Raw genomic sequence first — 54,093 nt, 5'->3', positions numbered from 1 at the left:
GACGACCAGCATCGCGGGGTCTCCCGCTGCCTCCTCGGCGCCGTCCTCGTAGCCCCGGTACTCCTTGGTCTGCGCCTGCTGCGCGCCCTCGCGCGCCTCGTTGGCGGTCACCCGGAAGCCGTCGGCCGTCATGGCCCCGTCCCCCACCCGGAACGGCTGCCCCTCGGTGTCCCCGGCGGCGCTGGCCCACAGCCGGTCGCCGGTGCGCACGTCGTAGCCGTACAGCGTCTCCCGGTCCGCCACCATCAGCACGCCCTCGCCGGCGAAGACCGGGTCGGTGAGGATCTCCAGGTCCGGTGCGATGACCTGCTGCCGCTCCAGCGTGGCGCCGTCCAGCACCACCACCCCGCCCCCGCCGTCCGTGGCCGTGCACAGCACCCGGCCGTCGCGGGCCACGGGCGTGTAGCAGCCGCCGGTGTCGGTGCCGCCGCGTGCCGTGCGCTCTCCCGTACGGGCGTCCAGCGCCGTCAGCCTGCCCCCGGCCACCAGGTACACCCGCTCCCCGGACACCACCGGCTGCTGCGGGACCGCGCCGACCGGCACGCTCCACAACTGCTTCCGGTCACCGTCCAGCCGCTGGGCGACCACCCGGCCCGCCGCTTCCTCGTCTCCGCCGAGATAGCTGGTGTAGCGGACGCCGCCGCTGGTCTCCGCGCCCTTGGGCAGGTAGCCGCCGGACGGGTGTGCCTGCCGCCAGACGCGGCTGCCGTCCTTCAGCCGGTAGCCGGTCAGCGCCTGCGGGCCGGTCGCGTAGGCGACGCCGTCCAGTACGGCCGGCGGGTGCGCCGTCATCGGCGTCCCGTCGCCCTGCCCCTCGTGCGTCCACAACTCCTCACCGTCGTCCGCCCGCAGAGCCGTGAGGCCGCCGTCGGTGGCCGCGCAGACGAGGGTGCTCTCGGCGAGGGTGCACGGTCCGGTGCCCTCGGGGGCCGTCGCCCGCCACGGCGACCAGCCTGGCGGGCGGGCGGCTCGGTCGGCGCCCGCGGCACCGAAGTCCCGTGCGTGGCCCGGCCCGCCCAGGGGCAGCACGCGGCGCGCGGTGCCCTGCTCCCCGTCCGCCCCGGCCTCGCCCGCCTCGGGCCCGTCGCCGTCCGTACCGGCGGTGTCCGCGCCTCCGGTCTCCGTGCCTCCGGTGCCGCCGGACTGGCCGGAGCCGCCACCCCGGGGCGCGCCGTCCGGGCCGTCGTCCAGCACGGGCTTCAGCAGTACCGCGCCCAGTACACCCACCAGCACGGCGGCCACCGCGATGAGGGCGACGAGCACCGTACGGCGCGTACCGCCGCGGGAGGCGGGCGGGGTGCCGACCGCGGTGGGCGGGTGGTGCGGCGCGGGCACGACGGTCGGCAGCCCGGCCACGGCCCCGGCGCCCGGGGCGGCGGGCGCGGCGGGTGCGGCCGCGGGCGTGGCCGGTTCGGCTGGGCCTGCCTCACCGCTCGCCTCACCGCCCGCCTCACCCGCAGCTTCGTCAGCTGCTTCGTCGGCTGTGTCCCCGGCTGCGTCCTCGCCGTCCGCCCCGTCCTCGGCCGCCGCCGCGCAGGCCCGCGCCGCGTCCCGGTGCTCCGCGATCAGCGCCAGCACCCCGCCGGGCCAGGGGAACACCTCCGCCGCCCGCTCCGTACCGCCGAAGCTCGCGGTCAGTTCCTCCGCCGTGGGCCGCTCCGCCGGGTCGAGCCGCAGGCAGGCGGCTGCCACCTCCCGCAACTCCTCGGGCATGGCGTCGAGTTCGGCGTCGGCTTGGGTGATCCGGTAGAGGACGGCGCCCATCTCCTCGTCGTCGAACGGCCCCCGCCCCGTCGCCGCGAAGCACAGCACTGCTCCGAGGCAGAAGACGTCGCTGGCGGGCACGATCGCGGCGCTGCCGTCGATGTGCTCGGGCGCCATGAAGCCGGGGCTGCCGACGATGAGGCCGGTCGAGGTCAGTGCCGTCGCGTCGAAGGCGTGCGCGATACCGAAGTCGATGACGCGCGGCCCCTCCGTGGCCAGCAGCACGTTCCCCGGCTTCAGGTCCCGGTGCAGCACCCGCGCGGCGTGGATGGCCGCCAGTGCGCGGGCCAGCGCCTCCCCCAGCGCCCGTACGGCGGGCACCGGCAGCGGCCCGGCCCGCTCCACCGCCTCCGCCAGCGAGGGGCCCGCTACGTACTCGGTGGCCAGCCAGGGGCTCTCGCCCTCCGCGTCCCCGCCCAGCAGCGCGGCGGTGTACGGGCCGCGCACCGCGCGGGCCGCCGCCAGTTCGCGGCGGAAGCGGGTGCGGAAGCCCGCATCCAGGTCGAGGCCCTCGCGGACGGTCTTGACCGCCACCAGCCGCGCCACGTCCGGGCCGTCGGTGCCACCAGCGCCGCCACCGCCACCACCACCGCCACCGGCTGCGGCAGCTTCGGCGTCGTCCGTCGCGCGGATGGCGAGGTGGACCTCGCCCATGCCGCCCGCGCCGAGGCTGCCCAGCAGCCGGTACGGCCCGACGTGCCGGGGTGGCAGGCCGGGCGGGAAGGGTTCCAGCACGGTCGGTTCCTCTCTGGGGCGGTCAGCTCTGGCATGCGGTCTTCGGTCGAGGGCTTCGCGTGCCCGGGCGGCGCACGGGGCCCGCGGCGAGCGGCCGTCGGGCGTGCACCACCCGGGAGAGGCGTGCGCCGCGTACCGCCCGGGCGGCCCGGTGCTCGTGCGGCCGTGCCGGCCGTCAGCCGGGGATCTCCACCGAGGCGGCGGCCCCGTGGTCGTAGACGAGGTGGGCGACGCCCCCGACCGGCAGCACGGCGGGCGGGCGCTGCTCGCGGGCGAGGTCCAGCCCGTCCTTCGGGTCGTACTCGTCCTTGGCCCGGTCACCGGGCGCACCGGGCACCTTGGTGGTGCGCAGGGGTCCGAGGCCGCCGTCCTCGCGGATCGGGATGGTGTACAGGTGCGTGTTGTCCGCGTAGACGATCGTGTCGCCCGCGATCACCGGGCTGGAGGTGGTGGCGGCGTGGTCCAGTCCCGGCGGACGGTGCATCTCGTAGCGGCCGAGGCGTTGGCCGTTCTGCGGGTCGCACACGAGCACCTCGTCCTTGAGGCGGTTGAGGGCGACGATGACCCGCTCGTCGACGGCGGCGACCTCGGAGCCGTCGGGAAGTCCGGCACCGGTCAGCCGCACCTCGCCCCGGGTCGCGAGCGTGGCGGGGTCGAGTTCGTGCAGGGTGAAGGGCAGCCCCTCGGCGGAGCCGACGCCCGGCGCGAGGGTGAACTCCGGGCAGTACGCGGCCTTCTGGCGGACCAGCACGGTGCCGCACCCCCGTGCGGCCTCGCCCACCTGCCCCGTGCTCCGGCCGTCCTGCTGGGCGTAGCCGACGAGCCCCTCCTCGCTCAGCGCGAAGACCCGCCCGTCGGCGAGGGCGACCGGTTCGAACGGGCGCTGCTCGGCGCGGGAGAGGAACGCGTTGCTGAGGGTCTTGCTCCACAGCTTGTCGCCGTCGGCGAGGTCGAACGCGGTGAAGCCGCTGCTCTCCCCCTGCGCGGTCGCCGCGAACACCTTGCCGCCGGCGACCAGCGGCCTGCTCTGCAACCCCATGGAACCACTCGCCGGAGCCTCCCAGCGCTGGTCGCCGGTACGGGCGTCGCGCACCTGGAGGCGGCCGTCGGTCGCGAAGACCACCACGTCGTCGTGGACGGTGGGCTCCGTGCTGCCCGCAGGGACGAAGATGCCGCCCGTCGGGCCGATCTTGATCGACGGGGGGCCGGGGTCTTCGCCGATGTCGTCGAAGCGCCAGAGGCGTTTCCCGTCGGCCGCGTCGCGCACCTCGTACGTACCGTCCACGGCACGGCAGGCGACAACCGACGGTCCGGCCGAGCAGCCCATCACCGGTCCGGAGAAACGGCCCCGCCACGCCTGCCAGCCCTCGGGGCGCTGCGCGCGGCTCTGCGGGACGGTGCCGGAGGAATCGGCCGTGCCCTGGTCGTCGACGCCCGCGATCTCGGCGTCCGGGGAGTCGCCGCCCTTCGGGCCGTCCTCCGCCGAGTCCGCGCCCGCCGCGGGGCTCGCGCCCCCGGCCTGTCCGCCCCCACCGCCACCGCTGTCCCTGGCCGCTACGTACACGCCCACCCCGCCGAGGAGCGCGCCCGCCAAGCACGCGGCGAGGAGCACCGTACGGCGCCGGCGGCGGGCCGGTACGGCGGGGGCGGGCGGCAGGGGCGGTACGGATGCGGCGGGGGCGGGCGGCACTGGTACGGGTACGGGTACGGGCGTCGGTGGTGCCGCCGGGGCGGACATGGTCGGCTGCCGGTGCAGGTCCTCCCCCGCGCCCTCGGTGGGCGTCCGCACCGGCCCGGCGGGCGCCTCCGGCACGGGCAGCAACGGCACCCCGGCCGCCCGCAACTGCTCGGCGTCCCGCCGGAACTCCCCGATGTGGCGGCGCACCGGCTCCGGCCAGACGAAGCTGCTCGGCCCCTCCTCGGCCTCATCCGTGTCCGTACCGCCCGTGTCGGTACCGCCCGCCGCCGTCGCACCCGCGCCGCCGAACAGCTCCCACAGCTCCCCGGCGGACGGCCGGCCCGCCGGATCGACGCTCAGGCAGTCCGCGAGGACCGCGCGCAGCCCCTCGGGTACGGCGCTCAGGTCGGTCTCGGCGCGGGCGACGCGGTAGAGCACGGCGGCCACCGGCCCGTCGCCGAACGGGTCGTCGCCGGTCGCCGCGAAGCACAGCAGCGAGGCCAGGCAGAAGACGTCGGAAGCAGGGCCGACCTTGCGGCTGCCCGCGAGGTGCTCCGGCGACATGAAGCCGGGGGTGCCGACCATCAGGCCCGTCGCGGTCATGGTGGTCGCGCCCTGCGGGCGGGCGATGCCGAAGTCGATCAGCTTGGGCCCGTCGCCGTCCAGCAGCACGTTGCCGGGCTTGAGGTCCCGGTGCAGTATCCGCGCGGCGTGCAGGTCGCGCAGCGCGCCCGCCAGGTGGCGGCCGACGCCCCGTACGACCGTCTCCGGGAGCGGGCCGTCCCGCCGGACGGCCACCCCCAGCGTCGGACCGGGCACGTAGGCGGTGGCCAGCCAGGGGGTCGGCGCGTCGGCGTCGGCGTCCAGGGACGCCGCGACGTAGCGGCTGCGCACCGCGCGGACCACGGCGCTCTCGCGGCGGAAGCGGGTGCGGAAGCTCTCCTCGCGGGCTAGCTCGCGGCGCACGGTCTTGATCGCGACGAACTCGTCCGAGCCGGCGCTGCCCGCGCCGCCCGCAGCACCGCCCGCGCCGCGCGCCCCGTCTGCGTCCCGGTCCCGGTCCCCGCCCCCGGCCGCCGGGCGGCCGAGGAAGACCTCGCCCATGCCGCCCGAGCCCAGCCTGGCCAGCACCTCGTACGGGCCGATCCGCCGCGGTGACGTCTCACGCAACTGCCCCAGCACGCAAAGCCCCCTGTCCACGCGACGCCCACCGCACGGGCGTGTCGCGGCATTTTGGCACAGCGCGGCCAACTGGGCGCACCTCGCACGGCGTTGGCGAGCCACCGCCGGGAAAGGGGCGGTCAGGACAGGCCAGGGGCCGGGTGCGCGTCGCACCCGGCCCCTGTTCGTCCTGCTGCCGGACCGCGCCGGGCGGCCCGGCCGCGGTCAGCTCTGGTAGGGCTTGGTCTCCAGGATCTTCACCGAAGCCAGCTTGCCGTTCGGCAGTTCGTACTGCGCGTCGGCACCGACCTTCTTGCCGTTCACCGCGCTGCCCAGCGGCGACTGCGGCGAATAGGTCTCGATGTTCGAACTCGCGTACTCGCGCGAGGCGAGCAGGAAGGTCAGGGGGTCGTCCTCGTCGCCGTCGAAGGCGATCTTGACGACCATCCCGGGCTCGACGATGCCGTCGTCCGCCAGGGCTCCGCCGACCTGCGCGGACTCGAGCAGCTGCGTCAGCTGCCGCACGCGCAGCTCCTGCTTGCCCTGCTCCTCCTTGGCCGCGTGGTACCCGCCGTTCTCCCGGAGGTCGCCCTCCTCCCGAGCCGCCTCGATCTTCTTGGCGATCTCGGTGCGTGCAGGACCCGACAGGTACTCCAGCTCGGCCTTGAGCTGGTCGTACGCCTCCTGAGTAAGCCAGGTGACGTTGTCGCTGGTCTGGGTCACAGGTCGCTCCTCGTCGGTGCTGGGATATAAAGCAACGCCCTACCCATCAGGCTGCGCCTGGATGGGCGGGCGGAAACTACGAGCCTAACAATTACGGCGGAAAAGGGAAGAAGGACAAACAGACAGTCCGTATCTGGTCGCTGTCTGTCAGGTCCGGAGGCTTCCGGGCGGACCGGTCAGCTCTCGGCGCTCTCGCAGCCGACCAGCTCGGCCGTCGCCGCGCGCGCGGTGGTGCGCACGGTGATCACCGTGTCCACGCGGCTCTCCCCGGCGTCGATCGTGGCGGACTTGCGGCCGACCTCCCGGCCGCTCTCCTCCATGGCGCGCAGCGTGCACACGCCCGGCGTGTCCTGATCCTTGCGGACCTCCACGTGCACCTCCACCGCCTCCGCCGAGACCACCTTGAACTTGATCAACTCGCCGCTGACGTCCGTCCCGGTGATGTACGAGACCCCGAACCAGCCGATCAGACCGAGCATCGCGGCGCCCAGCACCGTACCGATGATCTTCAGCCTGCGGTCCGCGGCGGCGTCGCCGGAGCGGCCGTAGCGGCCCTCGGGCGGCCTCTGCTGCACGGAAACCATGGCTTCTTCCTGTCGGCTGCGGGGCGGGGGCGGATAGGGGAATAGACGAGGGTGCCGCTTGGGTCACTATAGGAGGCGCCTGAAGCGACGAGATGACGAGGACCGGGTCTTGACTGAGCAACTGCGACTGATGGCCGTGCACGCACACCCCGACGACGAGTCGAGCAAGGGCGCGGCGACCATGGCGAAGTACGTGTCCGAGGGGGTGGACGTGCTGGTCGCGACCTGCACCGGTGGTGAGCGCGGCTCCATCCTCAACCCCAAGCTCCAGGGCGACTCCTACATCGAGGAGCACATCCACGAGGTCCGCAAGAAGGAGATGGACGAGGCCCGCGAGATCCTGGGCGTCAAGCAGGCGTGGCTGGGCTTCGTCGACTCCGGTCTCCCCGAGGGCGACCCGCTGCCGCCGCTGCCGGAGGGCTGTTTCGCCCTCCAGGACGTCGAGACGGCGGCGGAACCGCTGGTGAAGCTGATCCGCGAGTTCCGCCCGCAGGTCATCACCACCTACGACGAGAACGGCGGGTACCCGCACCCGGACCACATCATGACGTACAAGATCTCGGTGGAGGCGTTCGACGCCGCGGGCGACCCCGAGCGCTATCCGGACGCCGGGCCCGCCTGGCAGCCGCAGAAGCTCTACTACAACCAGGGCTTCAACCGGCCGCGCACGGTGGCCCTGCACAAAGGGCTGCTGGAGCGGGGCATGGAGTCCCCCTACGGCGAGTGGCTGGAGCGCTGGAAGTCCTTCCAGGCCCGTGAGCGCACGCTCACCACCTACGTACCGTGCGGCGACTTCTTCGAGATCCGCGACAAGGCGCTGATCGCCCACGCCACGCAGATCGACCCGGACGGTGGCTGGTTCCGCGTCCCGATCGACGTGCAGCGGGAGATCTGGCCGACCGAGGAGTACGAGCTGGCGAAGTCCCTCGTGGACACTTCCCTCCCCGAGGACGACCTCTTCGCGGGCATCCGCGAGAATTGACGTATGAGCGCGACACAGAACATGATCCACCTCCTTCCGCTGGCGAAGGAAGTGGACGACAACAAGGTGACGCCGGGCGTGCTGGGCTTCCTCGTCTTCGCGGTCATGGGTCTGGCGGTGTGGATGCTGCTGAGGTCCATGACCAGGGAGATGAAGAAGATCGACTTCGAGGAGGCCCCGGAGCCGGAGCGGACTTCTCCGCAGCGGGGCCGCGTCCCGGCGCCCTCGGGCGCGTCGGCCGCCTCCCGCCCGGACTCCACGAGCCGGGGCACGGACTCGCCCGACGAGCGGCCCTGACCCGGCCCGCCCTGCCCCGGCCCCGTCGGCGGGGGCGGCGGCCCGGTGCGCCTTGATGCGGGCGGGAATTCGGTGACGGCGGCGGACGTTGTGCGGGTGTTGCGGGTGTACCGCGCCACGACCGTGTACGTCCTCTGCCTCTGGAGTTCCGGATGCTCTTCGGCCGCCAAGAAAGCCGCCTCCCCACCTCCGCCGAGGCCCTCCCGGGCCGCTCCGAGCGCCCGTACCAGGTGCCGGACCGGCACACGGTGCTCGGCAACCCGCTGCTCGGCCCCTACCCGCAGGGCCTGGAGACCGCCGACTTCGGCCTCGGCTGCTTCTGGGGCGCCGAGCGCAAGTTCTGGCAGACCGACGGCGTCTGGACGACGCTCGCCGGATACCAGGGCGGCCACACCGAGCACCCGACGTACGACGAGGTGTGTTCCGGCCTGACGGGCCACACGGAGGCGGTCCGCGTCGTCTTCGACCCGTCGAAGGTGTCGTACGACGCGCTGCTGAAGCTCTTCTGGGAGTCGCACGACCCGACCCAGGGCCACCGCCAGGGCAACGACGTCGGCACGCAGTACCGCTCCGCGATCTACACCCACTCCCCCGCGCAGGCGGAGGCCGTCGCCGCGTCCCGCGAGGCGTTCCAGCGGGCCCTGACCACCGCGGGCCACGGCGAGATCACCACGGAGATCCGCCCCGCCGCCGACCTCCCCTTCTACCCGGCCGAGGCGTATCACCAGCAGTACCTGGACAAGCAGCCCGGCGGCTACTGCGGCATCGGCGGGACTGGCGTGAGCTGCCCGACGGGGATCGCGGGGGCCGGCGGCGCCTGAGCCTGGGTTCCCGCACCTCCGGCCGGGGTGCGGGGAGCGCGAGACGGAGAGACGATGGAGGAGTTCACATCATCGCCTCAGGGAAGTGCCGTCATGGCTGGCCTCATCCGCAAAAATCTTGACGCACCCGAGGAAGTCCGCCCGTTCGAAGGCGGCAAAGGCAGGCTTGACCTGGTCAATCTCGAAGCGGGGGCCGTCGGCCGGGGGACGTTCGAACCGGGTTGGCGGTGGTCCGAGCACGTCAAGCCGATCGCTCAGACCGACAGCTGCCAGGCCGCTCACCTGGCGTACTTCGTCTCAGGCCGCATGAAGGTCGTGATGGACGACGGCGAAGAGATGGAGTACGGCCCGGGAGACTTCGCCATCATGCCGCCGGGCCACGATGCCTGGGTCATCGGTGACGAGCCGTGCGTGGTCATCGACTGGCAGGGCTACGCGGACTACGCCAAGCCGTAGCAGCTCCATCCCCCGCGCCGAGCCCTGCCCCGGACCGCGAACGCGAAGTGCTCATGCTGGTCGGGCTCGGCCTGTCCAACCCGGAGATCGCCGCCCGCCTGCACCTGAGCACCGCTACCGCCAAGACCTACCTGACGCGGCTGCTGGCCAAACTGGACGCCCGCGACCGGCTGCACCTGGTCATCCTCGCCTATGAGGCGGGGCTGGTGCCGACTCCTCGGTGAGGAGGCGGAATTCGGGTGGCGCCCCCGGTCACGGAGTGTGCATGCTCGGGGACATGACACATCACGCGGATGCCGGCGCGGAGTCGGCGCCCCAGCACGAGGCAGTGCCCGTGCCCGTGCCCGTGCGGCAGTTCGTCTGGCGGAACATGTTCGCCCACCCCGATGAGGACCCCCGGAGCCAGGGCGGCTTCGCCGACGAGCGTGCGACCCTCGTCGGCTACCTGCGCGACCAGCGGCTGACGCTGGAGATGAAGTGTGCCGGGCTCGGCGCGGAGGCGATGGCCCGACGCTCGGTGCCGCCGTCCACCCTGTCGCTGCTGGGGCTGGTGCGCCACCTGGCCGACGTGGAGCACGGCTGGTTCCGCCGGGTGCTGGCCGGGCAGGGCGGGCCGTGGCCGTACCGTACGGAGGCCGACGGCGACGCCTGCTTCCACGGCGCCGTGCCCGAGCCCGAGGTGGTCTCTGAGGCGTGGCGTACGTGGCGCGCGGAGGTCGCCTTCGCCGAGCGGTTCGTGGCCGAGGCACCGGGGCTCGACCTCACCGGCACGCACAAGGGCGGCGGCACGTACCCGGACGAGCAGGTCTCGCTCCGCGAGGTCCTGGTGCACATGATCGAGGAGTACGCCCGGCACAACGGCCACGCCGACCTCCTGCGCGAGCGGATCGACGGCAGGGTCGGGCAGTAGGTTCCGATCACCCGCTGTCTTCGCAGGTGTGGAGACGTCTCGTACGCTGGCCCCGTGGAGCGGGGAAGCTCACGAGAGGGTTCACCGGGTTGGTGGTCGCCACGGTTGGATGCGCGCTGACGTCCCGCAAGGACCACACCAACGCCCGCCACCTCGGCGTACTCGCCGCCCCGATGGCTCAAGAGGCGGACGGTTCGATCTCCCCCGCGAAGACGATGACCTGGTCGATGAGGCTCCGTCGCAGATGGACGATGTCCGTTCCCGCCAGGCGGGGGCCTCCGTCAGGCGTGGTGAAGACCCACCGGTACCGGGCCCATTCGTCAGGCATGTCCACCGCTGAGCAGCGCACCATCGTGCCGGTCCCCGCCGGGTGGCGCCGGATGTCCAGCACGAACCGCTCGACCGCCGCGATGCCTTCGCTGCGACCCAGCGGTCCCCAGAAGACCACGTCCGAGGTGAGGGCCTGGGAGAGCAGGGCAGTCACGTAGCTGTCGTCCGAGGCGTTGAACGCGGAGATGAACATGTCGATCGCGGAGCGTGCGGTCTCTTCCTGCATGCCCCAGTAATACCAGCCGTTTCGCATGCGTCCGTCCCACGCGCCGCCTTCCGGTCACGGTCAGCCGTCCCGGTCACTGCCCCAGGGTGTGTCAGGCAACGTGCGCCCTGTCCCGGTGATGCACGGTCCTGGTGCCGTGCCGGCCGACGCTGCCCGCTGCCCGCTGCCGGGCTCGTCGTTCACCGGCTGCTCAGCCATGCCCGCCGACCCGTGGTGATGAGTTCTCGCGACCGCACCCGTCACATGTACGACCGGACAGAGTGAGACGGAAGGATGACGTGATGAGCACGGACACCATGCTGGAGGAGCTGGGGATGAGCGGGCTGGGCGAGATCGACGAGTCGGAGTTCTCGGGGCTGGCCGAGCGGCACCGGCGGGAGCTGCACGTGCACTGCTACCGGATGCTCGGGTCGTTCGAGGACGCCGAAGACACCGTGCAGGAGACGTTCCTGCGTGCCTGGCGGCGGCGGGAGACCTTCCAGGGGCGGTCGACGTTCCGGGCCTGGCTCTACCGGATCGCCACCAACGCCTGCCTGGACCTGCTCGCCAAGCGCCGCCCCGAGCCCGCGACCGGCGGCGAGGCGCGCTGGCTCCAGCCCTACCCGGACCGGCTGCTCGACGAACTGCCCGCGGATGACGCGGACGAGCCGGAGACCGCCGCCGTCGCGCGGGAGACGATCGAGCTGGCGTACCTGGTCGCGGTCCAGCACCTCGCGCCGCGCCCGCGGGCCGTGCTGATCCTGCGGGACGTGCTCGGCTGGCCGGCGAAGGACGTCGCGGAACTCCTCGGCGACTCCGTCAACTCCGTGAACAGCGCGCTGCAGCGCGCCCGGGCCGGGTTGCGGGAGCACCTGCCCGCGGAGCGGCAGGACTGGACCGGCAGCGAGGAGGACGCCGGCATGCGTGAGCTGGTGCACCGCTACACCGAGGCCAGCGTGGCCACGGACGTCAAGGCGCTCGCCACGATGCTGCGGGACGACGTCCGCTGCTCGATGCCGCCCACACCCGGCCTGTACGTCGGCCGCGACGCCGTGGTGAACTTCATGATCGAGAGCGGCTTCGAGGGCATGACCGGCCTGCGCGCCGTTCCCACCTCGGTGAACCGGCAGCCCGCCCTGGCCTTCTACCTCTGGCAGCGCTCCCAGGGCGCGTACCTGCCGCTGACGCTCGACGTCCTGCGCGTCACCGGCGGGACGATCACCGAGATCACCACGTTCCACAACGACCAGTTCCCGCGGCTCGGACTGCCGGAGCGCCTGCCGGCCGACGGCACCGAGTAGACCCGGTGCACACGCTCGCGCTGCGCGTCGGCGCACGTATCGCCGTGATCGAGGAGGAGTGGCACGAGGCGTTCTGCGTCGTCACCCGTGGCCGGGTGCAGCTGGAGCTACGTGGCGGCGAGCCGGGGCCGGTTCTCGGACACGACGCCGCGTTCTGGCTCCGCGGCACCGGCGTCCGCGCCCTGCGCAACCCCGACCGCCGCACGGCCGAGGTGCGCATCATCACTCCGCCTTCTCGGGCTGCACCTCGTCCCCGCAGCGGTGATGATCCCGACCCTGACCCGGAGTCTGGCACCCGCGTCAGGCCGTGGCGGTGACTTCGTCGACGGCGGCCCCGACCCCGGGATGGACGGCGCGGACGGTGGCCAGCACGGCCACCGCTCTGCTGTAGATGACCTCTTCGAGTTCGCTGATGTAGATCTCGTCGTGCGGCTTGCGGGCGAACAGGTCGGCGGCCACGGCGACGAGGGCATCCCTGCTCTGACCGCCGCGGTGCTGTTCCAGGCCGAACTGGCCTTTGTCAGGCGCTTGTTGTCGCAGGACTGCTGAGGAAGCCAGCGCAACTGAGGGGCCAGGCACGGCAGTTCCAAGTCCGTGAGATTCGGAGGCCGCCCCCTCCGGCGGCCCCCGGCCCGGCAAAACAGGCCCTAGCCCCAGGTGAGCGGGTCCAGGTGGAGGTAGAAGCGCAGGCGGTCGTCGTCCAGGGCGATGCCGTACCTCTCGGCGAACGCCTTGTCCGCGGCTTGCGCCCCTTCCTCGTCCGTCCAGGTCTCCCGCGAGTTGGCGAGGAGCAGCGCCAAGTCGGCGTAGCGGTCGGCCAGTCCGAGGCGGCCCAGGTCGATGAAGCCTGACACGTCCAGGGTGCGCGGGTCGAGGATGATGTTGGGCAGGCACAGGTCCCCGTGGCAGACGACCGTGTCGGAGGCTTCCTGCTCCCGTCGCTGCGGGACGTGCCGGGTGAGGCGGTCCAGCAGCTCCGCGCCGGGTGTGTCGCGCTGCTCGTCGGGGAGGAACTCCGGGTTGACGGCGTCCCGGGCCACGACGTCGCGCGCCACGGCGAGCATCGCGTCCAGGCCCCGTTGGAACGGGCAGTCGGACACGGGCAGTTCGTGCAGCCGGCGGACCGCGTCCGCGATGCGGTCCCAGGCGGCCCGCAGATCCGCTGCGTCCACCTGGTCGGCAGGGACGCCGGAGACGGCACTGGTCACCAGGCAGGCGCCCGCGTCGCCGGAGTGCCAGTCGAGCGCTCGGGGGCCGGGCACACCCTGGCCGTTCAGCCAGGCGACGCGGTCACGCTCGGCCTTCAGCTCGGCCGCGCCCGCGGCGGTGACGCACTTGGCGTAGCGGGTGCCGTCCGCGCTGCGAAAGACGGCGGCTCCCGACTCGCCCGCGGTGACGGGCGACCAGCCGCCGTCCTCCACGCTCAGGAGTACGGACGGGACGGCCTGAGGCTCGGGTTGATCGTGCATGGCGTCCACTCTAGTACCGCGTCGGGCAAGGTTTGCCTGGTGGCGAGGGGTCCTGGTGCGTTGCGTCCGCGCCCACCCGGCCCTGTGGGCTGAGGCGGCTCCCGCTCCTTGCGTCCCGGTCGCCTTCCGGGGACCGCCCGGTCCTGTCGGCACCCGTGCCGGTGGCACGGCAAGGCGTGGTCCGCACGGGAGGACACCGCGCAGGTACCGCGTCAACTCCCGGCTCCGGTACGGGAGTCGGCGGCAACGGGAGCAGGCGGTTCCGGACGCGCATCGGCCGGGGAGCCGTGGGTCACACGGGTGTCCTGGCCGTTCGCCACCGCGCGCGGAGGCACGGCGGGAGCGCCGACGGCCCCACGCGCCGCAGCCCGTCGCGCCGTGCCCCGTCGCGGTCAGGCCGCCCGGTCAGCCCGTGGCGGGCTGCGGCGGGCCGGGGCGGGAGAAGTCGGGCTCCGCCAGGCGCCCGCCCCTCAGTTCGCGGAAGCCCGGCACCGCCGCGAGCGCCCGCAGCCCGTCCCAGAGCCGCCCGGCCGCCTCCCCCGCCGGGGCCGGGGAGACGACCGGCCCGAAAAAGGCCGCCCGCTCCCCCGCCGGGCCGTCGAGCGCGATCACCGGCGTGCCCAGGCCCGGCCCGACGCGCGCGACCGCCTCGGCGTGCGAGGCGCGCACCGCCCCGTCGTACGCCTCGTCGCCGAACGCCTCCGCGAGCGCCGTCGGCAGCCCCAGTGCCCGCAACGCGCCCTCCGCACCGGCCCAGTCGCCGCGCTCGTGCAGCCGTACGCCCAGTTCGGTGAGGTAGCGGCCCAGCATGGCGGAGCCGTAGCGCTCGGCCACCGCCGCGCACACCCGCACCGGGCCCCACAGATAGTCGCCCCACTCGCCGTCCGGGTCCTCCGGGTTGACCTCCAGCCCCTCGTTGAGGACCTGGAGGCTCATCACCCGCCAGCACACCGCCACCGGGCGGACCCGGGTCACCTCGGTCAGCCAGCGCGAGGTGATCCAGGTGTACGGGCACACCGGGTCGAACCAGAAGTCGGCCTGCGCCGTACGCCCGTCGCCGCTCATCGGGGCCGTTCGGCCACTGCCAGGAACCGGCGGGACATCAGCGGGTTCTGGTGCGCCATCTGGTGCCGCAGCGAGGCGACCACCGCGTCGGCTGCCTCCGCGCCCTCCTCCGCCGCCAACTCGTCGCGCCGCTCGATCAGCCCTTGGCTGACCGCTTCGATCCGCTGCCGCCAGTCGCGGGTCTCCTCGTAGGCGCACACGCGGAAGCCCGCCCGCTCCAGCAGCGGCCGGTGGTCGGGGACCTGGGGCGGGCGGTCCTCGGGGGTGCGGTGGTAGTCCCAGCTGGTGAAGACGAGTCGGCCGCCGGGTGCCAGGACGCGGTGGATCTCCTCCAGCGCCTGCTGCTTGTCGAGGGCAAAGGTGAGCGCGTCCACGCTCATCACGGCGTGCGCGGCGCCGTCCGGTACGCCGGTCTCCGCGAACTCGCCGCGCCGGAAGGCGAACCGGTCCGGCTCGGCGGCCTCCGCGCCCAGGGCCCGCGCGGCTGCCGCCCGTGCCTCCGCCAGGGCCACTTCGGAGATGTCCAGCCCCAGCAGCCGCGCGCCGGTGCGCTCCGCGACCGCCAGGCCGGAGCCGCCCCGCCCGCAACCCAGGTCGAGCAACAGCTCGCCCTCGGCGAGCCGCGACTCGGCGGCGAAGAGGCCGAGTTCGGTCTCGGATATGTAGCTGTACGGGTCGGCCTGCTCGGCGTAGTCGTCGCCGTACACCTCCCGCCACACCCGCTTGCGGGTCTCGCGGTGCTGCTGGCGGGTGTAGCTGGCGTCGAAGACGGCGGGCCAGTCGGTCTGGGTCATGGGGGCGCTGCTCCGTTCCTGGGGGACGCCATTGTGCACGTACCTCGCGTCGGACCGCAGAGGGATTGGACGTCCCGGCCGTATCATCGGAGGTATGAGTGCTGAGTTTCCGCAGTCCGAACTGCGCGCTTCCCACGCGGACCGCGACGCGGTGGTGGAGCGGCTGCGTGAGGCCGCGGCGGACGGCCGTCTCGACCTCCCGGAACTCGAGGACAGGGTCGAACAGGCGCTCACGGCCAAGACGCACGGCCAGCTCGCGCCGCTGACGGCCGACCTCGCGCCGGTGATCCCCGCGTACGCGCACGAGCCGCTGGTGCTCAAGGGCGGGCTGCACGGCGTCTCGCGCCGCGGGCGCTGGCAGGTGCCCGCACGCATCACGGTGCACGGCGGGGTGGGCGGCGCCCAACTCGACTTCACCCGCACCGAGTGCGGCCTGCCGGAGATAGAGGTGGAGGCGCACGGGGAGCTGGCCGGGGTCACCGTCGTCATCCCCGACGGCTGGGCCGCCGAGACCGGCGGACTGTACCCGGACGTCGGCGGTCTGACCGACCGGACCACCCCCGACCGGCTGCCGGGCACGCCCCTGCTCCGGCTCATCGGCACGGGCGGCATGGCGGGCGTCACCATCCGTCACCGCAACGCGTGGGAGCGCCGCCGGGCCCGCCGCGCACAGCCGGGCTGACCGCGGCACGCAGGCGCGGTCACGCGGTCACGCGGTCACGCGGTCACGCGGTCACGCCGCAGGCTACCGCTGCCCGCCCGGGGCGCCCCACAGCACGCGGCACGTGCCGGCACGCGCCCCGCGCCGGCCGCGGGTCAGGTGTGCGTGAGCGCCGTCGCCGCCTCGCGGACCACCGCCATGTCGCTGAACGGCACCAGTTCCTCCCCGATCACCTGGTGCGGCTCGCTGCCCTTGCCCGCGATCAGCACGACGTCCCCCGGCCGCGCCGCCTCCAGCGCCCGCCGGATCGCCGTACGCCGGTCGGTGATCCGCTCGTACGGGGTGCCGGTCGCGGTGAGGCCGGGGACGATGTGGTCGAGGATCGCCTCCGGGTCCTCCGTGCGCGGGTTGTCGGAGGTGAGCACGCACAGGTCGGACAGCTCCCCCGCGATCCGTCCCATCGCGGCGCGCTTGGTCTCGTCGCGGTCGCCGCCGCAGCCGAAGACGGTGAGGACGCGCTCGGGCGCGAAGCCGCGGATGACGGTGAGGACCTTCTCCAGGGAGTCAGGCGAGTGCGCGTAGTCGACGACCACGGAGGTGCCGTCGGGCGTCTCGTACGTCTCGAACCGGCCGGGCACGGTCGCCACCCGGTCGAGCGCGGAGACCAGCGCCTCCAGGTCGTGGCCCAGCGTGTGGCAGGCGGCGACGGCCGCGAGCGCGTTGGATACCGAGTAGCGGCCCGGGGTGGGGATCGCGACGGGGTACTTGCGGTCGCCGTGGCAGAGCGTGAAGCGGCTGCCGGAGGCGTCGAAGACGAGGTCGGCGGCCGTGTAGTCGGCGTCCCGGTCGAGCGCGTAGGTGACCACCGCGTCCGGCATGAGCGCCTGGACCTCGCGGCCCACCGGGTCGTCGGCGTTGGTCACGGCACGGCGGCAGAGGCCCTGGAAGAGCAGCAGTTTGGCGTTCTTGTAGTTCTCCATCGTGCCGTGGTCGTCCAGGTGGTCCTGGGTCAGGTTGGTGAACACCCCGACGTCCAGGAACACCCGCTCGACGCGGTGCGTGAGCAGGCCGACCGAGGTGGCCTCCAGCACCACGCTGTCCGCGCCGCCGTCGCGCATGCGGCCCAGCACGTACTGGAGGTCCGGCGGTTCCGGGGTGGACAGCCCCGTCCACGGCATCGGGATGTGCTCGCCCCCGATCCGGCTGCCCGAGGTGCCGATGACGCCGACGCGGGCGCCGCCGGTCAGCGACAGCAGCGACTCCACCAGGGAGGACACGGACGTCTTGCCGTTCGTCCCGGTGACCGCGACCATGTCCATCGACCGGCCCGGCTCGCCGTAGTAGCGCGAGGCCACCACGGGCGCGGCCGTACGCGTGTCCGGCACGCGCACCGCGCACACCTCCGTCGGCACGCCCCCCACCGGGCCGCCCCCGGACGCCGCGCCGGCGGCCGTACGTTCGCAGAGCACCGCCGACGCACCCCGGCGCAGCGCCTCCGGGACGCCCTCGGGGCCGCCGCCCTCGTGTCCGGGTACGGCGACGTACAGCGCGCCGGGCGTCACCCGGCGGGCGTCGAAGCTCACGCCCGAGGTGATCTCGGTCCCGCCGGGATCGCCCTGGAGCACCTGATGCTCGTGCCCGTCCAGCAGTTCACTCAGTCGCACAACTGTCCCCTCGGAGGCGGCACCGGGACAGCACGGACGGGCCGCCCGCGTACGGCGGGGGCCGGATGCGCTGGTGCCGGACACCGCGGTGGTGGCCATGGCCTGGTCGGTCCGGCACCTCGTACACCGGTACCCGACCGTCGGAAATGTCGCTGTGTGCTGGTGGAGTTCCGGCAGACGGGGCCGCGCTCACGACGGGCGGCCCGCGGACAGATCGCTGGGCGAGCCCCTGCGGCCCGCCAGGCGCAAGGTGTTGTCTCGCTGTCTCAAGGTGACGCGGCGCGATCCGGTCTGCTCCGGACCGGCATCCGGCCGGGCCCGCAGACGCCCGGAACAGCGTTTCGCTCGCATGTCACGGGCCGTCGAGCGCGGGAGGCACACCCTCACCGCGCTCTTGGAGCATACATCCGTTCAGCATGTCACCGGTCGGCTACGGTGCGCGACCGGTTGACCGGCGGCGGACCGCCGCCGCACACCCCACCCACACCGCATGTCGGTTGCCACGTCCGCCGACGGTCGTCGTCAGCCCCGAGCGATCCACCGTGCCGCGCGCAGCGCAGGTGCCGACGCGGCGAGGGGCGGGGGCCAGGCCCCCGCCCCTCGCACAAAACCGGCGCAACGCGTCAGCGCAGGGACGCGTTCCACTCGTCGGCCAGCACCGCCAGCACCGCGAAGTCGCGCCGCTTGCCCCGGTACGTGAACGCCTCACGCCGTGTCCCCTCGTACGTCATCCCGAGCCGCTCGGCCGCCGCGATGCTGCGGAGGTTGTCCGTGAAGGAGTACCACTCGACCCGGTTCATGGCGCGTTCCTCGAAGGCCCAACGCATGAGTTCCCGCACGGCGCGGTGGACCAGCCCGTGCCCCTCGGCCTCCGGGGAGAGCCAGGCGCCGATCTCGCAGACGCCGACACGGGCGTCGAAGGTCCGGAAGACGAGGCCGCCCACCAGGGTGTTCTCCAGCCAGATGCCGTAGATGCGGCCCGTGTCGGCCGCCTGGTGGTCGGCGTAGGTCTGGAGCCACGCGCTCGCGGTTTCCTCGTCGGTGATCCTGTTGACCCAGGGCAGCCACGGGTCCAGGTGGTCGCGCGAGCGCTCTATGAACTCGGCGAACTCGGCACCCTGCCAGGGCTCCAGCGGGCGGAGCTGCGCGGTGTCGGTCAACGGAAGCGCGTACATGGTGTCCCCGATCGCGAGTATGCGTACCAAACGTTTGTTACGTAGCTTAGGCTAGCGAATCCGACGCCAGCCAGCCAGGCCCGCCCGTCGCCGGCGGGAGGGAAGGGGGACGCATGCCGCCCGCACGGGGAGATCATGAGGCGCGCCGCGCCGACGTGTCCGAAGCGGTGTGGCAGGTGCTCGCCGCGAAGGGGCTCAGCGGGCTGACCCTGCGCGCCGTCGCGGCCCAGATGAGCGCCTCCACCGGCCTGTTGACCCACTATTTCCCCACAAAGCGGGCGCTCGTACGTCACGCACTCGCCGTCGCCGAGGAGCGCACCGCCGCCCGTGCGCGGCGCAGGCCCGAGGCCGACGGGCTGGCCGCGCTGCGGGTCACACTGCTGGACGTGCTGCCACTCACACCCGAGGGCATCGTGATGAACCGCGTCTGGGTCAGCTCCTGGGGCGCCTCGCTCACCGATCCGGAGCTGGGGCGCGTCGAATCGGCGCGGCTGGCCCGCTGGCGCACCACGCTGCACGCGCACGCGGTGGCCGCCCGGGAGCTGGGCGAGCTGCCGGAGGCGTCCGACCCGGCCGACGTGGTCGCGTCCGCCACCGCGTTCACGCACGGGCTCGTCGTGCACGCGCTGTTCGACCCGGAGGGCTTCCCGCCGGAGCGGCAGACCGCGCTCCTGGAGGAGTTCCTGCACGGGCTGCGCGGCTGAGGGACCTGCCCGCGCCCGCCCCGCATCCGCGTCGACAACCCTGCGGATCAACGCGCGTGGGCCGCACCGTTCCGGGCCTTGCCCGCCCCGCATCCGTGACGTCTACTTCCTGCCATGGACGCACAAGCTGGCAGACCCGGGGCCCGAGCGGCGTACTGGTGGTCCGCGCTGCGGGCCCCGGACGGTACGGAGCCGCCGCCGAGCGTCATCGAGCGCCTGGGCTGGTACGAGCGGCAGAAGCGCCGCGCCCGCATCGGTTTCTACGCCTCCGAGGTCGTGATCGTGCTGCTCTCCGCCTCCGTCCCGGCGGCCGTGGCGATGGGCGCCTCCGGCGCGGTGACCGGCGCGCTGGGTGCCGGGGTCGCGGCGGCGGTGGGCCTGCGCCAGCTGTTCCGGTGGGGCGAGAACTGGATTCGTACGAGCGCCTCGATGGTGGCGCTCCAGCAGCATCTGATCGCGTGGAGCCTGGGCGGCGCGCCGTACGACGGGCCGGGGGCCGGTCAGTTGCTGGCGCACCGGGTGGAGGAGCTGGTCCTCGCGGACACCGCGACGTGGTCGGCGATGCGCAGCCCCGTACCCGCCGGGCCGGAGCCCGCGCCCTCGGGACCGCCGCCCGTGCCGGAGCCCGCGCCGCCAGCACCGCGCGCTTCGGCCTGAAGACCTCCGGGCGCGGCGCGGCGCGGGCAGGGGCCGGGCGCGGTCAGGGGCGGGCGGCCAGCGCCGCCGCGATTCCCTCGCGCAGGTCGTTGACGAAGTACTCGGGAACCTCCAGCGACGGGAAGTGTCCCCCGGTTTCGGGCTCGTTCCACCGGACGATCTGCCGGTACCGCACCTGCGCCCAGGGGCGCGGGCACTTCTCGATGTCGTGCGGATACACACTGAGCGCCGACGGGACGTCGACCCGGAGTTCAGGGTCCAGCGAGTCGTGGCTCTCGTAGTAGATGCGGGCCGAGGACGCGCCGGTCCGCGTCAGCCAGTACAGGGTGACGTTGTCCAGAATCCTGTCCCGGGAAATCGTCTCGAACGGGCTGTCCTTCGTATCGGTCCACTCGGCGAACTTGTCGAGAATCCAGGCGAGAAGCCCCACCGGTGAGTCGGCGAGCGAGTAGCCGATGGTCTGCGGACGGGCCGCCTGCTGCTTCGCGAACGCCGCGCGGGGGCCGTGCCAGAAGTCGCGGGTCTCCTGGGTCCATACGCGCTCGGCCGCCGTCAGGCCGTCCGTCGGCAATCCGGGCGGTGCCTGCGGGGTCAGGTTGTGGATACCGAGAACGTGCGCGGGGAACCTGCCGCCGAGGATGGTGGTGATCACGCCTCCCCAGTCACCGCCGTGGGCCGCGAACTTGTCGTACCCGAGCCTTCCCATCAGCTCGACCCAGGCGGCAGCGATCTTTTCGAGCCCCCATCCTGTGACAGTCGGCTTGTCGCTGTAACCGAATCCCGGCAGCGACGGGGCCACGACGTGGAACGCGGGCGCGTCGGCGTCCTGCGGATCTGCCAGTTCGTCGATGACCTCGCTGAACTCGGCGATGCTGCCCGGCCAGCCGTGCGTCATGATCAGCGGCGTCGCGTCCGCACGAGCGGACCGGCGGTGCAGGAAGTGGATTCCCAGACCGTCGATGGTCGTACGGAACTGCCCGATCCGGTGCAGGCGCTCCTCGAACGCCCGCCAGTCGTACTCGGTGCGCCAGTAGTTCACGACGTCCACGAGGTCGGCGAGGGGAACGCCCTGCCCCCAGCGGCGCGGGCCGGGCGCCGCGCCATGGACGGTCTCCGCCTCCGGCAGCCGCGCCGCAGCCAGCCGCGCGCGCAGATCATCGAGGTCGGCATCAGTCGCGCGGACTTCACACGCTTGCACGTCGCCCGTCATGAGACCTCCTGATCATCGCGAACCGGCCTGGATTCGATGCGAACCGGCTAAGACGGTTCTAGCATGCCGCGATGTCGCCGGGCAACCCTCTAAGGTGGTTCCGGGCGGCGCTGGCGAACCGGGTGTTCAGCGCGGGCGTCAAGGAGAGCCGTGGCAGGGGAACTGAGCGAGATCACTCTGAGCAAGCAGGACCTTCGCGAGGTCACCGCGTTCGCCGCAGCGTGCGCGGAAGAGGTGCTCGGGATCTTCGAGGACGCCCAGCCGGACGACTCGCGGCCTCGGGACGCGGTCGGCGCGGCATGGGAGTTCGCCCGGGGCGGCGAGCGGGGGAAGGCGCTGCGCGACACGGCATGGGCGGCGCTCAAGGCAGCCAAGAACACGGAGGCCGAGCCCGCGCGCGAAGCGGCTCGGGCGGCGATGTCTGCGGCAGGCGCCGCCTACCTGCACCCGCTGGCGAGGGCCACCCAGGTCAAGCACATTCTCGGAGCCGGCGCGTACGCGGCCAGAGCGGCCGAACTCGTCGCCGACGACGAGCGGAACGTGGGCGCCGAACGCCTTCGGCAGGCGGCGCAACGGGCGACACCGGTCGTCGTTGACGTACTCACCCGCTTCCCGGCGGCACCGAGTGGCGGCGGACGGGTCGGTGAGTTGATCCGCATGCTGGACGCCGGCCTCCGTTCACTCGCCTTCACCGAGTGACAGTGGCGCGACCGGGTTCGGTACGGAGCGGGTGTCAGTCTCCCTGGGACCAAGCGGCGACGGGCAGGGAGAGGTAGACGCCGAAGGAGACCAGCCCGGTTGCGGCGCGGATCTCCTCGTGCAGCGCGTCGACACGCTCCTCGCGGTCGGCTTCCCTGCTGGTGGTCCACTTCGACCTGATCTCGATCACCACCGGAAGCCCGCTGCGATCCAGCGGGCTCAGCTGCCGGAAGCGGATCTCGACATCCCCCGGTTGCAGATCGCCGTCGTACGGCTCCTCGGGGCACTCCACAGCCAGGGACACCAGGTGCGGCAGCACCGAGCCCAGTTCGCGTAGCTGGGCCTCAGGCACCGTGGGCGAGTAGGTCACTTCCACAAGCGGCATGATCGACACTTTAGCCTCGATCCACCGGCCGGATCTTGAACCGGCCGTACTCCGCGTCTCCATGTCCGAGCACTGGGCCGGCTACCGGCCAGCGGTTCAGTCGAGGAAGTGGCTCATATACAGTGCCGTCTCTCCCTCGGACTCGGTACCGCTGTAGAGGGAAGTGTCCAGTCCGCAGAAGGTGAACCCCATCCGCTGGTAGGCCCGGATGGCCGAAGCGTTGATGTTCGTCACTTCCAGCCACACGTGCCCGGCACCGCGTTCCCGGGCCCAGCCGATGGCGTAACTCATCAGTGTCCGCCCGATTCCTCGGCCCTGGTACGGCCCGGCCACCTCGATATCGGCGATAACCAGCCGCCGATTCCAGGGTTCATACTCCGTGTCGACATAGCCGCACACGAGTCCGCCATCCAGCGCGACAAACCGGCGCTCGCCCTCCGACGTCTCATCGGCCTCGGGCTCGACGTCGGGGAAGACCTTGTGAACCGGCGGGTCCAGCCGGGCAGCCCGAATGGCGAACCCGTCCTCGGAGCCGACGACTTCGAAGACGGTATCCGAGCTGAACTCACCCTTGATGACAGCGGACTTGTCGCACTCGCTCTCCGCCACGCGGTAGGTGATTGCCTCCGGCACCTCACGTTCGGCTGCACTTCGGTCGGATGAGATCATCTCCTCACTTTACCGGTCTGGCGCACCACGGCGGCCGGGCCCAACCCGCCAACTGGATCAGCAGCAACAGCCCCGCATCGGCGATCAGACTCGCTCCGGGGCTGTGGGCACCGCCTGGGCGGCACCTCACTCTGTAGTCGATGGCAGGCCGTGAGTCACGGAAGTCGGGTTGTGTGGGGCGGAGTTGGCGTCCGATCCGGCCTGCTCGCCGCTGGAGCGCTGGCGTCCGCGTCCGGGCAGGCCGCCGCCCCATCACGCAAGGGCGTGATGGGGCGGCGGTTTGGTCTGACTGGTCAGGCGGCGCCGAAGTCGCCTGCCTTGACGCCTGCCACGAAGGTGGCGAACGAGCCGGTGGCGAAGGTCAGGGCCGGGCCGGTGGGGTTCTTGGAGTCACGCACGGGGACCATGCCGTGTGTGGTGGCGAGGTTGGCGGCGACCTCAAGGCACTGGCCGCCGTTGCTGCTGTAAGAAGACTTGAACCAGCGGGGGGATTCAGTCATCACGGGGTGCCCCTTCGTAGCTGCTTGATCATGGCCACCGATGTCGCCTGGGAGAGCGCTTCGGCTTGTAGCTGATGGTAGGCCGTCAGCAAGGGCTGCACGAAGCGCGTATCTCGCTCCAGTCGGCCTTGGTGCGCTGACTCGGCGTAGGCGATGTGCGAGCGATCGGTGAGGGTGAGCAGAGTCACGGGTAGGTCGAAAGCCCTCCGTTCGCCTAGGCCAAAAGGAGCCACCTGAAGGACGGTGGAGGGCAGATCGGCGAACACGGCGAGTCGGTCGAGTTGATCCGCCATGACCTGCGGGCCTCCCACCAGACGCCGCACGCAACTTTCGTCGAGAACAGCGTAAATCTGTGGGGCAGGGGTCCGATCCAAGGATGCTTGCCGCTTCGTGAGCAAGGCCAACCGGTCCTCTGCCTGCTGCTCGGTGATCGCCCCTCGGCGCACGGCGCCCACAGTGATGGCTGCGGCGTACTCCGGAGTTTGAAGCAATCCTGGAACGATCCCCAGCTCAAAGAGTCGGACCTCGGCAGCGCTCGCCTCGTGGGCAACGAACTCCGGGAACCCTTCAAGCCAAGGCGTGTGACGCGCCGCACGACCTTGACGCTCGAATTTGTCGCCCGTGCCAAACGCCTTGTCAGCGGCTGCTGAAAAGCGCTGAGTTGGTGGACGGCGACCGGTTTCGACGGCGGAGATATGGGTCCCGGTACAGCCCATGCGCTCTCCGAGTTCCTCTTGCGTCCAGCCGCGCTCGTCCCTCAACGTGCGTAAACGCTGGCCAAACACAGCACCCGGCGACTTCTCAGGGTCCAACTCCTTGCGGTTCACCATCCAAGTACCTCAGTCTCCGAGCAAAACCCGCACGTTGCAGACATCTTGAATCGCAGGTCACTCTGAGCCGCCTTGGTAGTGGAGCGACTACAGAGAGGAGTGGTCGGTGTCCGATGCGGCGATGGTGTGTCGTCCTGTGGGTTGGCGTATTGACCGGATTCCGGGCAGGCCGGTGTTGCGGCAGGTGGAGTTCGAGCGGTGTCTGCTGCCGCTGTGGCTGGTGCGTGACGGTGAGCATCACAGTGATCTGGATCTGGTGTTGAGCCTTGTGCAGGCTGAGGAGTTGCACGGCCAGTTCTGCCGGGTCCTTGAGGGCGAGGCGATCCCGGATTCCTTGTCTGCCCACGCGGGGCCGGGTGTGCGTGGGTGGTCGGTGGAGCGGGTCCCGGGGTTTCCGCTGCGGGCAGACGGAGGCCGGTGTGTGCTGCCGTTGTGGCTGGTGCACAACAGGCGGCGAGAGGCTGACATCAACCTCCACCTGAGCGTGTCCGAGGCGGAGTTGGTGCACGCGCAGTTGTGCCGGGCGCTGCGGGACGCACCCCTGCCACCGGAGGCGCCGGATTGCCGTCGTGCTGTTCAGGTCGCCCGTCCAGCCCTGCACAAGGAGGGCTGTTGATGCCTGTGGAGAGTTTCCAGGGCGGTCCTCATGTGACCGTGTGGTCGGTGCGGGTCGGCGATGTGGTGCACGTGCGGGGTGGCTGGCGCACGGTGCGGGAGATGCGTGCCTGCTCGGGCGGGGACCGCCTGCTGATGTTCGAGGGCGGCATCACCTACCGGCTGCTGAAAGACGCCTCGCTGCGGGTGCGCGCCCACACCAACCCCGCACCCTCGCCGGTGATCTGGCGTGCGGCACCGGACCCGCGCCGGGACGCGGTGGCCCGGCAGGTGATGCAGTGCCTGGCCTGCAACCAGCAGTCCCGACCGGCCAACACTCTGGAGACGCTGCGGGAGTGGGTCACCACCCACGCCCAGGCACACCCCTCGCACCGCAGCTACCGCCACCTGACCGTCCAACCCTGGCACGCCACCCCCACCACGTCCGCAGGAGAGACCCAGTGACCAGCGGTCCGCGCTACAGCTTCCTGGACCCCTGACAGCAGCCCTTGGAGAACCGCTGATGCTCCAGTGCACCGCCACCGGCGACGTCCCGCCCCCGCCCCACCTCCTGCCCGACGTCGAGACGGGCTACGCGCTGTGCGCGCTCGCCCAGGACCATGAAGGACCCCACGCCGCACACCTGTGGGACTTCGACCGCAACTGGGCCGTCTGGCGCCAATGGAACGACGAGGACGCCCGCTTCGTCCTCCTCCCCTGGTGCACCCACACCACCACCGAAGACACCCACGGCGACGCCTGCGCCCTCTTCCGCAACCACCCCACCGGCCACACCTGGCACATCACCGACCCCACCCACGACGCCCTCCGCCAACACGCCACCCACCACCACCCCGACACCACCCCACACCCCTGAACGTAGGCGCGGACCCTGCGGGCCCGGAACGCAAGCGTCCCGGGCCCGGTCAGGCGCCGTGTGTGGCAGTCCGCGTCAGCGGAGGTAGCGGCAGTAGGGGATGCGGTCGAACGTGCGGATGTAGCGGGAGTTCACCCAGCCACGGCGTTCGGCCAGCTTGTACCAGGTCTGGGCGGGCAGGCCCTGCGTGCGGATCTTGCACTTGAGGTGGACGACCGAGCCCCGGCGGATGAGGCCGATGGTCGGCGAGGTCACGCTGGCACGCAGGTGAACCCGGACGGTCCGCGTCGCGTACCCGCGATGGACCTTGCCGCCGCCCAGCTGCGGGGCGAGCTGGGATACGGCGGCGCGTTCGGGCGCGGCCGGGAGCGGTACGGGGTCGGCGACGGCGGTCGCCGTACCGGCCAGGGACATGGCGGCGACGGCGCTGCCGGTGGCGCAGAGCGCGACCTTGGCGAACGGGGAGTGGAGCATTGCGTCTCCTGATGGGGGGAGGGGGAACTCCTGGGGACAGAGCCCGAGGGGACGGGCACGCGCACGGACACCGTCCGTATCGGATCAGTCACGGCACGCACTCACACGCTAAGGAGGGTCCCCCCACCCCGCAACTCGCCGCCGCCACCCGGCCGGTCCGCGCGCCGCCGTCCGCGACACCAGGTCACGCCGCGCCCACCCTCCGCGTCGTATGCATGAGCTGGGCCGCAGCGGTCACCCGAAGGCGGAAGAGCCCATACCGGCCGGAGGATGTGACCCACCGTGAAGACCGCGTTTCTGGTAGCCCCCGCAGGGGTCGAGCAGATGGAGCTGACGGACCCGTGGCAGGCCGTCCTGGACGCCGGGGGCACGCCCCGGCTGATCTCGACCGTGGACGGACCCGTCCGGGCCTTCCACCACCTGGACAAGGCGGACAGCTTCCCCGTGGACGGCACGGTCGGCGAGGCGTCCGTGGCCGAGTTCGACGGGCTGGTGCTGCCCGGCGGGGTGGCGAATCCGGACGCGCTGCGCATGGACGCGGAGGCCGTACGGTTCGTGCGCGCCTTCTTCGACACCGGCAGGCCCGTCGCCGCGATCTGCCACGCGCCCTGGGTGCTGGTCGAGGCGGGCGTGCTGCCCGGGCGTACGGTCACCTCGTTCCCGAGCCTGGCCACCGATCTGCGCAACGCGGGCGCCGACTGGGTGAACGAGCCGGTCGTCGTCTGCCGCAACGGGCCGAACGCACTGATCACCAGCAGGCAGCCGGACGACCTCAAGGCCTTCGACGAGGCGTTCCTCGCGGAGTTCAGCAGGGCCGCCGCGAGCCCCGCGCACGGCTGACCCGGAGGGGTGGCGGGGCGGCGCGCGGCGCCCCGCCCCGCCGCCCGCTCAGACCGGCTTCCGCTCGGTGACCCGGACCCGGCCCTCCCGGATCGTGGCCACCCGCTCCGCGCGGCGCGCGACCGTGGTGTCGTGGGTGACCAGGACGAACGTCAGCCCGTGTTCCTGCCACTGGCCCTCCAGGACCTCCATCACCTCGTCCCGCATCGATTCGTCGAGGTTGCCGGTCGGTTCGTCCGCGAGCAGCACGGAGGGACGCTTCACGAGCGCGCGGGCGATGGCGACGCGCTGCTGCTGGCCGCCGGAGAGTTCGTCCGGCAGATGGGCGAGCCGGTCGCCGAGGCCCACCGAGCCGAGCGCCTCGGCCGCCCGGCGCCGCCGCTCCAGCGACCGGACGCCGAAGGGGACGAGCGCGGTCTCGACGTTCTCCTGTGCGCTGAGGGTCGGGATGAGGTTGAAGTTCTGGAAGACGAAGCCGATCCGCTGGGCCCGCAGCACGGTCAGCCGCGACTCGGAGAGCCCGCCCAGATCGCTGCCGCCCAGCAGGACCTGGCCGGAGGTGGGGCGGTCGAGGCCGCCGAGCATCTGGAGGAGGGTGGACTTGCCGCCGCCGGTCGGGCCCTGGACGACCAGGCGGCTGCCCTCCTCGATGGTGAGGTCGATGCCGTCGAGCGCGCGGACGGTCTGCCTGCCTCGGGTGTAGTGCTTGATGACGCCGGTGAGCTGGTACATGGTGCGGCTCCGTGGATCTCCCCCGTCCTGCCGGGGGTTCGGTGTTCGCTGGTGCGGGTGGGGGCGTGGGTCCCGGCCGGCGGGCGGGGCTCCCGGCCGGGACCTGCGCCCCGTGGCGTCGGCACGGGCGGTCCCGTACCGGCGGTTCACGCGCGGGGGTTCACGCGCAGCGGTTTCACGTGGGTCGGTTCACGTGGGTCGGTTCACGCGATCCGGCGCAGCGCGTCGGCGGGGCGCAGGCGCGCGGCCCGCCAGCCGCCGAACGCGCCCGAGATCAGGCCGCCTGCCAGCGCCAGGCCGACGGCCAGCAGGATCACGCCCAGCGTGACCGGCGCCGTCAGTGCGATGTCCAGGCTGTGCCCGGCGCCGTCCAGGGCCGGGACGGGGCCGCCGGGACCCGGCCCGCCCGCACCGCCCGGCCCGCCCATCATGGCGGGCATCTGTCCGCCGCCCAGCGAGGCCGTGAGGTTGGGGCTCAGCGCGGTCATGGCGTACGCCCCGGCGAGTCCGGCCGCGATGCCCAGCGCGCCGCCGAGCAGGCCGTTGACCAGTGACTCGCCCATCACCTGCCGGGTGACCCGGCCGCTCTTCCAGCCGAGCGCCTTCAGCGTGCCGAACTCCCGTACCCGGCGGCTGACCGCCGAGGAGGTCAGCAGGCCCGCGACCAGGAACGCGGCGGCGAGCACCGTGACGGACAGCCACTTGCCGACGCCGGACGCGAGGTCCCCGGCGGTCTTGAGCGAGCCGGAGACGGTCTGGGCGAGGTCCTCGGAGGTGGTCACGGTGGCGCGCGGCAGGTCCTTCTCGATGGCGGCCTTGACGCCGTCGATCTGCTGCGAGTCGGTGGCCTGCACGTAGACGGTGCTGACCTGGTCGTCCAGCCCGGCCAGCGTCTGGGCCACCCGCAGCGGAACGGAGACCTGCGCCGAGGACTGGCCGCTGGCGGGGGACGCGATGCCGATGACCTCGAATGCCGTGCCCTTGACCTTGACTTCGTCGCCGACCGACAGCTTCTTCTGCCGGGCGTACGCCTGGTCGACGACGGCGACCTTCGCGTACTCCTCGGACGCCTTGAAGGTACGGCCCTCGCTGATCTTTGAGGTGGAGAGCGGGCCGTAGTCGGGGTGGCCGGTGTCCACGCCGTCGAGGGTGATGACGTTCATCTCGAAGTCGGCGCCGCCGCCCTCGACCTTGGGGCCCCGGCGCACGAAGCCGCGCCCGCCCTCCCCCTCTTTGACCTCGCCGGGCTTGAACTCGCCGCTGACGGTCATCTGCTGGAGGGCGAGGCTGCCGACGACTCCGGCGACGTCCCGCGTGCCGGCGATCTTCTCGACCTCCTTCTTCCCCAGCGTCTCCTGGAGGTTGCGCGGCATCAGCCGGTCCTCGGTCTGCTCCGCACCCTTCCCGTCCTCGCCCTTCTCGGACTCCTTGGCGTCGAATTCGAAGGCGGGCGGCTTCGCCCGCTCGCCCTTCTCCCGTTCCTTCTGGACGGTCATGTCGGTGCCCAGGCCGTAGAGCGATTCCAGGACTTCGTCCTGGGCCTGGCGCATCCCCGCGGAGACCGAGGTGACGACGATGACCAGGGCGATGCCGAGCGCGAGTCCGGCGGCGACGACGAACGACGCCCTTCTGCGGCGACGCAGTTCGCGCCGGAGGTAGGTGAGGAACATGCGGGAGAAGTTAGGCACGCTCCGTGACAGTCGGCTGAGGAGGCCATGAGAGCAGCATGAGAAGCGCGGGGCGGCGCGGGGCCATGCCCGTACGCAACACGAGGGCGGGGCACGGGAGTTGCTCCCGTGCCCCGCCCTCGTGCATACCGCGTGCCGCCTGTGGCGTGCCTCCGTCGGTCAGACCGCGGAACCGGCCTTCCACTCCGACCACGGCATGTTCCAGCCGTTGAGGCCGTTGTCCGCCTTGATCGTCTTGTCCGGCGAGTTCTTGACGACGACGAGGTCGCCGAGCATCGAGTTCTCGTAGAACCAGGCGCCGTCCTGCTTCGCGTCACCCGCGCCCTTGGCGTCGTTCAGACCGACGCAGCCGTGGCTGGTGTTGGCCGAGCCGAAGATGCCGTCGGAGCCCCAGTAGTTGCCGTGGATGAAGGTGCCGGAGGTGGACAGCCGCATGGCGTGCGGCACGTCCTTGATGTCGTACTCGCCCTTGCCGTCGTCGTCGGTGAAGCCGACGGTCGCGCCGTCCATCCGGGTCTCCTTGAACTTCTCGGAGATCACCATCTCGCCGTTGTACGTCGGGGTTTCCGCGCTGCCGGCCGAGATCGGGATGGTCTTGAGCGTCTTGCCGTCCCGGACGACCGTCATCTTCTTCGTCTTCACGTCGACCGTGCTGACCTGCGCGCGGCCCACGTTGAAGGTGATCGTCTTGTCCTGGACACCGGTAACGCCCTCGGACGCGTCGACGCCGTCGAGGTTCAGGTCGACGGTGACCTTGGAGCCTGCCTTCCAGTACTCCTCGGGCCGGAAGTCGAGGCGCGTCGGGCTGAACCAGTGGCCGACGACCTCCTGGCCGCTGCTGGTGTCCACCTTGATCGCCGACTGCACGGCCTTCTTGTCGGTGACCGGCTTGTCGAAGTTGATCGAGACCGGCATGCCGACGCCGACCTCCTTGCCGTCGTCCGGCGTGAAGTAGCCGATGAAGCTGTTCTGCGGGGAGACGGTGGTGAAGGTGGACGACTCGTGCGCCTCGCGCCCGTCGCCGTCCTCGGCCACGGCCTTGACCTCGTACTTCGTCGCCCGCTCCAGGGCTCCGGCGGGCTTCCACGACTTGCCGTCCGCGGAGATCTTGCCCTCCACCGCCGTGCCGGACTGCTTCGCGGTCATCGCGACCTCGACCAGCTTGCCGTCACTGACCGACACCTTGCCCGCACTGTTGATGCTCGCGCGCTCGCTGCCGTCCTTGGGCTTGATGGATATTCGGGCGTCGGACGCCTCGTCGGCAGCGGCCTTGTCGGCCTTGCTCTGCTGCTCGGCCGTCTTGTCCTTGCCGCTGCCGCCCTCGTCGCCGCTGTCGCCGTCTCCTCCGCAGGCCGTCAGCGTCAGCACACCGCTCAAGAGCACAGCTACCGCCGCTATGCCTTTGCGGTGCTTACCCACCGTCATCACACGCTTCTCCATCTGCTTGCTGAGCCCAAGACTCCGAACCCGAAACACTGCGTACACCCACGTACCGGCTATACCGGACAAGCGCATCCCAGCTATACCTATGAATACGCAATGCCGCTGTGATCCGTTCCACCTCGGCGGAAACTGTGGGACACGACACCTGATCGTGATTCTCCGGGCCCCGCAGCCGTTCGCCCGCGGCGTCCGCCGCCCCAACCCGTACTGCCCAGCAGCGTTGCGGCTACACCTCGTCGATCCAGTCGTCCTCGTCATACGCCCCCGGTGCGAGCCGCTCGCTCCCCCAGCTCGCCTGCGCCAGCTGGACGCCCGGCACGCCCTTGACCAGGTCGAACGGATCGACCAGGTAGGAGAGCGCCTCGGCCGGATCGGTGGCGACGGCGTCGGTGGCGGCGGGGCCGAGGGCGGGATCGGCGGACGGATCGGCGGGCGGGCCGACGGAGGGGCGCACGGCCTGCGGATGGGCGCCGCCCACCCCGCGCGCGTCGTCCGCGAGATGCTGGACGGCGGCGTGCGTGAGGGCGGCCGGATCAGCGATCTCGACCACCAGCTCCACCCGGAGTCGGACCTGCGGGGCGGCCTGTACGGCGTCAGCGCTCATGGCAGGGAGCGTATGCGGCACGAGGCGCACGCCTTCCGCACGACCCGCCCGGTCACTACCATCGGCAGCACCGCAGCACGCGTCCAAGGGAGCACCTGTGCCCGCACTCTCCGTAGCCCGCGTCCACCGCCGGCCGCTGATCACCGCCGCCGTCGCGGCAGGCGCACTGGTCGGCGTGTGGTTCATGCCCTCCGCCGAAGAGACGCCGGGCGAGCCGTCCGGCCCGAAGGCACAGACGGTGGCGGCCCGTGGCGAGACGGCGCAGGCGCAGGCCGGGCAGGCCGGAGACACCCGGGCGGAGCACGCGGGCACCGACCACGCGCAGGCCGGGGACACACGGGCGGACCGGGCGGACGCCCGGCGGCACCAGTCCGGCGGCCACCCGCAGGCCCACCGGCAGCCCGTCCTCAGCGCCGAGCACGACAGCTCCGCCACCACCCCCTACCTCCTGGGCGGCCTCGGGCTGGCCGGGGCCGCCGCCGCGGGCGGCGTGCTGCTGTCCCGCTCAGGCGCCGCCCGGCCGGAGCGGGCGGGGCGGTAGCCCCAGGCCCGGCCCGGTCAGCGCCCCGGTCTCAGGCCAGCGGCCCGGTGACCGACTCGGCGGCGGCGACCAGCCCGCCACCGCGTACGAACTCCTCCGCCGCCGCCATGTCCGGCGACAGGAAGCGGTCCTCCCCCGCACCGCGCACCCCCGCCGCGACGGCCGCCGCCAGCACGGCACGGCTCGCCGGAGCCGGGGCGGCACCGTTCGCCGCGCGCAGCTCCACCCCGCGGGCGGCGGCGTACAGCTCGATGGCGACGATCCGGGTGAGCCCGTCCACCGCCGTACGCAGCTTGCGGGCGGCCGACCAGCCCATCGAGACGTGGTCCTCCTGCATCGCGGAGGAGGGGATCGAGTCCACCGACGAGGGCACGGCCAGCCGCTTCAGCTCGTGCACCAGGGCGGCCTGCGTGTACTGCGCGATCATCAGCCCGGAGTCCACCCCCGCGTCGTGGGCGAGGAAGGGCGGCAGGCCGTGCGAGCGGTTCTTGTCCAGCAGCCGGTCGGTACGGCGCTCGGTGATGGAGCCGAGGTCGGCGGCGGCGATGGCCAGGAAGTCGAGGACGTAACCGACGGGCGCGCCATGGAAGTTGCCGTTCGACTCGATCCGGCCGTCGCGCAGCACGACCGGGTTGTCCACGGCCGCCGCCAGCTCCCGTTCGGCGACGGTGCGGGCGTGCGCGAGGGTGTCCCGGGCCGCGCCCGCGACCTGCGGGGCGCAGCGGACCGAGTAGGCGTCCTGGACGCGGGGCGCGTCGTCCTGGTGGTGGCCGGTGAGCGCGGAGCCCGCCAGCACCTTGCGCATGTTGGCGGCGCTGGCCGCCTGGCCCGGGTGCGGGCGGATGGCGTGCAGCTCGGGGGCGAGCACCCGGTCGGTGCCGAGCAGCGCCTCCAGGGTGAGCGCGGCGGTGATGTCGGCGGAGGTGAACAGGCGGGCGAGGTCGGCGCAGGCCATCAGCAGCATGCCGAGCATGCCGTCGGTGCCGTTGAGGAGCGCGAGGCCCTCCTTCTCCCGCAGCTCCACGGGGGCGATGCCGTGCGCGGCGAGCAGTTCACCGGCGGGCCGTACGGTGCCGTCGGGGCCCTCCGCGTCGCCCTCGCCGAGGAGGGTGAGGGCGCAGTGCGAGAGCGGCGCGAGGTCGCCGGAGCAGCCGAGCGAGCCGTGCTCGTGCACGACCGGGGTGATGCCCGCGTTCAGGACGTCGGCCATGGTCTGCGCCACCTGGGGGCGTACGCCGGTGTGACCGGAGGCGACGGTCTTCAGCCGCAGGAACATCAGGGCGCGCACCACCTCGCGCTCCACGCGCGGGCCCATCCCGGCGGCGTGCGAGCGCACGATGTTGCGCTGGAGCTGAGCGCGCAGGCCGGGGTCGATGTGGCGTACGGCGAGGGCGCCGAAGCCGGTCGAGATGCCGTACACGGGCTCGGGCTTGGCGGCCAGCTCGTCGACGAAGCCGCGCGCGGCGGCGACGGCGGCCAGGGCCTCCGGGGACAGCTCCACGCGGGCCCCGTCGCGGGCGACGGCCAGGACGTCCTCGGGGCGGGTGCCGGACGTCTCCACCACCACTGTGTGCATATTCATATTCAGGCACCCTAGAGAGTGAATCGTAATCTGTCACGAGCGGGCCGCCGGTGGACGCACACCGCACCTCCCGGCCTCGGGCGGCCGGCGGGGCGCCCGCCGGGCACCGCCTGGCACGCCCCTTTGGGCACCGAGAGCCGAAACGATTCTTCAACCCTGCTCGCCCCGGAACCGCCGCCGCTCCGCACCGGGGCGAGGCGGGGCGTCCGCGAGCCGGACCACCGGGTCGTCGGGACCGCCCTCCCGGCCCGCGACCACCGGCTTCGCAGCACGCGCGGCCTTCGCCCGGTACTGCGCCGCGTCCGCCAGCCGGAACAGCCTGCGCGCCGTACGCACCGGTCCGATCGGATCGCCCGTGGACGCGACCCCGCAGGCCACGCCCTCCCCCATGCCCGGCTGCGCGGCCCGGCGGCACAGCTCGTCCGCCGTACGCACCACCTCGTCCGCCGTCGGCCCCACGGCGACCAGGCAGAACTCGTCCCCGCCCAGCCGCGCCGCCAGCGCGCCGGGCAGCAGCGCCCCGCACCGCGACAGCACCGAGCCGAAGCGCTCCAGCAGCCGGTCACCGGCCGCGTGGCCGTGCACGTCGTTGACCCGCTTGAGCCCGTTGACGTCGCAGACGACGAGGCTGACCACGACGCCCTCTGCACGGTGCCGCTCCACACCCGCCGCCAGCCCGGCGTCCACGGCCCGGCGGTTGGCCAGCCCGGTGAGCGGGTCGGTGAAGGCGAGCCGCCGCACCTCCTCCAGCCGCTCGTTCTGGGCGATACCGGCGGCGATGATGGCGGCGAGGACCGTGGCGAAGTCCGCGTCGGCCCGCCCGAAGACCGGCGCGCCGACGGCGCGGGCGACGTACAGCTCGCCCCACGCCCGGCCGTGCAGCACGACCGGCGCGATCACGCAGCTGCCGCGCCCCCGGCGGCGCAGCGCGGCGGCGCGGGCGCCGGGGGGCGCGCCGGAGCGCTCGTCGGCCGTCTCCACCCAGGCGTGCGGCGCGCTGCCGCCGCCCGTGCCGTCACCGTCCGTGCCGCCACCGCCGCCCGCGCCACCGCCGGGCAGGACCTCGGTGATCTCCGGGAAGTCGTGCACCGGATACGACTCGTCCTCCGGGAACTCCTCCTCGCCGCCCGCCAGCGCCCCCACGTTCACCAGCACCCGCAGCCTGCCGCGCTCCCGCTCCCACACGGACAGCGCGGCGAACGACGCGCCCGTCGCCTCCCGCGCACCGCTCGCGGCGACGTACGCGGCCTCCAGCGGCGTACGCGCCGCCGCCATGGCCTGCGCCAGCTCCACGACGGCGCGCAACCGCGTGTCCTCTCCCATACCTCCAGGTTAGAAGCGTTCCCCCGCCCGTGCCGGGTCAGCGGCACCGGGTTCCCGGCCCGCCGACTCCATCAGGCCCAACCGGGTGGGGAGGGAGCGGGGCGGGGGCGCTGCTGGTGCTCTACTCCCCCGGCCAGTCCGGGGTGCGCTTCTCGTTGAAGGCCGCCACACCCTCCGCCCGGTCCCCGGAGAAGGCCACCCGGCGCCACGCCGCGTCCTCCACCTCCAGCCCGGCCCGCAGCTCCCTGCCCCAGCCGCCGCGCAGCGCCTCCTTGGCCGCGCGCAGGCCGACGGGCGAGTTCGCCGCGATGCGGGCCGCCAGGGCCAGCGCTTCGGCACGGGCCGCGCCGGGCTCCGCAAGCTGGTCGACCAGGCCCATCGCGTGCGCCTCGGGGCCCCCGACACGGCGTGCGGTGAAGATCAGCTCGGCGGCCCGCGCGGCACCCACCCGGCGCGGCAGCAACTGCGTACCGCCGCCGCCCGGGATCACCCCGACGGACACCTCGGGCAGCCCGACGACCGCCATCGGGTCGGCCACGATCAGGTCGCAGGAGAGCGCGATCTCGAACCCGCCGCCGAGCGCGTAGCCGTGCACGGCCGCGATCGTGGGCATCGGCAACTCCAGCACCCCGGTGTAGGCGGCGCGGGTGTACGGGCGCTGGCGGCTCAGCTCCTCGTCCGTGAGGGAGTTGCGCTCCTTGAGATCGGCACCCACGCAGAACGCCCGTTCGCTGCTGGAGGTGATCACGACGGCCCGCACCGCCCGCCACTCCGCGAGGTCCGCGCACGCCTCGCCGAGGCAGCGGGCCATCTCCGTCGAGATGGCGTTCATCGCCCGGGGCCGGTCCAGGACCAGTTCCGCGACGTGCGTCCGCCCCGCCTCCCCCGCGCCCTCCTCGTCGAACCGGACCTCGACCCACTCGCCGTACCGCGTCATCCCTGCCGTCCCCGCTCTCGTTAACGTTCGCTCACATGTGCGCTCCGCGGGCATCATCCCGTATGACCATCCCACCGCGACGCCCGAGCCACACCGCGAGGAGCCAACCGTGTCTGCACTGCCGTTCGAAGCCGTGCTCTGCGACATCGACGGAGTGCTCCGCCACTGGCCGGACTCCGGCGGACTCGACCGCGCCCACGGCTTCCCCCCGGGCACCCTCGCCGCGACGGCGTTCGCCGCGCCCCGGCTGCGCCCCGCGATCACCGGGGAGGTCACCGACGAGCAGTGGCGTGCGGCCGTCGCGTCCGACCTGACCCGGGCGCACGGGTCGGCCGAGCGGGCGCACGCCCTCGTCGCCGCCTGGTCGGCCGTCGTGCCGCGGGTGGACCGGGAGGCCGTGGCACTGCTCGCCCGGGTGAGCGAGACGATGCCTCTCGCACTGGTCTCCAACGCGACCACCCGGCTGGAGCGGGACCTGGTCCGGGACGGCCTGGACGCCCTCGCCCATGCCGTCGTCAACACCTCCCGCATCGGGGTCGCGAAGCCCGCGCAGGGCGTCTACCGCCTCGCCGCCGAGCGGCTCGGCGTACCGCCGGGGCGCTGCCTGTTCGTGGACGACACCGCCGCCAACGCCGACGCGGCGCGCGCGGCGGGGATGGCCGCCGTGCACTACCGCCGCGTCGAGGACCTCCGGGAGGCCGTCGCGCCCCTCCTCCCGAACGGGCGGGGGCGCCGCCGCGTCAGCAGGGACGGGTAGCGCTGTTCGCCTCGGTTCGGTACGGATGCGGACCGAGCGGTCAGACCCCGGTGTCCGGTCTGGGCCGGAGTCGGGCGCTGAGCACCGGATGGAAGGTGAGGTCGGCATGGGGGAGGCCGATGCCGAGGTCCTCGGCGAGGCGGTAGAACAGCCCTCGTTGGCCGAGCGGACCGAAGTCCCCGTGCTCCGGCGAGGCCCCCAGCGCGCGCATCGCCGAAGTGAACCGTTGTGGGTCGCGGCCCTCGTAACGCTCAGGGGTGAAGGGCCCCAGCGTGTCGATACCGGTGACGAGGTGCCCGTCCTCGGCGTAGCGGAAGTCCACCATGGGCTTCACGTTGGCGTGCAACATCAGTGCCTGCGTCCCCCTCGACACTTCGCAGATCAGCTGGTTGTCGCCATCGGAGCACAACCAACTGCTGTGCTCCCACGCCCACGCCCACTCCCCGCACCGACCAGCGCTGACGACGTACGAGTCAGTGGCGTCCAGCAATTCCCCGAACTCCTCGTAGAAGTCCTCCTGGTCGCGCACGACCGGGACCTCGTCCACACCCATCCGTTCCAGCAGCTCGCGCGCCGGGATGTCGCGCGCGAAGGTCAGGCTCAGCAGCGGAAGATCGCTGCCGTACATCCAGCCCAGCCCCGTCATCTGCGCTCCTCTCGCTCGGGCTTCGCCGTCCCTGAGACGCTAGAGGTCGCCACTGACAACCGAGGCGCTCAGACAGGCCCCGCGCCCTCGCGGAGCGTCTCCACGACGCTGGCGATGCCGTCCGCGCCGTGCCCGGCCGCCGCCGCGCGCGCCAGCAGGGTGGCGGCCAGGTCCGGCACGTCCGTACGTACGCCCGCCGTGCGGCTGGTGGCCACGAGATGGTCCATCGCCGCCGCGTGCACCTCCACGGTGCCGTCGTCGTCCGGGTAGCTGCCCCGCGCGATCTGGCGGGCGTGGTCCGTCATCAGCGAGGCGACGAACGGCATGTGCCCGGCCGCCACCTCCGCGAAGGCGACCGGGTCGACGCCGTCCGCGCCGGTGAGCGCGACCGCGTGGTAGAAGCCCGCCAGCGCGCCCCAGGCCAGACCGAACAGTGCGGTGTCGTACACGGCGGCCAGTCCCGGTTCGGCCCCCAGGTGCACGGAGTTGCCCAGCGCCGCGAGCGCCGTACGGTGCGCGGCGAACGCATCCGGCGAACCGCTGAAGACGAACAGCGCCTCGGGGCGGCCGACCAGCCGGGTACCGCTCATCGCGGCGCCGTCCAGGTAGGCCGCGGCGCCGAATCCGGCCGCGCGGTCCGCCATGGTGCGGCCCTCCTCCGGAGTGCCGGAGGTCAGGTTCACCAGCACCCGGCCGCGCAGGCTCGCGGCGACGGGGGCGAGCACGCCGCGCACGGTGTCGTAGTCCGGCAGGCACACGACCACCAACTGGGCGGCCTCGACGGCCTCCGCCACCGTGGCCGCGCGGACGGCGCCGCGTGCGACGAGGGGGTCCGCCTTCGCGGCCGTACGGTTCCACACGGTCGTGGCGTAACCGGCGGCGAGGAACGCCTCGGCGAGCCGGGCCCCCATCTGCCCGAACCCGATCACCGCCACGGCGTTCTCCTGCCCGCTCCCGTGCTTGTTCCCGTGCGTGTTCTCGTTCGCGTTCCCGGACATCCCGTACGCTCCTCGCTCCGCAGGCGTCCACTGCGGGGCGGGCGCCCCTCGTGGTGTGGGACCACCTTGCCGAGCGACACTGTCGGAACCCTTTCGGCCCGCTGTCGGCGCTGCCGGGGTCGCCTCCCGCCCCGCGCCCCGCGCCTGCCTCAGCCCTCGCCGACCTGCGCGATGGCCCTTTTCACCTTGGCCACCTGGGCGTCCAGGATGACCGGGTCGATCTGCCCGTCCCCGACATACGTCGCTAGGTCCGAGCTGGTGAGTACGACGAGCACCGTCCCCACGCGCACCACGTTGTACTTGGTGCCCGACTCCTCCCCGAAGGCCACGGATTCCTCACCGGATTCCGGATCGAGTGCCTTGCTGATCGGATCGAATTCCCAGCCGTCCCCGTCCGAGAAGTCCGACGGGCAAGCGTCCAGCGACATCCGGAGATCCTTCAGCACGGCGCTCGCCTCCTCCGTGCTGGCATAGGAGTCGAGGAAGATCCGGTATCCGTAGTAGCCGTCCCCACGTGCGTCGGCCAGGGCCCCTTGGAAGCGGGCGTGTCGCGGGCGCTGGGGTTGGGCGCTGTAGAGATCCATGAACGGCTGGCACTCGGCCGGGTCGGCCTTCGGGTCCGTGATCTCCAGCTCCTCCGGCTGCGAAGGGCTGACCTCCGGCGGAAGCTCCGACGGATCGAGCGCCGCCAGCTTCAGATCCTCCGCCGACAGCACCGCGCCGCCCGCGGGTTCGGCATCGCTCGCGTCCCGCTGAGCGGTCGACCCGGTCGACCCGGTCGACGTGGTCGGCCGGGCATGCGGCGCGTCGTCGGTGTCGATCAGCGCCGCGCCCCCGTACACCCCGAGCGCAGCCAGGGCGAGCAGCAGGGCGGCTGCGAAGGCGAGGGAAACCCGCGCGCCGGGCGTGTTGTTGATCGTGAGCGGGCCCAGCGCTATCTGGCTGTGCCGTACCCGGCTGCCCGTGATGACCACGCTTCCGGTCGTCTGCTGTACGGGGGCATGCAGAAGTACGGCGAGCCGATCGGCGAATTCGGGGTCGCCGCTGATGTCGTCGGTAAGGGCGTCCTGCACATCCCGTTGGGCAGCGGGATCACCAGGAGAGGCGTTCAGGCCGTCCAGAGCCGCGCGACCACGGGCGGAGCGGTTCAACCTGTCCTGCGTGAACTGGGACGCCACGGTGCCGGCCGCGCCACCCAGGGCGGAGGACAGGGCCTGCGCAGCTAACGCCGCCAAGTCGTTCTGGTCCACGCGACACCTCCGGTGTGTCATCTCCGCTGCGACCATCTTCGTCATGTCCGCAACATGCCGCGACGCCGTAACCGGACACCCGCGACTCCGGGGCCAAGTCGATCCCGGCCCGCGATGTGTGGCGTTCACGGCCGTCCCGGCATGCGGTGGAGAGTCACCGCATGCCGGGAGCGTCAGGCAGTCGGCTCAGCCGGGGCCGCCGCCCGCCTCCTCCGCCTCGCCGTCCGCGCCGCCCTCGGGGAGGCGGGCGCCGCGGCTGTCCGCGATACGGATGGCGTCGCTCAGCGACTCGACGGTGCGGCGCAGCGCGAACCGTACGGCCTGCTCCCCCGCCGTGCCGTCGGCCAGGACGGCGCGCGCACCGCCCACCACGTCGGCTCCGCTGGCGAGTTGGGCATCCTCCATGTCGTCTGCGAGCCGGGTGACGATCCCCGGCGTGCCACCCGGCTTGAGGTAGCAGGGCAGCCCGTCGGGGGTCGTCCACGGCAGCAGGCGCAGACCGGGTGTCGGCACGGTGGTCCGGCGGAACTCGTGCGTCATCGCGCGGCCACCTCCACGCCGTGCGTGGTCAGCCAGAGCCGACGGCGGGGCGCCGGTCGCGCGGCGCGCTGGGCGCGGCGCTCGGCGGGGGTGAGCAGGTACGGGCGCACCAGCGGGCCGCCGTCCTCGTACAGGAGCACTGCCGGGGCGGGCCGAGGCGTGGGCGGGTCCGGCACGGCGGCCGGTACGGGGGCCACCTCGTGCTCGTCCGGCGCCGCACGGCGGCCTCCGGTGGCTGGTAGTAGCCCGCGCAACAACAACTCGACCAACCTCGCGATAGCGTGCATCCGTCGTCAACTCCTCTGTGGTTGATGGCCACGCCCCCGGGCCGTCTCGCCACGGTCGCGGGGGACCCACATTCATCACTGTGGGTAATGACATCGTCGCGGTGCGCGCGTACTCTCGGGAAGGGCTTGATGTCCCAAGCCCCGTTGTGGGAGAGGAGTTGGCGTCCGTGGTGGCTCGACAGCGTGAACTGACGCCTGACCGGAGTGCCCGTCACCTCTTCGGTGCGGAGATGCGCGGGCGCCGCACGGCGGCGGGCATGAGCCTTGAGCGGCTAGCAGGTGTGGTGCTGGTGAGCCGCAGCCATCTCGCGCGGATCGAGGTGGCGGAGTACATGATTCCGCCCGAGCTGCCCGCCCAACTGGACGCGGCCTTCCAGACCGACGGCCTGTTCGGCAAGCTCTACGGCCTTGCCCGGCACGAGGTCCATCCGGACAAGTACCGGCGTCGCATGGAGTTGGAGACGCGCGCCCGGGCGATCGAGTGCTACGCCGGGCAGCTCGTACCTGGGCTGGTGCAGACCGAGGGCTACGCACGCGCGCTGTTCCGGGTGAGCAATCCCCGTGCCACTGCGGACGAGATCGATCAGAAGGTGGCGGTTCGCCTGGGCCGTCAGACGCTGCTGGAGTCCGACCCCGCGCCCCACCTGTCCGTCATTCTCGACGAAGCGACCATACGGCGGCCGATCGGCGGCGCCGCCGTGATGCGCGAACAGCTCGCCCGGCTCGCTGACCTGGTGGACACCCCGACGAGCACGGTGCAAGTCCTCCCGTTCGAGCATGGCGAACACGCCCTGCTGGGCGGCACGTTGGACTTGTTGACGCTGGACGACGGCACGGTGGTGGCCTATGAGGAGAGCATTTCCACCGGGCAACTGCTGGAGGACACGGAGCGGGTGACGCACCGCAGCAGGTCATACGATCTGCTCAGCGCGTACGCTCTGTCGCCGACACGGACGGCGACGTTCATCCGTTCCGTCATGGAGGCTTTACCGCAATGATCAGGACAACGGACCTCTCCGACGCTCAGTGGATCAAGTCCAGCCACAGCAACGGCGACGGCGGCGCCTGCGTCGAGTGGGCACCGTCGACTGCCGCCACCGGCGCCATCCCGGTGCGAGACAGCAAGTGTCCCGGCGGGCCAGCCCTGGTGTTCGCGGCGGCTGGGTGGGCCGCCTTCGTCACTGCCGTCAAAGACGGGCAATTGCACGCTGACTGACGTGGATCGATCGCATGCTCTGCACCGGTCTGCGGCGGCTCGGCCGAGCAGCGCCCTCGGGCCCTCCTCCCGGGCGCCCGGGACTGAACCTGGTACCGAAAGCTAGACGGGGACTGTGCCATGCCTGACAAGCAGAAGTTACCTCTGAGCCTGATGTACGAACCCGACACCTACCTGTGCTCATGGCTCCTCCCTGACGGGGTTGGTGGCTACATCGACATACCAGGCGACCTTGTACTGCGGCCCCTGCGCCATCCCACTGGGCAGGTATACGGCGCTGTGCCGTTGCAGCGCACGCACCACGCGCCAGGTGTCATTGGAACAGACTTCCCTCAGGACATCAGCGTCCCGGTCCTACATGGGAGGCTGGCCAACGGCGGATCTGTCATGCTGCTGGACGCGCATATCCAGCTCTTCGACAAGACTGGCTACATCGCCGGTTCCGCTGCCCTTCTGGGTAAAGCTGCCTTCTTGGGTCTTGTCGGTGCACCAGAGGCACCTACCGGAACGGTCCCGCCTCTCGTCACCTCGGCAACCTTCCAGATCACAGCCCTGGACGCAGCACTTGGTGTTCACCCCATCAAGGATGTCTCGAACCCTCTTCTGCCGGGTGTGGAAGAAGGTCGATATGCAGCAACAGTCAACGTCGGTGCTACAGGAACGTGGTCGACTCAGGGCGCTGAACTCACCGTGAGGTATTACCAACGCATGCGCGCCATGGACCCGTGCGAGTTCAACCTGGCCTTCAGTCCCGTGGCAACTGTGACCCTGACCGAGGCGAAGCCGCTCGCAGTCGCCCTTGATGAGTACATCGAATCGCTACGCAAGATCCTCTCGATCGCTACCGGTAAGCCACAGGACCTGTCCTACCTTCACGTGGAACTCGAAGGCCGGGAAGGCGACCACCAGGTGTTTGGCACCGGTATCACGCAGTCCCCTTTCGCCAGCTCCACCTCTGCCTATCGAACTCACAACAGCGCCGTACGAGCCCTCCCCGACAAGCTCTCCCTCCTGGAACTCGTCACGCAATGGTCCCGGTACGCCGCCGCGCACCACCCCCTGGTGGAGACGTACGGAGCAATGCTGCACACGCGCGACCAGCACCCCCGCTCCCGCTATCTGTTGCTGATCCAAGCCCTGGAAGGTCTGTACGGATACGAAACCAAGGCTATTTCCGAGGAACAACAAGCCAAGCACACTGCCAGCCGCAAAGAGGCCCTGGTGCAAGCAAAGAAGGATCTCGATACTGCGACCTACAAGTTCATCAAGCTGCACCTGTCAAAGAAGCCGTTCGCAGGGCTCGATTCGGCCCTCGATGCCCTGTTCACGGGCCTGCCCGTGAACATCACGGACCGCCTGAGTGCAACAGAACTCGTCAAGGAAGTGCAGGCAGCGAACAACATCAGCGCCCTCACCACATCAGGTGCCTTGCGGGTGGTCCGCAACGACCTCGCTCACGGAAATCGAGGCTACGAACCTCACCGCCTGCAAGAAGTTGTGCGCCTCCTGGAGTTCATCGTACGCGGACACTCCCTGCGCGTCCTGGGGTGCCCTGAAAGGGTGATCAGCCGCGTTTTCCCCACAGAGTGACTGGCCGTTCTCAATCCATTCGCGGAGTCGATCGGACGACGGTGTCCACCCACTCAACGCTCGGCGCGGTCCGCTTCCACGAATTCGCACTCTGCGGGCGAGAGTGCCGTACGAGGAGTCGAGTCAAGATTCACCGACGGCGTTGGGGACGCGTCAGTCGGCGCGGAGTTCGGTGGCCGTGACCTCCAGGTAGTCGTGGACGCGGACCAGGCCCATGACCGCGCGGGCCGGGCGGGGCAGCAGCTCGCGGCCCGTACGGCCGTGCAGGCGGGTGGGCTCGGTGAGGCGGTAGCGGCGGCCCGCGCGGGCCAACTCGCCGCCGTCCGCCGCCAGTACGTTCCGCACCCAGTCGGCGTCCGCGCCGTACACCAGGGCGATCACCCAGCCCCGTTCGGTGCGGAACGCCTGCACCGGGTTCCGGTACGGCCTGCCGCTGCGGCGGCCCACGTGCTCGACCAGGGCGAACGGCGGCAGCCGGCGGGCGACGGGCGCCATGACCGGGTTGACGAACCGGTCGACCCTCCGGAAGGCGCGGGGCAGGGGCATCGCGGGTCTCCTCGTACGTCGTCGAGCCGGGCGGCGTGCGTTGTCCTCTACTGCGCTGCGCTGTTCTCACGACCGTGGCGCCCCGCTGGTGGTGGCAACACCAGGTTCGGCACACGCTCCCGAGTGTCCCACCGCGCCTGCCAGGATCGCGGCCATGGACCGACACACCACTCTGATCACCGGCGCGACCCAAGGGCTGGGCCGTGGCATCGCGCTCGAACTCGCCGCACGCGGCCACACCGTGCTGCTGCACGGCCGCGACCGCACCCGCCTCGACGCGGTGGCGGCCGAGGCCCGCGCCGCCGCACCGGACGCCGCAGTCCCGGGCACCACCGTCCGCACCTACCTCGCCGATCTGGCCGACCTCGACCAGGTGCGCGCGCTGGCCGCACGGGTGCGTGCGGCCGAGCCCCGCCTCGACGCGCTGGTCAACAACGCGGTGGCCGGCGGCGGCGCCGAGCCCCTGCGGCGGGAACTGAGCAGGCAGGGCCACGAGTTGCGGTTCGCGGTGAACCACCTGGCCCCGTACGCCCTCACCCGTGACCTGCTGCCGCTGCTGACCGCGTCCGCGCCCGCCCGGGTGGTGAACGTGGCGTCGGTCGGGCAGGACGCCGTCGACTTCACCGACGTCATGCTGGAACGCGACTACGAGGGCCTGCGCGCCTACTGCCGGAGCAAGCTCGCGATGATCATGGCGAGTTTCGAGCTCGCGGCCGAACTCGACGGCACCGGCGTCACCGTGAACACCCTGCACCCGGCCCACCTCATGGACACCGAGGGCGTGCGCGCGTACGGCCTCACCCCGGCGGTGGACGTCGAGGAGGGCGTACGGCCGACCGTGCGGCTGGTCACCGATCCGCAGCTGGCCGCGACCACCGGCCGCTACTTCGACCGGTTCACCGACGCCCGCGCGCACGCGCAGGCGTACGACGCGGAGGCCCGGCAGCGCCTGATGCGGCTGACCCACGCCCTGCTCGACCGTGCCGACGCATCGCCTGCGTGACGGCAAGCCGGGCAGCGCCCAGCGCGGGTGGCTTCCGGCCGCCGCCACCGCGTCGGCGCCGACGCCAAGCGCTCCTCACTCGCTCCAGCGCTCCGACAACGACCGGGCGTGCAGGGCGTCGGGATGATCCGCACCCAGGACACGCGCCCGGTCGGCGGCGACCCCGGCCAGCAGGCGCGCAGCCTCCGCACGTTCCCCCGCCTCCCCCAGCTCACAGGCATGGCTGTAGCGGGCGTACAGCGCGTCGTAGTGGTCGGCACCCAGCACGCGTGCCCGGTCGGCGGCCACCTCGGCCAGCAACCGCGCAGCCTCCGTATGATCCCCCAGATTTCCGAGGTTGGAGGCGTAGAGACAGCGGGCGTTCAGGGTGTCAGGATGGTCGGCCCCCAGCACCCGCGCCGAGTCGGCGATCAACTCGCCGTACACCCGCCGCGCCTCCGCGTACTCCCCCGCCGACCGTAGTTCCCAGGCGAGATGATGGCGGCTGAGCAGGCTGTCGTAGTGGTCGGCACCCAACACCCGCGCCCGGTCGGCGGCCACCTCACCGTGCAGCCGCGCGGACTCCGCATGATCCCCCGAGCTTCCGACGTTGCCCGCGTGGGTGCTGCGGACATAGAGGGTGTCGTAGTGATCGGCACCCAGCACCCGCGCCCGGTCGGCGGCCACCTCGGCCAACAGGCGCGCAGCCTCCGCATGCTCCCCCAGATTTCCGAGGTTGGAGGCGTAGAGGCAGCGGGCGTTCAGGGTGTCAGGATGGTCGGCCCCCAGCACCCGCGCCGAGTCGGCGGCGAGTCCGGCGTAGCGCTGTGCCGCCACCGCATGCTCGCCCGCCTGACCCAGAAAGTAGGCATGGAGGTGGCGGGAGAGCAGGGTGTCGTAGTGGTCGGCCCCCAGCACCCGCGCCCGATCGGCAACCACCTCCCCAAGCAACCGCGCCGCCTCCCCATGCTCACCCGCCTCCCCCAGCTCACAGGCATCGCGGTGGCGCCGGTCCAGCTCTTCCGGGTCCGGCGCGGGTGGGGTGGGGGTGACCGAGGTGTACGGCCGGGTGGGGGGTGTGGCGTGTGCGTGGATGAGCGTCGTGACGGCATGGGGCCACGGCGTGGCGTCGGAGAAATCAGCGGGCGGGTCCCAGTGGGAGGCGATCTGGTCGAGGAGTTGACCGGCGGTGGGCCGCCTGGCGGGGTCCTTGGCCAGGCAGGTGCTGACCAGTCGGCGTATCGGGCCGTCCAGTCCGTCCAGCTGCGGCTCGCCGGAGACCACGCGGTAGAGGACCGCCAACGGCTGGCCCTGGCCGAAAGGGTGGACGCCGGTGGCGGCGAAGGCGAGCACGGCGCCGAGGGAGAAGACGTCGCTGGGCAGCCCGACCTGGCCGCCTTCCGCCTGCTCCGGCGACATGAAGCCGGGCGTGCCTATGGACGTGCCGTCCCTGGTCACCTCGGTCGCGTCCGCCGCACGGGCGATCCCGAAGTCGATCACCCGCGGGCCGTCCCCGGCCAGCAGCACGTTCGACGGCTTGAGGTCGCGGTGGAGCAGACCCTCGGTGTGGATGGCCCGCAGCGCCTCGGCCAACCCGGCCGCCAGTGGCCACACCGAGCTTTCCGGCAGCGGTCCGGTCCTGGCCACGGCCTCGGCCAGCGTCGGCCCGGGGACGAACACCGTCGCGATCCACGGCGCATCGTCGTCCGGACCGGCCGCCACCACCGGCGCGGTGAACGCGCCGCTGACCGACCCTGCGGCGGCCACCTCCCGCCGGAAACGGCGCCGGAACTCCGCCTGCCGCGCCAGATGCGGATGCACGATCTTCACCGCCACCGCACGCCCGCCTGGCGACCGCCCCAGGAACACCTCCCCCATTCCGCCCGAGCCCAGGCGGCCCCGCAGCACGAACTCACCCACCCGCACCGGGTCCCCCGCCACCAGCGGCTCCATGCCGCCCCCTCTCCTGCCGTCCCGCACCCACCGAACGGTGCCCGGCACCTGCCCGGCCGGACTTGAACCCGCTTCCCCCACACGGGTTGCAGCGCGGGTGACAGCGTAGTTTCCCGTAGCCGGGAGGGCGCCTCACAGACCGTCGGGCTGCGCCGGACGCGTGCCGTTCGACCTCGCGGGGGCGGATGCGGGGCCTCCCGTCGCTGGGAGAGTGCTGTGCCTCGGACGCATTGTTGTTCCTGTGCGCTCCTCGTCGCCAGTGTGGTGAACCGTGCAGCATCGAGCGGCCTACACGGGCTGAGTGTGCTGCCGTCCATGCCGGTGCGACGCGGCGGGCGCGCGCATCGCGCTGCGCGCGGTCGGTGCGGGCGCGTCGCTGGGTCTGAGGCTGCCGGTCACCGGCATCACCTGTCAGACGCCGTCCTGCGGCTCCCTCCACCAGGGGTCTCACGCCTGCCTCATCGGCCGAGCGGCGAGGACCGGGCACGGTGGTGGACAGAGAAGGTCTGCAACAACCTTCAGTCGACCCTGACCACGTACTTGCCCCGCACCCCGCCCGCCTCCAGCGCCCGGTGTGCCGAGGCCGTCTCTTCCAGCGGGAAGACTGTGTCCACCGCCGGCCGCAGCTTCCCCTCCGCCACCTGGCGGGCGACTTCGTCGAAGAGCGCGCGTCCGGGGTTGCCGCTGAAGAAGCGCACCCGGCCGCGTCCGTGGACGGCGCTGACCGCGATGTAGCCCAGCGAGGCGGCGGGCCGCGTCTGGTCGAAGGCGATGGCGACCATGCGACCGCCGGGCTTCAGCATCCGCCGTACGGTACGCAGGTCGGTGCCCGCCGTGTCGAGGACCACGTCGAACAGTCCCAGTTCCGCGGGGGACATGGTCCGGTGGTCGGCGGCGTGGTGGGCACCGAGCGTACGGACGAAGTCGAGGTTGGCAGCGCGGGCCAGGGCCGTGACCTCGGCGCCGTACGCCTGTCCGAGCTGGACGGCGGCGTTGCCGACGCCGCCCGCCGCACCCCGTACGAGCAGCCGTTCGCCGGGGCTCACTGCGGCCTTGTCGCGGAGAGCCGTGACGGCTGTGGTGGCCACCGGCAGTGCGGCGGCGGCCAGGAGGTCCAGCCCGTCCGGGACCCGGCCGAGCCGCTCGGGCCGTACCGTCACGTACTCGGCGGCGCTGCCGAATCCGGAGCTGCGGCCCAGGACGCCCCACACCCGGTCGCCGACCGCTACGCCAGTCGCGCCGGTGCCGAGTGCGGCGATTTCGCCAGTGAAGTCCAGCCCGATGCGCTGTGGGAACTTCCGGCCGGTGAGGAGGCGGACCCGGCCGGAACGGGCGGCCAGTTCGCCGCTGTTCACGCTGAACGCGTGCACGCGTACGAGGACCTCGCCGGGTGCCGGTCCGGGGCGTGGCACCCGGCCCACGTACAGCACCTCAGGGCCGCCGAAGCGGTCGAACAGTACGGCTCTCATCGTGCGGTCGTCCATCGTTGCGTTCTCACCTTCGCCACCAGAGGTCTTGCGGGGGACCATGGCGCCGAGCGTAGGCTGACAAGCGGACGAGATCGTCCGGTTGGCCGGAGGTGAGAAACAGTGGTGGGGGAATCCTCTCGGATCGCGGGGGAGGACAGTCTGCGGGCGGACGCCCTCCGCAACCGGCGGCGCATCCTTTCGGCTGCCCGCGTGGTTTTCGCCGAGCACGGCATCGACGCGCCCATGGCGACCGTGGCCCGGCGGGCGGGGGTCGGCGTGGCGACGCTGTACCGGCGTTTCCCGACGCGGGACGCCCTGGTGCGGGCCGCGTTCGCGCACCAGATGGACACCTGTGCCCAGGCGCTGACCGAGGCGCTGGCCGACCCCGATCCGTGGCGGGGCTTCCGGCAGCTGGTCGAGACGGTCTGCGAGCTGCAACGGGAGGAACGGGGCTTCCCGGCCGCGTTCCTGGCGGCCTTTCCGGACACCACGGGAGAGCATGCGCGCGTACGTGAACAGGCCGAGCGGGACCTCATGGCCCTGGTCCGCAGGGCTCAGGCGGCGGGCGCGTTGCGGGCCGACTTCCACCCCTCCGACCTCGTCGTAGCCCTGTTGTCCCACTGCGCTCTGGTCACCGCGCTGCCGGGTGACCGTGCGGCCTCCCGGCGTCTGGTGGCCTACCTGCTCCAGTCGTTCCGCGCCGAGGCGGCCCACGAGGTGCTGCCGATGCCGAGCGCACTGTCGCTGCGCAGTCTTCCACTCGCGGCCGACGGCCCCCGGGGACAGCAACCCTCCAGAGCCTGATACCAAGCGGCGCCTGCCGCGTGGCCCGCACTTCGGGCGACCGTGCCACTCTCGCCACAGGCCCGAGCTGGACTGCCCTGCGGATCGCGGCCGAGCGGGCGGCCGGCCATCCGCACACGCGGCTCGAAGAGCTGATCGCCGACCTGCGGGACGCATCAGCGCTGCGGGATGCCCTCAGCTCCGGCGGCCCAGGAGCCAGGGTTCGACGACGCCCAGGCCGCGCACCGGGCGCTGGTAGAGCGGCTGGAGGGCGAAGCGGAAGCCCGCGAGGTCGTCCTCGCTCTCCTTCTCGGACTCCGGGGCGTCGCCGACCGCCGTCAGCTCCGCGCGGAAGGCGCCGTCCACCAGGACCGTGTCCTTGGGCGCTATCGAGGTGAGCCTGCTGGCGAGGTTCACCGTGTTCCCGAAGACGTCGCCCATCCGCGTGGTGACCGTGCCGAACGCGATGCCGACGCGCAGCTCGGGCATGGTCGGGTCGTTGGCCATGGTCTCGATCAGCCGCAGGCCGATCTCGGCGGCCGTGCCCGCGTCGTCGGCGACGTAGAGGACCTCGTCACCGAGCGCCTTGATCAGGCGCCCGCCGTGCGCGGCGACGAGGTCGGCGGCGGTGGTCTCGAACGCCTCCACCAGCTCGCCCAACTCCTCGTCCTCCAGCCTGCGGGTGAGGCGTGTGAAGCCGACGAGGTCGGCGAAGCCGACCGCCAGCCGCCGGTCGACCATCTCCTCGTCGTCCTGGGTCTGCACGACCCGGCCGGTGGCCGCCGCCAGCTGGCGGCGCCAGACGTAGACGAGGAACTCCTCCAGCTCCGGCAGCAGCAGCTGGACCAGCGGGTAGGTGACCTCGTTGCGGGTCATGCCCGGCTCGGGGGGATCGGTGAGCCCTTCCAGGAAGGAGTCGATCTGCCAGTCGGCCAGCCGGGCCGTGGTCTGGCCGGTCGAGCGGGCGACCTGGACGGCCATCGACTCGCTCAGCAGCCCGGCCTCGACCAGCCCGGCCAGCCGCCGCAGCGCCAGTACGTCCGCCTCGGTGAACGCGCGCGCCTGGCCGACGTCCGCGAAGCCCATGGCCCGCCAGAAGCGGGCGGCCAGGTCCATCGGCACATCGGCGGCGCGCGCCGCCTGGAACGGTGTGTACTGGCGCGGTGACCCGAGGATCAGCTCCTCGATGCGCAGCGCGCTGGGATCGTCCTCCGGGCTGGCCTCGCCCGCGTCCCGCGCCTCCTGGGCAGCGCGCGGCTCGGGGGACGCGGGCGGCCCTGCGGAGGGGTCCGCGCCCTCGGGTGGGCCCGGCTCATCCATGGCCACAGCCCGCCCCCTGCCACGTCCGGTCGTCCCCGTGCACTGCCCTTCCGTTCTCTGTTTCTGTGTGCCGAATGCCAACAATACGGCAGGTGTGCGCCAGCTCACTCCCGCCCCGGCCGCCCGGCGGCACCCGCGCGACCTGCGCGGGTGCCGCGTACGCCGCGCGGCGGCCAGGCGCGCGGCCGACGCGGCGGCCGGCCGCTCACCCGGCGGTCACCCGGCGCTCACCGCCCGCTCACCCGCCGCTCACTCCGCCGCGCGCAGGTGCACGATGTCGCCCGCGCCGATCGGTCGCTGCACGCCCTCCGCCGTCGCCAGGACGAGCCGCCCGTCACCGTCCACCGCGACCGCCTCGCCGCGCAGCTCGCCGCCGCCGGGCAGCTCCGCGCGCACGGTGCGGCCCAGCGTCGCGCAGCCCGCCGCGTACGCCTCCTGGAGGCGGCTCGCGCCCACGTCGCCGTCCGCCGCGCTCCAGCGCCCGTACCACTCCTCCAGTGAGCGCAGGACGGCCCGCAGCAGCGGGTCGCGGTCGGTGCCCTTCGCCCCGGCGAGGGTGAGGGAGCCGGCGCCGGGGACGGGCAGCTCGTCGGCGCGCAGCGAGACGTTCAGCCCGAGGCCGACGACGACGCCGCGCTCCCCGACGCGCTCGGCGAGGATGCCGCCGATCTTGCACTCCTCGCCGCCGACCTGGGCCAGCAGGTCGTTCGGCCACTTCAGCGCGACGTCCACGCCCGCCGTACGGGCCAGCGCGCTGGCCGCCGCGACGCCGGTGAGCAGCGGCAGCCAGCTCCAGCGTTCGGTGGGCGGGGCCGGCTCCAGGAGGACGGAGAAGAAGAGGCCGGAGCGGGGCGGCGCGCTCCAGCGGCGCTCCAGCCGCCCGCGCCCGGCGGTCTGCTCCTCGGCGACCAGCACGGCGCCCGCCCGCGCGGTACCGGCGCGGGCCCGCGCGACCAGCTCGGTGTTGGTGGAGCCGAGCGACTCCGCCACCTCCAGGGAGGTCCACAGGGCGTCGGCGCGGACGAGCGCGCGGCGCAGCGAGGCGGCCCCCAGCGGCGGCCTTTCCAGATCGGACCAGCGGTTTCCGGGGCTGTCGGGCGGATTCTCGCTCATACGGGAACCCTAGGCGGGTGGCGAAAGCAGCGCAGGCCGCCCGGCGGGTGGGCTCGGCGGTCTCTGGTGCACCGCGTTCGCTGCGCTCTCTCCGTCTCGGCCCCCTTCCCGGTTTCCGTAGGCCGAGTACGACCGGAAGGCGGAGGGCCGCCCCGATACCGGTGGTACCGGGGCGATCCACCCCAGGGCTGCCCCGCGATCCACGGCGGGCGGGCGCCGCCGCACGCGTTCGCGGGGGCGTACGGGCGAGCGCTCGGGGAAGTGTGTCCAACGCCGCAGCGACGGGAGGGGTGCCCGCCGATAACCTACGAACCAGTAGCCCCGTGCCCCACACCCGCGTACCCGGGCGGCCCAACGGTCGCGAGGGACCCGACGCACCCGATGACGAGTAGGAGCCGCAGGCCGTGTCCGAGCAGGAGACAAGCCCCGACATCCATACGACCGCGGGCAAGATCGCGGACTTCCGGCGGCGCGCCGAGGAGGCGACCCACGCCGGCTCCGCGCGGGCGGTCGAGAAGCAGCACGCCAAGGGCAAGCTGACCGCCCGCGAGCGCGTGGACCTGCTGCTCGACGAGGGTTCCTTCACCGAGCTGGACGAGTTCGCGCGGCATCGCTCCACCGCCTTCGGCATCGAGAAGAACCGCCCCTACGGCGACGGCGTCGTGACCGGCTACGGCACGGTGGACGGCCGTCCGGTGTGCGTGTACTCGCAGGACTTCACGATCTTCGGCGGCTCGCTGGGCGAGGTCTACGGGGAGAAGATCGTGAAGGTGATGGACTTCGCGATGAAGACCGGCTGCCCGGTGATCGGCATCAACGACGGCGGCGGCGCGCGTATCCAGGAGGGCGTGACCGCGCTCGGCCTCTTCGCCGAGATCTTCCGCCGGAACGTGCACGCCTCCGGCGTGATCCCGCAGATCAGCCTCATCATGGGGCCGTGCGCGGGCGGCGCGGTCTACTCCCCGGCGATCACGGACTTCACCGTCATGGTCGACAAGACCTCACACATGTTCATCACCGGTCCGGATGTGATCAAGACGGTCACGGGCGAGGACGTCGGCTTCGAGGAGCTGGGCGGCGCCCGTACGCACAACGCGACCTCCGGCGTGGCGCACCACATGGCCGGGGACGAGAAGGACGCCGTCGAGTACGTGAAGGCGCTGCTGTCCTACCTGCCGAGCAACAACCTCTCCGAGCCGCCCGTCTTCCCGGAGGAGGCGGACCTGGAGACCTCGGCGACGGACCGTGAGCTGGACGTCCTGATCCCCGACTCCGCGAACCAGCCGTACGACATGCACAGCGCCATCGAACACGTGCTGGACGACGCCGAGTTCCTGGAGACGCAGGCCCTCTTCGCGCCGAACATCATCACCGGCTTCGGGCGGGTGGAGGGCCAGTCGGTGGGGGTGGTGGCCAACCAGCCGATGCAGTTCGCCGGGTGCCTGGACATCGACGCGAGCGAGAAGGCGGCGCGTTTCGTGCGCACCTGCGACGCGTACAACATCCCGGTGCTCACCTTCGTGGACGTGCCCGGCTTCCTGCCCGGCACGGACCAGGAGTACGACGGCATCATCCGGCGCGGCGCCAAGCTGATCTTCGCCTACGCGGAGGCGACGGTTCCGCTGATCACGGTGATCACTCGCAAGGCGTTCGGCGGCGCGTACGACGTCATGGGCTCCAAGCACCTGGGCGCCGACCTCAACTTCGCCTGGCCGACCGCCCAGATCGCCGTCATGGGCGCGCAGGGCGCGGTGAACATCCTGCACCGCAAGACCCTGGTCGCCGCCGAAGACCCGGCGCAGCGCGAGGAGTTGCGGGTGCGGCTGACCCAGGAGTACGAGGACGCGCTGCTGAATCCGTACGCCGCCGCGGAACGCGGATACGTGGACGCGGTGATCATGCCGTCCGAGACGCGGCGGCACATCACCCGCGGGCTGCGCACGCTGCGTTCCAAGCGGGAGCAGTTGCCGCCGAAGAAGCACGGGAACATTCCGCTCTGATTCGTTCAGCAATGGGCAGCAGAAGAGCAGAGCCGCAGAGAGGGGATTCACATGATCAAGGTCGTCAGGGGCAACCCCACCCCCGAGGAGCTGGCCGCCGCACTGGCGGTGGTCCGGGCGCGGGCCGCCGCGCGCGTGAGCGGTGGGCCGGAGGCGCACGCGAGCGACGAGTGGTCCGACCCGGCGCGCACGGTGCCGGGCCGCCGGGTGCCGCGCCCGGGGCCGAAGGCGTGGCGCACGGCGTACTGGCCGGCCTGAGAGGCTGGCGGGCGGTCGCGGGCGCCGACGGGTCCCGGGGAGGACCTTGAGTACGCGTACTCAGGCGCCGCGGCCCCCCGCGGTGCAGGATCGGGGCATGCTCTGGTCCGACCCGCACGACGAGCCGCCGCAGGAGCTGCGCGCGGCGCAGGTGATGCTGGCGCGCCTCTTCCGGGTGCTCGCCGTCGCGGTCGTCGCGGCGCTCGTCCTCTCCTGCGCCCGGTGACCGGCTGACCGCCCACGCGCCCGGCCCCGGGCGGCGCTGCCTACGATGACCCCATGACCACCGAGAGCCGGTCCGCGCTGCCCGGCACCCCCACA

At 72.3% G+C, this 54,093-nt stretch carries 60 protein-coding genes and 1 pseudogene (2 of these 61 cut by a window edge); 27 read left to right on the top strand and 34 right to left on the bottom strand.

The features are described from left to right. The 4 genes from H299_RS0106830 to H299_RS0106815 all read right to left on the bottom strand — a co-directional run. A protein-coding gene (locus tag H299_RS0106830; protein WP_027747803.1) for a protein kinase domain-containing protein crosses the window boundary here: on the bottom strand, positions 1–2,499 show its 5' portion. Its footprint begins 60 nt before the window's first position; the window shows 2,499 of its 2,559 coding nt (coding positions 1–2,499); the start codon lies at positions 2,497–2,499; its stop codon lies off the left edge, out of view. Between the two features lie 175 nt (positions 2,500–2,674). After that, on the bottom strand, positions 2,675–5,377 hold the full coding sequence (locus H299_RS0106825) for a serine/threonine-protein kinase (protein ID WP_486587174.1): 2,703 nt from the start codon (positions 5,375–5,377) through the stop codon (positions 2,675–2,677). A gap of 186 nt (positions 5,378–5,563) precedes the next feature. Continuing rightward, positions 5,564–6,061 carry a transcription elongation factor GreA gene (gene greA / locus H299_RS0106820; protein WP_027747801.1) on the bottom strand — a complete coding sequence of 166 codons (498 nt, stop codon included), beginning with the start codon at positions 6,059–6,061 and terminating at the stop codon, positions 5,564–5,566. Positions 6,062–6,237: 176 nt separating this feature from the next. Next, positions 6,238–6,645, bottom strand: coding sequence for a DUF4307 domain-containing protein (locus tag H299_RS0106815; RefSeq protein WP_027747800.1), 408 nt, complete (start codon positions 6,643–6,645; stop codon positions 6,238–6,240). A 109-nt stretch (positions 6,646–6,754) separates the two neighbouring features. Here H299_RS0106815 and mca point away from each other — a divergent pair, with 109 nt between their 5' ends. The 6 genes and pseudogenes from mca to H299_RS0106785 all read left to right on the top strand — a co-directional run bounded on the left by mca (position 6,755) and on the right by H299_RS0106785 (position 10,111). Continuing rightward, on the top strand, positions 6,755–7,627 hold the full coding sequence (mca, locus tag H299_RS0106810; protein WP_027747799.1) for a mycothiol conjugate amidase Mca: 873 nt from the start codon (positions 6,755–6,757) through the stop codon (positions 7,625–7,627). Between the two features lie 3 nt (positions 7,628–7,630). Beyond that, positions 7,631–7,924 (top strand): hypothetical protein, encoded by a 294-nt coding sequence (locus H299_RS32600; RefSeq protein WP_037758085.1) that lies wholly within the window; start codon positions 7,631–7,633, stop codon positions 7,922–7,924. A gap of 152 nt (positions 7,925–8,076) precedes the next feature. Beyond that, positions 8,077–8,745, top strand: a complete 669-nt coding sequence (msrA, locus tag H299_RS0106800) for a peptide-methionine (S)-S-oxide reductase MsrA (RefSeq protein WP_027747798.1) — start codon at positions 8,077–8,079, stop codon at positions 8,743–8,745. 93 nt (positions 8,746–8,838) lie between these two features. Continuing rightward, positions 8,839–9,201 carry a cupin domain-containing protein gene (locus tag H299_RS0106795; RefSeq protein ID WP_027747797.1) on the top strand — a complete coding sequence of 121 codons (363 nt, stop codon included), beginning with the start codon at positions 8,839–8,841 and terminating at the stop codon, positions 9,199–9,201. A gap of 29 nt (positions 9,202–9,230) precedes the next feature. Next, positions 9,231–9,425 (top strand): annotated as a pseudogene (locus H299_RS38085) (response regulator transcription factor); the annotation flags it as partial. 146 nt (positions 9,426–9,571) lie between these two features. After that, on the top strand, positions 9,572–10,111 hold the full coding sequence (locus tag H299_RS0106785) for a DinB family protein (protein ID WP_027747796.1): 540 nt from the start codon (positions 9,572–9,574) through the stop codon (positions 10,109–10,111). Positions 10,112–10,289: 178 nt separating this feature from the next. Here H299_RS0106785 and H299_RS0106780 read toward each other — a convergent pair whose 3' ends face one another. Continuing rightward, a complete protein-coding gene (locus H299_RS0106780) occupies positions 10,290–10,667 on the bottom strand; it encodes a nuclear transport factor 2 family protein (protein ID WP_027747795.1) in 378 nt (125 codons plus the stop codon). 281 nt (positions 10,668–10,948) lie between these two features. Here H299_RS0106780 and H299_RS0106775 point away from each other — a divergent pair, with 281 nt between their 5' ends. Together H299_RS0106775 and H299_RS0106770 are read left to right on the top strand one after the other, a co-directional pair. Continuing rightward, positions 10,949–11,947: an RNA polymerase subunit sigma-70 gene (locus H299_RS0106775; RefSeq protein ID WP_027747794.1), complete on the top strand. Its 999-nt coding sequence runs from the start codon at positions 10,949–10,951 to the stop codon at positions 11,945–11,947. Positions 11,948–11,952: 5 nt separating this feature from the next. After that, a complete protein-coding gene (locus tag H299_RS0106770; RefSeq protein WP_027747793.1) occupies positions 11,953–12,264 on the top strand; it encodes a hypothetical protein in 312 nt (103 codons plus the stop codon). Here the strand turns inward: H299_RS0106770 and H299_RS39515 are convergent. The 4 genes from H299_RS39515 to H299_RS0106750 all read right to left on the bottom strand — a co-directional run bounded on the left by H299_RS39515 (position 12,248) and on the right by H299_RS0106750 (position 15,275). After that, complete coding sequence (locus H299_RS39515) at positions 12,248–12,406, bottom strand: hypothetical protein (protein WP_158692284.1); 159 nt, start codon at positions 12,404–12,406, stop codon at positions 12,248–12,250. The genes H299_RS0106770 and H299_RS39515 overlap by 17 nt on opposite strands. Positions 12,407–12,594: 188 nt before the next feature. Next, the gene (locus H299_RS0106760; protein ID WP_027747792.1) at positions 12,595–13,416 is read right to left on the bottom strand and encodes an APH(3'') family aminoglycoside O-phosphotransferase; all 822 of its coding nucleotides are present in this window, start codon (positions 13,414–13,416) and stop codon (positions 12,595–12,597) included. Positions 13,417–13,821: 405 nt separating this feature from the next. Beyond that, entirely contained in the window at positions 13,822–14,481 is a 660-nt protein-coding gene (locus H299_RS32590) for a mycothiol-dependent nitroreductase Rv2466c family protein (protein WP_051262194.1), read from the bottom strand. Beyond that, the gene (locus H299_RS0106750) at positions 14,478–15,275 is read right to left on the bottom strand and encodes a class I SAM-dependent methyltransferase (protein ID WP_027747791.1); all 798 of its coding nucleotides are present in this window, start codon (positions 15,273–15,275) and stop codon (positions 14,478–14,480) included. The genes H299_RS32590 and H299_RS0106750 overlap by 4 nt, the downstream gene beginning before the upstream one ends. Positions 15,276–15,369: 94 nt before the next feature. Between H299_RS0106750 and H299_RS0106745 the strand changes: the two genes are divergently transcribed. Next, positions 15,370–15,957 carry a DUF1707 SHOCT-like domain-containing protein gene (locus tag H299_RS0106745; protein WP_027747790.1) on the top strand — a complete coding sequence of 196 codons (588 nt, stop codon included), beginning with the start codon at positions 15,370–15,372 and terminating at the stop codon, positions 15,955–15,957. 134 nt (positions 15,958–16,091) lie between these two features. Here H299_RS0106745 and H299_RS0106740 read toward each other — a convergent pair whose 3' ends face one another. Together H299_RS0106740 and H299_RS0106735 are read right to left on the bottom strand one after the other, a co-directional pair. Continuing rightward, positions 16,092–17,600 (bottom strand): UDP-N-acetylmuramoyl-L-alanyl-D-glutamate--2,6-diaminopimelate ligase, encoded by a 1,509-nt coding sequence (locus H299_RS0106740; RefSeq protein WP_027747789.1) that lies wholly within the window; start codon positions 17,598–17,600, stop codon positions 16,092–16,094. 623 nt (positions 17,601–18,223) lie between these two features. Beyond that, entirely contained in the window at positions 18,224–18,775 is a 552-nt protein-coding gene (locus tag H299_RS0106735) for a GNAT family N-acetyltransferase (protein ID WP_027747788.1), read from the bottom strand. Positions 18,776–18,888: 113 nt separating this feature from the next. Between H299_RS0106735 and H299_RS0106730 the strand changes: the two genes are divergently transcribed. Both H299_RS0106730 and H299_RS0106725 read left to right on the top strand, forming a co-directional pair. After that, on the top strand, positions 18,889–19,479 hold the full coding sequence (locus H299_RS0106730) for a TetR family transcriptional regulator C-terminal domain-containing protein (protein WP_027747787.1): 591 nt from the start codon (positions 18,889–18,891) through the stop codon (positions 19,477–19,479). Between the two features lie 114 nt (positions 19,480–19,593). Next, positions 19,594–20,136, top strand: coding sequence for a DUF4231 domain-containing protein (locus H299_RS0106725; protein ID WP_027747786.1), 543 nt, complete (start codon positions 19,594–19,596; stop codon positions 20,134–20,136). 43 nt (positions 20,137–20,179) lie between these two features. On the opposite strand, the gene H299_RS0106720 is transcribed toward H299_RS0106725, so the two are convergent. Continuing rightward, positions 20,180–21,346 carry an epoxide hydrolase gene (locus H299_RS0106720; RefSeq protein ID WP_027747785.1) on the bottom strand — a complete coding sequence of 389 codons (1,167 nt, stop codon included), beginning with the start codon at positions 21,344–21,346 and terminating at the stop codon, positions 20,180–20,182. A gap of 150 nt (positions 21,347–21,496) precedes the next feature. Here H299_RS0106720 and H299_RS0106715 point away from each other — a divergent pair, with 150 nt between their 5' ends. After that, on the top strand, positions 21,497–22,045 hold the full coding sequence (locus tag H299_RS0106715; protein ID WP_027747784.1) for a putative immunity protein: 549 nt from the start codon (positions 21,497–21,499) through the stop codon (positions 22,043–22,045). Between the two features lie 34 nt (positions 22,046–22,079). On the opposite strand, the gene H299_RS0106710 is transcribed toward H299_RS0106715, so the two are convergent. From H299_RS0106710 to H299_RS0106695, 4 genes are all read right to left on the bottom strand, one after another. Continuing rightward, the gene (locus H299_RS0106710) at positions 22,080–22,430 is read right to left on the bottom strand and encodes a hypothetical protein (protein WP_027747783.1); all 351 of its coding nucleotides are present in this window, start codon (positions 22,428–22,430) and stop codon (positions 22,080–22,082) included. A gap of 96 nt (positions 22,431–22,526) precedes the next feature. Beyond that, on the bottom strand, positions 22,527–23,099 hold the full coding sequence (locus tag H299_RS0106705) for a GNAT family N-acetyltransferase (RefSeq protein ID WP_051262193.1): 573 nt from the start codon (positions 23,097–23,099) through the stop codon (positions 22,527–22,529). A 293-nt stretch (positions 23,100–23,392) separates the two neighbouring features. Continuing rightward, positions 23,393–23,602 carry a DUF397 domain-containing protein gene (locus H299_RS0106700; protein ID WP_027747781.1) on the bottom strand — a complete coding sequence of 70 codons (210 nt, stop codon included), beginning with the start codon at positions 23,600–23,602 and terminating at the stop codon, positions 23,393–23,395. Next, the gene (locus H299_RS0106695) at positions 23,599–24,429 is read right to left on the bottom strand and encodes a Scr1 family TA system antitoxin-like transcriptional regulator (RefSeq protein ID WP_027747780.1); all 831 of its coding nucleotides are present in this window, start codon (positions 24,427–24,429) and stop codon (positions 23,599–23,601) included. The genes H299_RS0106700 and H299_RS0106695 overlap by 4 nt, the downstream gene beginning before the upstream one ends. A gap of 106 nt (positions 24,430–24,535) precedes the next feature. Between H299_RS0106695 and H299_RS40255 the strand changes: the two genes are divergently transcribed. The 3 genes from H299_RS40255 to H299_RS0106680 are packed head-to-tail and all read left to right on the top strand — an operon-like array spanning position 24,536 to position 25,900. Further along, positions 24,536–25,045, top strand: a complete 510-nt coding sequence (locus H299_RS40255; RefSeq protein ID WP_486587173.1) for a hypothetical protein — start codon at positions 24,536–24,538, stop codon at positions 25,043–25,045. Then, positions 25,045–25,488, top strand: coding sequence for a DUF7848 domain-containing protein (locus tag H299_RS0106685; protein WP_158692283.1), 444 nt, complete (start codon positions 25,045–25,047; stop codon positions 25,486–25,488). The genes H299_RS40255 and H299_RS0106685 overlap by 1 nt, the downstream gene beginning before the upstream one ends. 58 nt (positions 25,489–25,546) lie before the next feature. Beyond that, positions 25,547–25,900, top strand: coding sequence for a hypothetical protein (locus H299_RS0106680; protein ID WP_027747778.1), 354 nt, complete (start codon positions 25,547–25,549; stop codon positions 25,898–25,900). Between the two features lie 75 nt (positions 25,901–25,975). Here the strand turns inward: H299_RS0106680 and H299_RS0106675 are convergent, their stop codons facing one another. After that, the gene (locus H299_RS0106675; protein ID WP_027747777.1) at positions 25,976–26,374 is read right to left on the bottom strand and encodes a hypothetical protein; all 399 of its coding nucleotides are present in this window, start codon (positions 26,372–26,374) and stop codon (positions 25,976–25,978) included. Positions 26,375–26,656: 282 nt separating this feature from the next. Between H299_RS0106675 and H299_RS0106670 the strand changes: the two genes are divergently transcribed. After that, the gene (locus tag H299_RS0106670; protein ID WP_027747776.1) at positions 26,657–27,214 is read left to right on the top strand and encodes a type 1 glutamine amidotransferase domain-containing protein; all 558 of its coding nucleotides are present in this window, start codon (positions 26,657–26,659) and stop codon (positions 27,212–27,214) included. A gap of 48 nt (positions 27,215–27,262) precedes the next feature. On the opposite strand, the gene H299_RS0106665 is transcribed toward H299_RS0106670, so the two are convergent. The 4 genes from H299_RS0106665 to H299_RS32580 form a co-directional block, all read right to left on the bottom strand. Continuing rightward, positions 27,263–27,946 (bottom strand): ABC transporter ATP-binding protein, encoded by a 684-nt coding sequence (locus H299_RS0106665; RefSeq protein WP_027747775.1) that lies wholly within the window; start codon positions 27,944–27,946, stop codon positions 27,263–27,265. 203 nt (positions 27,947–28,149) lie between these two features. Further along, positions 28,150–29,616, bottom strand: coding sequence for an ABC transporter permease (locus H299_RS0106660; RefSeq protein ID WP_027747774.1), 1,467 nt, complete (start codon positions 29,614–29,616; stop codon positions 28,150–28,152). Positions 29,617–29,793: 177 nt separating this feature from the next. Beyond that, on the bottom strand, positions 29,794–31,074 hold the full coding sequence (locus tag H299_RS0106655; RefSeq protein WP_027747773.1) for an Ig-like domain-containing protein: 1,281 nt from the start codon (positions 31,072–31,074) through the stop codon (positions 29,794–29,796). 229 nt (positions 31,075–31,303) lie between these two features. Beyond that, positions 31,304–31,681 carry a hypothetical protein gene (locus H299_RS32580; protein ID WP_037758082.1) on the bottom strand — a complete coding sequence of 126 codons (378 nt, stop codon included), beginning with the start codon at positions 31,679–31,681 and terminating at the stop codon, positions 31,304–31,306. A gap of 97 nt (positions 31,682–31,778) precedes the next feature. Here H299_RS32580 and H299_RS32575 point away from each other — a divergent pair, with 97 nt between their 5' ends. Then, the gene (locus H299_RS32575) at positions 31,779–32,222 is read left to right on the top strand and encodes a hypothetical protein (protein ID WP_037758080.1); all 444 of its coding nucleotides are present in this window, start codon (positions 31,779–31,781) and stop codon (positions 32,220–32,222) included. Positions 32,223–32,253: 31 nt separating this feature from the next. On the opposite strand, the gene hutH is transcribed toward H299_RS32575, so the two are convergent. From hutH to H299_RS0106630, 3 genes are all read right to left on the bottom strand, one after another. Then, complete coding sequence (hutH, locus tag H299_RS0106640) at positions 32,254–33,798, bottom strand: histidine ammonia-lyase (RefSeq protein ID WP_027747772.1); 1,545 nt, start codon at positions 33,796–33,798, stop codon at positions 32,254–32,256. 156 nt (positions 33,799–33,954) lie between these two features. Further along, positions 33,955–35,127 carry a GGDEF domain-containing protein gene (locus tag H299_RS0106635; RefSeq protein WP_027747771.1) on the bottom strand — a complete coding sequence of 391 codons (1,173 nt, stop codon included), beginning with the start codon at positions 35,125–35,127 and terminating at the stop codon, positions 33,955–33,957. Positions 35,128–35,248: 121 nt separating this feature from the next. Next, the gene (locus H299_RS0106630; protein ID WP_027747770.1) at positions 35,249–36,064 is read right to left on the bottom strand and encodes an enoyl-CoA hydratase-related protein; all 816 of its coding nucleotides are present in this window, start codon (positions 36,062–36,064) and stop codon (positions 35,249–35,251) included. 109 nt (positions 36,065–36,173) lie between these two features. Between H299_RS0106630 and H299_RS0106625 the strand changes: the two genes are divergently transcribed. Continuing rightward, positions 36,174–36,821, top strand: coding sequence for an HAD family hydrolase (locus tag H299_RS0106625; protein WP_027747769.1), 648 nt, complete (start codon positions 36,174–36,176; stop codon positions 36,819–36,821). Positions 36,822–36,861: 40 nt separating this feature from the next. Here the strand turns inward: H299_RS0106625 and H299_RS37415 are convergent, their stop codons facing one another. The 5 genes from H299_RS37415 to H299_RS37405 form a co-directional block, all read right to left on the bottom strand. After that, the gene (locus H299_RS37415; RefSeq protein ID WP_051262191.1) at positions 36,862–37,467 is read right to left on the bottom strand and encodes a DUF6461 domain-containing protein; all 606 of its coding nucleotides are present in this window, start codon (positions 37,465–37,467) and stop codon (positions 36,862–36,864) included. A 68-nt stretch (positions 37,468–37,535) separates the two neighbouring features. Continuing rightward, the gene (locus H299_RS0106615) at positions 37,536–38,465 is read right to left on the bottom strand and encodes an imine reductase family protein (protein WP_078512520.1); all 930 of its coding nucleotides are present in this window, start codon (positions 38,463–38,465) and stop codon (positions 37,536–37,538) included. 149 nt (positions 38,466–38,614) lie between these two features. Further along, the gene (locus tag H299_RS37410; protein ID WP_051262190.1) at positions 38,615–39,715 is read right to left on the bottom strand and encodes a hypothetical protein; all 1,101 of its coding nucleotides are present in this window, start codon (positions 39,713–39,715) and stop codon (positions 38,615–38,617) included. A gap of 186 nt (positions 39,716–39,901) precedes the next feature. Next, positions 39,902–40,255, bottom strand: coding sequence for a hypothetical protein (locus H299_RS0106605; RefSeq protein ID WP_051262189.1), 354 nt, complete (start codon positions 40,253–40,255; stop codon positions 39,902–39,904). Beyond that, complete coding sequence (locus tag H299_RS37405; RefSeq protein WP_078512519.1) at positions 40,252–40,542, bottom strand: hypothetical protein; 291 nt, start codon at positions 40,540–40,542, stop codon at positions 40,252–40,254. Before H299_RS37405 ends, H299_RS0106605 begins: the two co-directional genes overlap by 4 nt. 167 nt (positions 40,543–40,709) lie before the next feature. On the opposite strand from H299_RS37405, the gene H299_RS0106595 reads away from it, so the two are divergent. The 3 genes from H299_RS0106595 to H299_RS39510 all read left to right on the top strand — a co-directional run bounded on the left by H299_RS0106595 (position 40,710) and on the right by H299_RS39510 (position 43,348). Continuing rightward, the gene (locus tag H299_RS0106595) at positions 40,710–41,540 is read left to right on the top strand and encodes a helix-turn-helix domain-containing protein (protein ID WP_027747766.1); all 831 of its coding nucleotides are present in this window, start codon (positions 40,710–40,712) and stop codon (positions 41,538–41,540) included. Then, a complete protein-coding gene (locus H299_RS0106590) occupies positions 41,537–41,758 on the top strand; it encodes a DUF397 domain-containing protein (protein WP_027747765.1) in 222 nt (73 codons plus the stop codon). The genes H299_RS0106595 and H299_RS0106590 overlap by 4 nt, the downstream gene beginning before the upstream one ends. Positions 41,759–41,878: 120 nt before the next feature. After that, positions 41,879–43,348: a hypothetical protein gene (locus H299_RS39510; RefSeq protein ID WP_158692282.1), complete on the top strand. Its 1,470-nt coding sequence runs from the start codon at positions 41,879–41,881 to the stop codon at positions 43,346–43,348. Between the two features lie 153 nt (positions 43,349–43,501). Here H299_RS39510 and H299_RS0106580 read toward each other — a convergent pair whose 3' ends face one another. Next, entirely contained in the window at positions 43,502–43,894 is a 393-nt protein-coding gene (locus H299_RS0106580) for a nitroreductase family deazaflavin-dependent oxidoreductase (protein WP_027747763.1), read from the bottom strand. Between the two features lie 154 nt (positions 43,895–44,048). Between H299_RS0106580 and H299_RS0106575 the strand changes: the two genes are divergently transcribed. Then, on the top strand, positions 44,049–44,897 hold the full coding sequence (locus tag H299_RS0106575; RefSeq protein ID WP_027747762.1) for an SDR family NAD(P)-dependent oxidoreductase: 849 nt from the start codon (positions 44,049–44,051) through the stop codon (positions 44,895–44,897). A 75-nt stretch (positions 44,898–44,972) separates the two neighbouring features. Here the strand turns inward: H299_RS0106575 and H299_RS37400 are convergent, their stop codons facing one another. Both H299_RS37400 and H299_RS0106565 read right to left on the bottom strand, forming a co-directional pair. Beyond that, on the bottom strand, positions 44,973–46,829 hold the full coding sequence (locus H299_RS37400; protein ID WP_051262188.1) for a protein kinase domain-containing protein: 1,857 nt from the start codon (positions 46,827–46,829) through the stop codon (positions 44,973–44,975). A gap of 518 nt (positions 46,830–47,347) precedes the next feature. Then, the gene (locus H299_RS0106565; protein ID WP_027747761.1) at positions 47,348–48,313 is read right to left on the bottom strand and encodes an NAD(P)-dependent alcohol dehydrogenase; all 966 of its coding nucleotides are present in this window, start codon (positions 48,311–48,313) and stop codon (positions 47,348–47,350) included. Positions 48,314–48,421: 108 nt separating this feature from the next. Between H299_RS0106565 and H299_RS0106560 the strand changes: the two genes are divergently transcribed. Then, complete coding sequence (locus tag H299_RS0106560; protein WP_027747760.1) at positions 48,422–49,102, top strand: TetR/AcrR family transcriptional regulator; 681 nt, start codon at positions 48,422–48,424, stop codon at positions 49,100–49,102. A 174-nt stretch (positions 49,103–49,276) separates the two neighbouring features. Here H299_RS0106560 and H299_RS0106555 read toward each other — a convergent pair whose 3' ends face one another. Both H299_RS0106555 and H299_RS0106550 read right to left on the bottom strand, forming a co-directional pair. Then, a complete protein-coding gene (locus H299_RS0106555; RefSeq protein ID WP_027747759.1) occupies positions 49,277–50,407 on the bottom strand; it encodes an adenylate/guanylate cyclase domain-containing protein in 1,131 nt (376 codons plus the stop codon). A gap of 243 nt (positions 50,408–50,650) precedes the next feature. Further along, positions 50,651–51,514, bottom strand: a complete 864-nt coding sequence (locus tag H299_RS0106550; RefSeq protein ID WP_027747758.1) for a biotin--[acetyl-CoA-carboxylase] ligase — start codon at positions 51,512–51,514, stop codon at positions 50,651–50,653. Positions 51,515–51,918: 404 nt separating this feature from the next. Between H299_RS0106550 and H299_RS0106545 the strand changes: the two genes are divergently transcribed. From H299_RS0106545 to H299_RS0106530, 4 genes are all read left to right on the top strand, one after another. Next, positions 51,919–53,514 carry an acyl-CoA carboxylase subunit beta gene (locus tag H299_RS0106545; RefSeq protein WP_027747757.1) on the top strand — a complete coding sequence of 532 codons (1,596 nt, stop codon included), beginning with the start codon at positions 51,919–51,921 and terminating at the stop codon, positions 53,512–53,514. 51 nt (positions 53,515–53,565) lie between these two features. After that, positions 53,566–53,772, top strand: coding sequence for an acyl-CoA carboxylase epsilon subunit (locus tag H299_RS0106540; RefSeq protein WP_027747756.1), 207 nt, complete (start codon positions 53,566–53,568; stop codon positions 53,770–53,772). A gap of 97 nt (positions 53,773–53,869) precedes the next feature. Then, a complete protein-coding gene (mmpB, locus tag H299_RS40250) occupies positions 53,870–53,998 on the top strand; it encodes a morphogenic membrane protein MmpB (RefSeq protein ID WP_486587172.1) in 129 nt (42 codons plus the stop codon). Positions 53,999–54,051: 53 nt separating this feature from the next. Then, positions 54,052–54,093 carry the beginning of a Maf family nucleotide pyrophosphatase gene (locus tag H299_RS0106530; protein WP_051262187.1) on the top strand. The gene runs 597 nt beyond the window's last position, so 42 of the gene's 639 nt are visible here — the first part of the coding sequence; the start codon lies at positions 54,052–54,054; its stop codon lies off the right edge, out of view.

Source organism: Streptomyces sp. CNH287, from assembly GCF_000424825.1.
Note: the sequence above shows the minus strand (reverse complement) of the source record. Positions and strands in the feature narration are given on the sequence as shown.

Excerpts from the sequence above, each read along its gene's own strand:
- H299_RS0106815 (WP_027747800.1), bottom strand. The coding sequence starts at position 6,645 with ATGGTTTCCGTGCAGCAGAGGCCGCCCGAGGGCCGCTACGGCCGCTCC.
- H299_RS32600 (WP_037758085.1), top strand. The coding sequence starts at position 7,631 with ATGAGCGCGACACAGAACATGATCCACCTCCTTCCGCTGGCGAAGGAA.
- msrA (WP_027747798.1), top strand. The coding sequence starts at position 8,077 with ATGCTCTTCGGCCGCCAAGAAAGCCGCCTCCCCACCTCCGCCGAGGCC.
- H299_RS0106795 (WP_027747797.1), top strand. The coding sequence starts at position 8,839 with ATGGCTGGCCTCATCCGCAAAAATCTTGACGCACCCGAGGAAGTCCGC.
- H299_RS0106785 (WP_027747796.1), top strand. The coding sequence starts at position 9,572 with ATGTTCGCCCACCCCGATGAGGACCCCCGGAGCCAGGGCGGCTTCGCC.
- H299_RS0106780 (WP_027747795.1), bottom strand. The coding sequence starts at position 10,667 with ATGCAGGAAGAGACCGCACGCTCCGCGATCGACATGTTCATCTCCGCG.
- H299_RS0106775 (WP_027747794.1), top strand. The coding sequence starts at position 10,949 with ATGAGCACGGACACCATGCTGGAGGAGCTGGGGATGAGCGGGCTGGGC.
- H299_RS0106760 (WP_027747792.1), bottom strand. The coding sequence starts at position 13,416 with ATGCACGATCAACCCGAGCCTCAGGCCGTCCCGTCCGTACTCCTGAGC.
- H299_RS32590 (WP_051262194.1), bottom strand. The coding sequence starts at position 14,481 with ATGAGCGGCGACGGGCGTACGGCGCAGGCCGACTTCTGGTTCGACCCG.
- H299_RS0106750 (WP_027747791.1), bottom strand. The coding sequence starts at position 15,275 with ATGACCCAGACCGACTGGCCCGCCGTCTTCGACGCCAGCTACACCCGC.
- H299_RS0106745 (WP_027747790.1), top strand. The coding sequence starts at position 15,370 with ATGAGTGCTGAGTTTCCGCAGTCCGAACTGCGCGCTTCCCACGCGGAC.
- H299_RS0106735 (WP_027747788.1), bottom strand. The coding sequence starts at position 18,775 with ATGTACGCGCTTCCGTTGACCGACACCGCGCAGCTCCGCCCGCTGGAG.
- H299_RS0106730 (WP_027747787.1), top strand. The coding sequence starts at position 18,889 with ATGCCGCCCGCACGGGGAGATCATGAGGCGCGCCGCGCCGACGTGTCC.
- H299_RS0106725 (WP_027747786.1), top strand. The coding sequence starts at position 19,594 with ATGGACGCACAAGCTGGCAGACCCGGGGCCCGAGCGGCGTACTGGTGG.
- H299_RS0106720 (WP_027747785.1), bottom strand. The coding sequence starts at position 21,346 with ATGACGGGCGACGTGCAAGCGTGTGAAGTCCGCGCGACTGATGCCGAC.
- H299_RS0106710 (WP_027747783.1), bottom strand. The coding sequence starts at position 22,430 with ATGCCGCTTGTGGAAGTGACCTACTCGCCCACGGTGCCTGAGGCCCAG.
- H299_RS0106705 (WP_051262193.1), bottom strand. The coding sequence starts at position 23,099 with ATGATCTCATCCGACCGAAGTGCAGCCGAACGTGAGGTGCCGGAGGCA.
- H299_RS0106695 (WP_027747780.1), bottom strand. The coding sequence starts at position 24,429 with ATGGTGAACCGCAAGGAGTTGGACCCTGAGAAGTCGCCGGGTGCTGTG.
- H299_RS0106685 (WP_158692283.1), top strand. The coding sequence starts at position 25,045 with ATGCCTGTGGAGAGTTTCCAGGGCGGTCCTCATGTGACCGTGTGGTCG.
- H299_RS0106680 (WP_027747778.1), top strand. The coding sequence starts at position 25,547 with ATGCTCCAGTGCACCGCCACCGGCGACGTCCCGCCCCCGCCCCACCTC.
- H299_RS0106675 (WP_027747777.1), bottom strand. The coding sequence starts at position 26,374 with ATGCTCCACTCCCCGTTCGCCAAGGTCGCGCTCTGCGCCACCGGCAGC.
- H299_RS0106665 (WP_027747775.1), bottom strand. The coding sequence starts at position 27,946 with ATGTACCAGCTCACCGGCGTCATCAAGCACTACACCCGAGGCAGGCAG.
- H299_RS0106660 (WP_027747774.1), bottom strand. The coding sequence starts at position 29,616 with ATGTTCCTCACCTACCTCCGGCGCGAACTGCGTCGCCGCAGAAGGGCG.
- H299_RS0106655 (WP_027747773.1), bottom strand. The coding sequence starts at position 31,074 with ATGGAGAAGCGTGTGATGACGGTGGGTAAGCACCGCAAAGGCATAGCG.
- H299_RS32580 (WP_037758082.1), bottom strand. The coding sequence starts at position 31,681 with ATGAGCGCTGACGCCGTACAGGCCGCCCCGCAGGTCCGACTCCGGGTG.
- hutH (WP_027747772.1), bottom strand. The coding sequence starts at position 33,798 with ATGCACACAGTGGTGGTGGAGACGTCCGGCACCCGCCCCGAGGACGTC.
- H299_RS0106635 (WP_027747771.1), bottom strand. The coding sequence starts at position 35,127 with ATGGGAGAGGACACGCGGTTGCGCGCCGTCGTGGAGCTGGCGCAGGCC.
- H299_RS0106630 (WP_027747770.1), bottom strand. The coding sequence starts at position 36,064 with ATGACGCGGTACGGCGAGTGGGTCGAGGTCCGGTTCGACGAGGAGGGC.
- H299_RS37415 (WP_051262191.1), bottom strand. The coding sequence starts at position 37,467 with ATGACGGGGCTGGGCTGGATGTACGGCAGCGATCTTCCGCTGCTGAGC.
- H299_RS0106615 (WP_078512520.1), bottom strand. The coding sequence starts at position 38,465 with ATGTCCGGGAACGCGAACGAGAACACGCACGGGAACAAGCACGGGAGC.
- H299_RS0106605 (WP_051262189.1), bottom strand. The coding sequence starts at position 40,255 with ATGACGCACGAGTTCCGCCGGACCACCGTGCCGACACCCGGTCTGCGC.
- H299_RS37405 (WP_078512519.1), bottom strand. The coding sequence starts at position 40,542 with ATGCACGCTATCGCGAGGTTGGTCGAGTTGTTGTTGCGCGGGCTACTA.
- H299_RS0106590 (WP_027747765.1), top strand. The coding sequence starts at position 41,537 with ATGATCAGGACAACGGACCTCTCCGACGCTCAGTGGATCAAGTCCAGC.
- H299_RS39510 (WP_158692282.1), top strand. The coding sequence starts at position 41,879 with ATGCCTGACAAGCAGAAGTTACCTCTGAGCCTGATGTACGAACCCGAC.
- H299_RS0106580 (WP_027747763.1), bottom strand. The coding sequence starts at position 43,894 with ATGCCCCTGCCCCGCGCCTTCCGGAGGGTCGACCGGTTCGTCAACCCG.
- H299_RS0106575 (WP_027747762.1), top strand. The coding sequence starts at position 44,049 with ATGGACCGACACACCACTCTGATCACCGGCGCGACCCAAGGGCTGGGC.
- H299_RS37400 (WP_051262188.1), bottom strand. The coding sequence starts at position 46,829 with ATGGAGCCGCTGGTGGCGGGGGACCCGGTGCGGGTGGGTGAGTTCGTG.
- H299_RS0106565 (WP_027747761.1), bottom strand. The coding sequence starts at position 48,313 with ATGGACGACCGCACGATGAGAGCCGTACTGTTCGACCGCTTCGGCGGC.
- H299_RS0106550 (WP_027747758.1), bottom strand. The coding sequence starts at position 51,514 with ATGAGCGAGAATCCGCCCGACAGCCCCGGAAACCGCTGGTCCGATCTG.
- H299_RS0106540 (WP_027747756.1), top strand. The coding sequence starts at position 53,566 with ATGATCAAGGTCGTCAGGGGCAACCCCACCCCCGAGGAGCTGGCCGCC.
- mmpB (WP_486587172.1), top strand. The coding sequence starts at position 53,870 with ATGCTCTGGTCCGACCCGCACGACGAGCCGCCGCAGGAGCTGCGCGCG.